Annotated in this window: 42 protein-coding genes (2 of these 42 cut by a window edge); 15 read left to right on the top strand and 27 right to left on the bottom strand. The window is 63.2% G+C overall.

Going from position 1 to position 57,671, the window contains the following annotated elements; genetic code table 11:
- On the top strand, positions 1 to 1,533 hold the 3' portion of the coding sequence (locus tag V3330_RS02230) for an alpha-keto acid decarboxylase family protein (protein WP_354693750.1). 144 nt of this gene lie to the left of the window's left edge; 1,533 of the gene's 1,677 nt are visible here — the last part of the coding sequence; the start codon falls outside the window, past its left edge; its stop codon occupies positions 1,531 to 1,533.
- A 17-nt stretch (positions 1,534 to 1,550) separates the two neighbouring features.
- Here the strand turns inward: V3330_RS02230 and V3330_RS02225 are convergent, their stop codons facing one another.
- The 5 genes from V3330_RS02225 to V3330_RS02205 form a co-directional block, all read right to left on the bottom strand.
- Positions 1,551 to 2,525: a 3-hydroxybutyryl-CoA dehydrogenase gene (locus V3330_RS02225; RefSeq protein ID WP_354693749.1), complete on the bottom strand. Its 975-nt coding sequence runs from the start codon at positions 2,523 to 2,525 to the stop codon at positions 1,551 to 1,553.
- Positions 2,526 to 2,570: 45 nt separating this feature from the next.
- A complete protein-coding gene (locus V3330_RS02220; RefSeq protein WP_354693748.1) occupies positions 2,571 to 4,079 on the bottom strand; it encodes an FAD-binding oxidoreductase in 1,509 nt (502 codons plus the stop codon).
- Positions 4,080 to 4,205: 126 nt separating this feature from the next.
- A complete protein-coding gene (locus tag V3330_RS02215; protein WP_354693747.1) occupies positions 4,206 to 5,540 on the bottom strand; it encodes a spinster family MFS transporter in 1,335 nt (444 codons plus the stop codon).
- 134 nt (positions 5,541 to 5,674) lie between these two features.
- On the bottom strand, positions 5,675 to 8,032 hold the full coding sequence (locus V3330_RS02210) for a TonB-dependent receptor (protein WP_354693746.1): 2,358 nt from the start codon (positions 8,030 to 8,032) through the stop codon (positions 5,675 to 5,677).
- A gap of 153 nt (positions 8,033 to 8,185) precedes the next feature.
- Complete coding sequence (locus V3330_RS02205; protein ID WP_354693745.1) at positions 8,186 to 11,368, bottom strand: WD40/YVTN/BNR-like repeat-containing protein; 3,183 nt, start codon at positions 11,366 to 11,368, stop codon at positions 8,186 to 8,188.
- A gap of 113 nt (positions 11,369 to 11,481) precedes the next feature.
- On the opposite strand from V3330_RS02205, the gene V3330_RS02200 reads away from it, so the two are divergent.
- Complete coding sequence (locus V3330_RS02200) at positions 11,482 to 12,276, top strand: alpha/beta hydrolase fold domain-containing protein (protein ID WP_354693744.1); 795 nt, start codon at positions 11,482 to 11,484, stop codon at positions 12,274 to 12,276.
- Positions 12,277 to 12,493: 217 nt separating this feature from the next.
- Here V3330_RS02200 and V3330_RS02195 read toward each other — a convergent pair whose 3' ends face one another.
- Positions 12,494 to 13,003 carry a YkgB family protein gene (locus tag V3330_RS02195; RefSeq protein WP_354693743.1) on the bottom strand — a complete coding sequence of 170 codons (510 nt, stop codon included), beginning with the start codon at positions 13,001 to 13,003 and terminating at the stop codon, positions 12,494 to 12,496.
- Positions 13,004 to 13,417: 414 nt separating this feature from the next.
- Between V3330_RS02195 and V3330_RS02190 the strand changes: the two genes are divergently transcribed.
- Positions 13,418 to 14,554: a lipid A deacylase LpxR family protein gene (locus V3330_RS02190; protein ID WP_354693742.1), complete on the top strand. Its 1,137-nt coding sequence runs from the start codon at positions 13,418 to 13,420 to the stop codon at positions 14,552 to 14,554.
- 30 nt (positions 14,555 to 14,584) lie between these two features.
- On the opposite strand, the gene V3330_RS02185 is transcribed toward V3330_RS02190, so the two are convergent.
- On the bottom strand, positions 14,585 to 16,828 hold the full coding sequence (locus tag V3330_RS02185; RefSeq protein WP_354693741.1) for a sigma 54-interacting transcriptional regulator: 2,244 nt from the start codon (positions 16,826 to 16,828) through the stop codon (positions 14,585 to 14,587).
- A gap of 189 nt (positions 16,829 to 17,017) precedes the next feature.
- Between V3330_RS02185 and V3330_RS02180 the strand changes: the two genes are divergently transcribed.
- Positions 17,018 to 17,206, top strand: a complete 189-nt coding sequence (locus V3330_RS02180; RefSeq protein WP_354693740.1) for a hypothetical protein — start codon at positions 17,018 to 17,020, stop codon at positions 17,204 to 17,206.
- 194 nt (positions 17,207 to 17,400) lie between these two features.
- Entirely contained in the window at positions 17,401 to 17,889 is a 489-nt protein-coding gene (locus V3330_RS02175; protein WP_354693739.1) for a YHS domain-containing (seleno)protein, read from the top strand.
- A gap of 129 nt (positions 17,890 to 18,018) precedes the next feature.
- On the opposite strand, the gene otsA is transcribed toward V3330_RS02175, so the two are convergent.
- From otsA to V3330_RS02140, 7 genes are all read right to left on the bottom strand, one after another.
- Positions 18,019 to 19,428, bottom strand: coding sequence for an alpha,alpha-trehalose-phosphate synthase (UDP-forming) (gene otsA / locus V3330_RS02170; protein WP_354693738.1), 1,410 nt, complete (start codon positions 19,426 to 19,428; stop codon positions 18,019 to 18,021).
- 69 nt (positions 19,429 to 19,497) lie between these two features.
- A complete protein-coding gene (locus V3330_RS02165; RefSeq protein ID WP_354693737.1) occupies positions 19,498 to 21,285 on the bottom strand; it encodes a glycoside hydrolase family 15 protein in 1,788 nt (595 codons plus the stop codon).
- 48 nt (positions 21,286 to 21,333) lie between these two features.
- Positions 21,334 to 22,095, bottom strand: a complete 762-nt coding sequence (gene otsB / locus V3330_RS02160) for a trehalose-phosphatase (RefSeq protein WP_354693882.1) — start codon at positions 22,093 to 22,095, stop codon at positions 21,334 to 21,336.
- Between the two features lie 39 nt (positions 22,096 to 22,134).
- Complete coding sequence (locus tag V3330_RS02155; protein ID WP_354693736.1) at positions 22,135 to 24,033, bottom strand: ATP-binding cassette domain-containing protein; 1,899 nt, start codon at positions 24,031 to 24,033, stop codon at positions 22,135 to 22,137.
- 67 nt (positions 24,034 to 24,100) lie between these two features.
- Positions 24,101 to 25,030 (bottom strand): M14 family metallopeptidase, encoded by a 930-nt coding sequence (locus tag V3330_RS02150; RefSeq protein WP_354693735.1) that lies wholly within the window; start codon positions 25,028 to 25,030, stop codon positions 24,101 to 24,103.
- Between the two features lie 2 nt (positions 25,031 to 25,032).
- Positions 25,033 to 26,496, bottom strand: coding sequence for a hypothetical protein (locus tag V3330_RS02145; protein ID WP_354693734.1), 1,464 nt, complete (start codon positions 26,494 to 26,496; stop codon positions 25,033 to 25,035).
- Positions 26,497 to 26,558: 62 nt separating this feature from the next.
- Entirely contained in the window at positions 26,559 to 27,926 is a 1,368-nt protein-coding gene (locus V3330_RS02140; protein ID WP_354693733.1) for a UbiD family decarboxylase, read from the bottom strand.
- A gap of 97 nt (positions 27,927 to 28,023) precedes the next feature.
- Here V3330_RS02140 and V3330_RS02135 point away from each other — a divergent pair, with 97 nt between their 5' ends.
- Together V3330_RS02135 and V3330_RS02130 are read left to right on the top strand one after the other, a co-directional pair.
- Positions 28,024 to 29,724 (top strand): L-lactate permease, encoded by a 1,701-nt coding sequence (locus V3330_RS02135; protein WP_354693732.1) that lies wholly within the window; start codon positions 28,024 to 28,026, stop codon positions 29,722 to 29,724.
- 267 nt (positions 29,725 to 29,991) lie between these two features.
- Positions 29,992 to 33,129 (top strand): CHASE domain-containing protein, encoded by a 3,138-nt coding sequence (locus V3330_RS02130; protein ID WP_354693731.1) that lies wholly within the window; start codon positions 29,992 to 29,994, stop codon positions 33,127 to 33,129.
- A gap of 7 nt (positions 33,130 to 33,136) precedes the next feature.
- Here the strand turns inward: V3330_RS02130 and V3330_RS02125 are convergent, their stop codons facing one another.
- From V3330_RS02125 to V3330_RS02105, 5 genes are all read right to left on the bottom strand, one after another.
- The gene (locus V3330_RS02125; protein WP_354693730.1) at positions 33,137 to 33,415 is read right to left on the bottom strand and encodes an RNA recognition motif domain-containing protein; all 279 of its coding nucleotides are present in this window, start codon (positions 33,413 to 33,415) and stop codon (positions 33,137 to 33,139) included.
- Between the two features lie 112 nt (positions 33,416 to 33,527).
- Entirely contained in the window at positions 33,528 to 33,731 is a 204-nt protein-coding gene (gene cspE, locus V3330_RS02120) for a transcription antiterminator/RNA stability regulator CspE (RefSeq protein WP_354693729.1), read from the bottom strand.
- A 297-nt stretch (positions 33,732 to 34,028) separates the two neighbouring features.
- Positions 34,029 to 34,895 carry a dienelactone hydrolase family protein gene (locus V3330_RS02115; protein ID WP_354693728.1) on the bottom strand — a complete coding sequence of 289 codons (867 nt, stop codon included), beginning with the start codon at positions 34,893 to 34,895 and terminating at the stop codon, positions 34,029 to 34,031.
- A gap of 133 nt (positions 34,896 to 35,028) precedes the next feature.
- Positions 35,029 to 36,864: a hypothetical protein gene (locus V3330_RS02110; RefSeq protein WP_354693727.1), complete on the bottom strand. Its 1,836-nt coding sequence runs from the start codon at positions 36,862 to 36,864 to the stop codon at positions 35,029 to 35,031.
- Positions 36,865 to 37,036: 172 nt separating this feature from the next.
- A complete protein-coding gene (locus V3330_RS02105) occupies positions 37,037 to 38,524 on the bottom strand; it encodes a serine hydrolase (RefSeq protein WP_354693726.1) in 1,488 nt (495 codons plus the stop codon).
- A 175-nt stretch (positions 38,525 to 38,699) separates the two neighbouring features.
- Here V3330_RS02105 and V3330_RS02100 point away from each other — a divergent pair, with 175 nt between their 5' ends.
- Complete coding sequence (locus V3330_RS02100; RefSeq protein WP_354693725.1) at positions 38,700 to 39,452, top strand: MBL fold metallo-hydrolase; 753 nt, start codon at positions 38,700 to 38,702, stop codon at positions 39,450 to 39,452.
- Between the two features lie 17 nt (positions 39,453 to 39,469).
- Positions 39,470 to 40,684 carry an aminopeptidase gene (locus V3330_RS02095; protein WP_354693724.1) on the top strand — a complete coding sequence of 405 codons (1,215 nt, stop codon included), beginning with the start codon at positions 39,470 to 39,472 and terminating at the stop codon, positions 40,682 to 40,684.
- Positions 40,685 to 40,711: 27 nt separating this feature from the next.
- Here the strand turns inward: V3330_RS02095 and V3330_RS02090 are convergent, their stop codons facing one another.
- A complete protein-coding gene (locus V3330_RS02090) occupies positions 40,712 to 41,821 on the bottom strand; it encodes an NAD(P)-dependent alcohol dehydrogenase (protein ID WP_354693723.1) in 1,110 nt (369 codons plus the stop codon).
- A 326-nt stretch (positions 41,822 to 42,147) separates the two neighbouring features.
- Between V3330_RS02090 and V3330_RS02085 the strand changes: the two genes are divergently transcribed.
- Together V3330_RS02085 and V3330_RS02080 are read left to right on the top strand one after the other, a co-directional pair.
- A complete protein-coding gene (locus V3330_RS02085) occupies positions 42,148 to 42,777 on the top strand; it encodes a hypothetical protein (RefSeq protein WP_354693722.1) in 630 nt (209 codons plus the stop codon).
- Between the two features lie 3 nt (positions 42,778 to 42,780).
- Positions 42,781 to 43,437, top strand: a complete 657-nt coding sequence (locus tag V3330_RS02080) for a hypothetical protein (protein WP_354693721.1) — start codon at positions 42,781 to 42,783, stop codon at positions 43,435 to 43,437.
- Here the strand turns inward: V3330_RS02080 and V3330_RS02075 are convergent.
- Genes V3330_RS02075 through V3330_RS02065 form a run of 3 tightly spaced genes read right to left on the bottom strand, consistent with a single transcriptional unit; the run spans position 43,410 to position 45,758 of the window.
- Positions 43,410 to 43,787, bottom strand: a complete 378-nt coding sequence (locus V3330_RS02075) for an Hpt domain-containing protein (protein ID WP_354693720.1) — start codon at positions 43,785 to 43,787, stop codon at positions 43,410 to 43,412. The genes V3330_RS02080 and V3330_RS02075 overlap by 28 nt on opposite strands.
- Complete coding sequence (locus tag V3330_RS02070) at positions 43,780 to 44,172, bottom strand: response regulator (RefSeq protein ID WP_354693719.1); 393 nt, start codon at positions 44,170 to 44,172, stop codon at positions 43,780 to 43,782. Before V3330_RS02070 ends, V3330_RS02075 begins: the two co-directional genes overlap by 8 nt.
- On the bottom strand, positions 44,169 to 45,758 hold the full coding sequence (locus V3330_RS02065; RefSeq protein ID WP_354693718.1) for a GAF domain-containing sensor histidine kinase: 1,590 nt from the start codon (positions 45,756 to 45,758) through the stop codon (positions 44,169 to 44,171). Before V3330_RS02065 ends, V3330_RS02070 begins: the two co-directional genes overlap by 4 nt.
- 221 nt (positions 45,759 to 45,979) lie before the next feature.
- On the opposite strand from V3330_RS02065, the gene V3330_RS02060 reads away from it, so the two are divergent.
- Positions 45,980 to 46,699 carry a response regulator transcription factor gene (locus tag V3330_RS02060; RefSeq protein ID WP_354693717.1) on the top strand — a complete coding sequence of 240 codons (720 nt, stop codon included), beginning with the start codon at positions 45,980 to 45,982 and terminating at the stop codon, positions 46,697 to 46,699.
- A 511-nt stretch (positions 46,700 to 47,210) separates the two neighbouring features.
- Positions 47,211 to 48,491: a sialidase family protein gene (locus V3330_RS02055; RefSeq protein ID WP_354693716.1), complete on the top strand. Its 1,281-nt coding sequence runs from the start codon at positions 47,211 to 47,213 to the stop codon at positions 48,489 to 48,491.
- Between the two features lie 15 nt (positions 48,492 to 48,506).
- Here the strand turns inward: V3330_RS02055 and V3330_RS02050 are convergent, their stop codons facing one another.
- Positions 48,507 to 49,787 (bottom strand): amidohydrolase family protein, encoded by a 1,281-nt coding sequence (locus V3330_RS02050; RefSeq protein WP_354693715.1) that lies wholly within the window; start codon positions 49,785 to 49,787, stop codon positions 48,507 to 48,509.
- Positions 49,788 to 50,028: 241 nt separating this feature from the next.
- Between V3330_RS02050 and V3330_RS02045 the strand changes: the two genes are divergently transcribed.
- The gene (locus V3330_RS02045) at positions 50,029 to 51,435 is read left to right on the top strand and encodes a phosphotransferase family protein (protein ID WP_354693714.1); all 1,407 of its coding nucleotides are present in this window, start codon (positions 50,029 to 50,031) and stop codon (positions 51,433 to 51,435) included.
- 93 nt (positions 51,436 to 51,528) lie between these two features.
- On the opposite strand, the gene V3330_RS02040 is transcribed toward V3330_RS02045, so the two are convergent.
- Positions 51,529 to 53,439 (bottom strand): vWA domain-containing protein, encoded by a 1,911-nt coding sequence (locus V3330_RS02040; protein WP_354693713.1) that lies wholly within the window; start codon positions 53,437 to 53,439, stop codon positions 51,529 to 51,531.
- A gap of 157 nt (positions 53,440 to 53,596) precedes the next feature.
- On the opposite strand from V3330_RS02040, the gene V3330_RS02035 reads away from it, so the two are divergent.
- On the top strand, positions 53,597 to 54,760 hold the full coding sequence (locus V3330_RS02035) for an MFS transporter (protein ID WP_354693712.1): 1,164 nt from the start codon (positions 53,597 to 53,599) through the stop codon (positions 54,758 to 54,760).
- 57 nt (positions 54,761 to 54,817) lie between these two features.
- On the opposite strand, the gene V3330_RS02030 is transcribed toward V3330_RS02035, so the two are convergent.
- Together V3330_RS02030 and V3330_RS02025 are read right to left on the bottom strand one after the other, a co-directional pair.
- Positions 54,818 to 56,755, bottom strand: a complete 1,938-nt coding sequence (locus V3330_RS02030) for an acyltransferase family protein (RefSeq protein WP_354693711.1) — start codon at positions 56,753 to 56,755, stop codon at positions 54,818 to 54,820.
- 198 nt (positions 56,756 to 56,953) lie between these two features.
- A protein-coding gene (locus V3330_RS02025) for an NAD-dependent epimerase/dehydratase family protein (protein WP_354693710.1) crosses the window boundary here: on the bottom strand, positions 56,954 to 57,671 show its 3' portion. It continues 380 nt past the right edge of the window; the window shows 718 of its 1,098 coding nt (coding positions 381-1,098); the start codon falls outside the window, past its right edge — the gene reads right to left on this strand; it ends in the stop codon at positions 56,954 to 56,956.

Below are 57,671 nucleotides of genomic sequence, written 5' to 3'. Positions count from 1 at the left end.
GGGGTCACCCACGTTGCGACTTGCAATGAACTCAATGCCGGCTATGCGGCCGATGGTTACGCCCGGCTGCGTGGCCTGGGGGCGGTGGCGGTTACCTACGGACCCGGGTCGCTGAGTGTGGTCAATGCGGCGGCGGGCGCTTTGGCGGAAGGCGTCCCGTTGCTGATCATCTCGGGCGGGCCCGCGCTCCACGCTTACGTCAGCCAGCCCGTCATGCACCATCTGCTGCCGGGCCGTTTCGATGCCTCGCTCAAGGTGTTCGAGCAGGTTACGGCCCACGCACGGATTCTGGATGACCCCGAGAGCGCGGCGGCGGACATCGATGCCGGTCTGAAGGTATGCCTGGAGCAACGCAAACCGGTTTATCTGGAAATACCACAGGACGTGCAAGCCCATCCCTGCGGAACCTTGCCGGATCGGCCATTTCCGCGAGGCATGCAAAGCGATCCCGAAGCGCTGGAGTTGGCGGTGTCCCGGGTCGCCGACCGCCTCGCGCACGGCGGCCGTGCGGTGATTCTTCCCGGTCATGAAGTCCAGCATGCGCAAATCGAGCCTGCGGTAACGCGACTGCTCTCCCGGACGGGCTTGCGCGCTGCTTCGGTGTTCAGTGGCAAAGCGGATTTTCTGGAGCAGCACCGCTGTTGCATCGGAGCCTACCAGGGCGCGGGCAGTCTGCCCGAGGTGCGGAAATTCGTCGAGAGTGCCGAAACCGTCGTGTTCCTGGGTTGCGTGCCGTCGGATTTCAATCTCGGCGGCTTTACGGCCGAACTCCCTCGTGACGGGCTCGTCCACGTTCTGGACAACGCCGTGGTCGCAGGGAATGAGCGTTTCGTGCCGGTGGCGATCAAGGACTTCGTCGAGGCCTTGACCTCGGCTCTGACTGACAAGGTAGCGGACCCCGAATCCGCGCCAACACAGGCGTTTTCACATCGCGCGACCGATGCCTATGAGCCTGTGCATGGCGCCGCGATGACGAACAAGCGCTTGTATGACCGGATGGCGCATTTTCTGCGTTACGGTGACGTGGTGCTGGCCGATGCCGGGTGTGCCATCAACGCGACCCAGGTTCAGTTGCCCGAAGGCGTGCGCTATATCGCCAGCGGTTACTGGGCTTCCATCGGGATGGGTTTTGGTGCGGCGCTTGGCGCCGGTTTTGCGGCCGGCCGCGGCCAGCGGGTCATTGCACTGGAGGGCGACGGCTCTTTCCAGATGACCGCGCAGGAGCTTTCCAGCATGGTTCGGTACGGCCACCCGACCATCGTCTTTGTCGTCAATAACAAGGGCTATACGGCGGAGCGTCTCATTCACGACGGTCCGTTCAATGACATCGCGGACTGGCGCTATCACCTGCTACCGGTCGCGTTTGGCGGGGTGCAGGGCGAGGACGTGCACACGGAGGGGGACCTGGAGCGAGCACTCTCGCGGGCCGCGGTGCATGCCGGACCGGGTCCGCTGGTGGTCGAGGTGCACATCGATCCCTGGGATGCCTCGGAAGCGTTTCGCTTGATGAGTGTCGCGCTGCGCAGCCGTTGAGACTGCCGACGCACCATTCAGTCCGACGGTGGCGGCATCAGATTCTGAAACTGAAGCAGACGCACGAAGTCCGTCAGTTTTTCGCGCCGGTATTCTTCCACCTCGCGCGTGCGCCAGTCATAGAATCCCTCCCCGTCCCGAAGTCCGTTGCGTTCGTTCGCCATGTTGTCCTGGACGATATCGGGCACGTTGAAGCGGTTGGGGTCGACGTTGTCGCCCAGGTATCGGGTCGCGTGGTAAAGAATGTCGCCGCCACCCCAGTCGATGAATTCAAGCAGTCCCAGCGTTGCAAAGCGAATGCCAAACCCGACGCGGACGGCGCGGTCGATGTCCTCGGCGCTGGCGATTCCTTCCTCGACGAGGCGGGCCGCCTCATTCATTGCCAGGGCCTGTATGCGTGGCACGATAAAGCCTGGCGAGGCTTTGCACACCACGGGTTGTTTGCCGACGCGTTCCAGCAAGCTCACCAATTTGTCCACGTTTTCTTTTGATGTGCGGTCAGCCGGACTCACCTCCACCAGGGGCATCAGGTGGGCCGGGTTGAGCCAGTGCGCGTTGACGAACCGTTCCGGGTGGGTGACCAACCCGGCCAGGTCATTGGCGGACAGTGTCGAGGTCGTTGAGGATATGATGGCCGTTGTTGAGGCGTAATCGACAATCCAGTCATACACCCGGCGCTTGATGTCACGAACTTCGACGACGGCTTCGAAAATGCCGTCCGCGGCCGCGAGATCGGCGTTCGCGCCCTGCCAGTCGAGGATTCGGATGCGGTCGAGGATCGCGCCGGACTGGCGTGCATTGAGCACTTCGGCCGTCTGCAGAAACCGGAGTTCGGAATCGAGTTCGTCTCGCGTAGCCCGTTCAAGGGATTCGAAAGCCTTGCGGTCGCGAACCTCGCTGTCGATCAGCGCCACGGGCAGTCCCGCGTAAGCGAAAGCCAGGGCCAGCCCTTTGCCCATTCGACCCGTGCCGACGACGCAGATTCGGTTCAATGCACGGTGCTCCGCTCGATCGTGGTCACGACATCAGCCGCGGGTTCATTCAAACGCATATGCGTCCGGGCCAATGTAGTCATGGAAAACACGATCCGGGTCATACTGCACCCTGAGCGCCCGCAGGCGTTCCCAGTCGTCCGGTGCGAAGCATTCGGCAACGTGTTTCGGGTAGCGAACCGGATCGATTTCATTGATGTAGTGGCCTTTGGAGTACGGGCGCATCAGTGCGACGGCTTCGTCCATCCAGATGTAATTGGGCTCGATATCCGCCTCTTGCTCCGCGATCATGTACCACGACATGTAATGCCTGCCGCCCGTGCGTACGCAGGATGTGGAGTCTTCGAAGGTCGAATTGAATGACCAGCCGCAAAGCAGGAAAGAGCGAGGTGAACGTGGTGGTTGCTCCACCAGCTTCTTCGCAAGCTTGCGTAACGCTTCGCCGGGCTCCTCTGTCCACATGTTCTCGACGGTGGTGCGCGCCGGGCTGGTCTGGTCGGTTTCCGGCGGTATGTAGAGTTCCCGATAGGTGACGGGCACGCGTTCGCGGCGGTGAATGCTGAGTTCACCGACCCGGCTGGCGGCTACCGGCGTCAGCAGACGAGTGGCCTCTTCGGGGCTGTTGGCAAAAGCGAAAAACTGAACCACACAGACGATATCGCGTTCCGGGTAGGGATTTTCGGTGGGGTGGAAGCGTCCGATCTTGATCAGGATTTCCAGCCGGGGATCTGCGGCTTCACCAATCCGGTCAAATTCCTCCAGCGCTTCGTCCAGCCGGTCGATCGGGATCACATAGGTGCTGGCTTCTACGGCCGTATGGGCCTCCTGCAATTGAATTTTGTAGCGTACGACGGCGCCGAAGAAGCCGGGTCCGGCGCCCCGGATTGCCCACAGCAGCTCGGGATGGTTCTGCTCCGAAACGGTTGTCAAGTTGCCATCTGCCAAAATGACTTCGGCACCCAGCACCGATCGACAGGCAATTCCGTACTCGGGCATGTTCCAGCCAATACCGCCACCCAGCAAATAACCGCCGAGCCCCACCATGCCGGTATGCGCGGCAGGAAATACCAGGCCGTGCTCCGCGGTGCGTTGGTAGAGTTCATTGGCCCGAATGCCGGGCTGGATCCAGGCAGTGCGATTCTCGGCGTCGATCTCGACGTCCCGAAGCTGGCTGAGATCCAGCAGAATCCCACCATCGCGCAGCACGGCCCTCGCGGGGTTGTGGCCGGTCGAACGTACGGCAACCCGATCCTCGTTCTGGTGAGCGTAACGGATTGTTTCGGCGGCATCCTCGCTGGATTTGGCGCGGACTATGACGTCGGGGTAGCGTTTGGGCTTGAAAATGTACCAGGTCATGCCCGCCCACCACGATGGATAGGAGTCGTCGCCCCGCCGGATGATGTTTCCGGTAATTCTGCTCAGGCCATTCGCCAGGCTGGTGCTCAGGGTCTGGGCCAGGGCGCTTGATGCCTGCAACAGACCTGCGGCTCCGGCGGCAGCCGCCCCGGTGAGTTGTGACAAAAATGTTCGACGTGACTTGCGCAGGGCGTGCATGGCAACCACCTCCGGCATGACTGCAGGAAAGATGCATGAGCGAGACACCATTGGATCAGTTTTGACCCTGACTGAAAATGATGCGCGTCAACCGTCGGCGGGTCGTGACCGCTTGCGTTCGGCAGGTCAGTCCTGCGTGGTGGCCTGGGTTGCGACCGTCTGTCTGAAGTGTTTCAGACCCCAGATCAGGACAGCCGCGCCGCACAGCCCGGCGGAGGCGGCGATGATCGACATGGAGTAACCGACAGCCGCGTCGGCACGGAACAGATAGTCGGTGCACAGGGCGACCAGCGTTGCGCCCCCCGTGATGCCCATCAGGTTCATGAACAGGAAAAACAGGGCGGTAACCTGCGCCCGCATCTGATTCGGGGCCATCCATTGCAGCGCGGCCGCGGATGTCGCGATGGGAAAGCTGGCAAAGAACATGGCCAGGCCGAACACCCCCAGCGCGGCCTGCAGTCCGTCGATGGAAGAGAACAGCGCGGCGGGAAGTACCAGACCGAGGGCCCCAAGAATGCCGGAGCGCAGGGCGGCGTCGGTATGTCCCCGTCGCGTAAACCAGTCGGTCAGCCAGCCGCTGCTGAGTGCTCCGGCCGTATTACTGATCAGGACAAGAAAACCGAGATAAAGGCCAACTTCACGGGCCGTCAGCCCGAAGTTCCGGATCAGAAAAGCCGGCGCCCACGAGAGCAGAGCGAACAGCGACAGCGACATGAAACCAAAGCCGATGTAGTGCGCCAGGAAAGTCCTGCGGTGCAAGCCGATATAGCGAAAGACGTCCCGCACGGGATATCCGGAAGCCTGCGCCGGGTTTACGCCTTTCCGTTCAGGGTCGCGAATGGTCACAAAGAAGAGGGCGGCGATGATGACGCCCGGAATGCCAACGATGAAAAACGTCATTTGCCAGGGTTGGGTCAGGCCGATCAGCGGCAGGTCCTGCGCACCGAACTGGCTAACCCATTCGATGGCCGCTCCTCCAATCAGGTAGGCCAGGCCGGAACCGATAAAAGAGCCGAGCGAATAGATGCCGAGGGCGAAGCCCAGTTTTGAGCGGGGGAAGGAGTCGGTAATCATCGAGTAGGCAGCGGGCGAAAGCGCCGCCTCACCGGCGCCGACGGCCATCCGCGCCGTGAACAGCTGCCAGAAATTCTTGGTCGCGCCGCAGGCGGCTGTCGCGATACTCCAGACGAAAATGCCGGCCGCGATGATCAATGGGCGCGAGCGCGTATCCGCCAGGCGCGCGATCGGGAGCCCCATCAATGCATAGAAGATCGCGAATGCCAGGCCATGGAGCAGGCTGAACTGGGTGTCGCTGATCTGCAGATCGGCCCGGATGGGCTCCACCAGCAACGAGATAACCTGCCGGTCGATGAACGAAAAGATGTACGCGACCATGCACAGGACAACCATGTACCAGGCCGAAAAGGCCGACGGGGCGGGGGTGGCGCGGGCTTCATTCATCGGCGGGTCCTCCGTTGCCGGCGTTCGGGCGGGTCGGTCGGGTCATCGAGGCAGGCGCGGCGGATTGCCTTGCCCGTGACCTGGGTCGGGCAAGGCATCACAGGTCGATTTATCCGCCCGTGTTGTGAATCCGCTCAGAAGTTGTACTGCACCGACAAACGCCACTCGGACGGACGCCCATACACCTGCGACACGTAGGAGGCCGCTGTCGCGAAGGCGGAGTTTCCGGTAATCACATAGTCCTCGTCGGTGATGTTGCGGAACGCCAGCGTGCTTTCCCAGCGGCCGTCGTTGGTTCGCAGCGTCATCGCGGCGTTCAGGAGCGTGTAGTCGTCCTGGAACAGTTGGGGAGTATTGATGGCGTTGTTGTACTGTTCATCGTGAAACGACCAGTCCAGGCGCGGGGTGAGCGTTCCCCAGTTGCCCAGGTCGAAGGTATAGGCCGCGCCCAGGGACGTGCTCCATTCCGGTGTGTTGACCAGGCTGTTGGTGATGGCCACCGGGGTGGCATTGCCCTCGGCGGTCACGCTGGGGTCGAGTTCGTCGTAGCCCGCATCGAGATAGCCAACGGCGGCCGTGATGTACCAGCGGTCGGTCGGCACCAGGGTCAGTTCGAGTTCGCCGCCCTTGATTGTGGCCTTGCCGCCGTTGAAGGTAATCGGATTGAAGGATTCCCGGATGATGATCTGCAAATCGTCGTAAGACGTGTGGAACAAAGCCAGGTTGAGACGAATCCGGTTGTCCAGCAGGTCTGTTTTCAGGCCGACCTCCCAGGTATCCGCGTATTCCGGCTGGTAACTGCTGGGCTCCGGTGTGAACGCGGTGAAACGCTGGTCGAAGCCGCCGCTCTTGAAGCCCTCGGAGTACGACACGTAGGTCATCAATTCGTCGGCCCACTGGTAGGCCAGGTTGAGCATGATGTTGGTGTCGTCGAAAGTCTCCTTGAACTCGTCGAACGTGGCCAATCGGCCACCGGCCGGAATGGGTGCGCCGGCAGAGGGCAGGTAGAATCCCGCGAAATTGGGCCAGGTGGGTTCGAATATGCCGCTGGCCGACGAGTCACCCAGCGAAATCTGGTCCGGTGTGAAGCGTTTGGTGTCCTCGGTGTAGCGGATTCCGAAAGTCAGCGCCAACTGTTCGGTAATGTCGTAGGTCGACTGGAAGAAAAAGGCCTGCGAGTCATTGTCGTACAGGCCGCCGCTGAGTATGGAGCCGACTGGCAGGTAGACCGGGTTATGGTTGAAGCCGTCTTCCTGGAAGTAATACAGACCCAGCAGCCATTGCATGCGGTCATCGAGCAGCGTTCCGGAAAACTGCAACTCCTGGCTGATCTGCTGATGGTCGTAGAAATCTTCGGTGGCGAAGATGTTCGCCGGCGTGTTGTCACCGTCACGGGAAGACTCCATCTCCATTTCCCGGTACCCGGTAATGGACTTGATGGTCAGCCAGTCGTTCAAATCCCAGACGAGTTCCGCGCTCACACCCCAGATGTCGAGGTCGGACTTGACTGGAAACGTGCCCTGAGTCGTATACGGGCCGGCGAAGGAACCGGGGTGGAAGCACCCGGGGGCGCCGTTGACGCCAACACCGGGCGGTGGAAATGAAGGTGGGCCGGCTACGCCGAAGTCGGGATTGATGCTGACTGCCTGGCAGCTCTCCAGGAGGCCGTTTCCGAAGGTCGCGAAGGCACCCACATCATTGACTCCGGCACCCACGGACGGTGCACCGTTCTCGCGAATCCGTGTTGCATCCAGCGCTACGAACAACTGGACATCGTCACTGGGGGTCCACAACAGGGACGCGCGGCCCGCCAGGCTGTCCTCGTCGCCGGTGTCCACGCCATCGAATTCCCGCGTTACATAGCCGTCTCGGTCATGGGAAGAGACGGCGACATTGGTGAATACGTTTTCGGACAGCGGCATGTTGGCCTTGCCGGTGAGATACAACATGCTGTCATCGCCCACCTGAACCTGGATGCTGGCCGTGGGGTCCGCGTCGGGCCGCCGTGAGTGAACCACGACCGCGCCACCGATGGTATTGCGCCCGAACAACGTTCCCTGGGGGCCGCGCAGGATTTCGACCCGTTCGATATCCAGAAAATCGAGAACATTGCCGACCGACCGCGCCATGTAGATGCCATCGATGTACAGACCCACACCGGGATCGGTGACCGGGGTGAAGTCGGTCTGGCCAATGCCGCGTATGAATATCTGTGCCGCTGAACTGGACCCCGAGGACGGTGAAACGGAGTCGAACACCAGGTTCGGGGTGATGTCGCCGAGGCGGTCGGTGGAATCGATCTGACGATATTCCAGCTCTTTTTCGGTGAAGGCGGATACGGCGACCGGGGTGGTTTGCAGATTTTCCTCACGCTTGCGCGCGGTGACGATGACCTCTTCGAGTTCAAAGCCGGAATCCTGAGCATTGGCAATCAGAGGGACTGATAACGTTCCAAACAGGATCGGCAGTAACGCTCGCTGCAGGGTGTTCATGGTCCACTCCTCGGTCAGGATCTGAGAATATTGATTTGGGTCGGAATTAAATCAAAGTATCACGCCTTTCGGCCTCGCGCCGGGTTGTCATTGCCTGATTGAAATCTTTTGGGAAAAAAATTTCAAGCCAATTGGAACATTCTGTGAGCCAGATCAGTTGGTGAGTGGGTGCAGCGGTGGAACGAGCAGGGTCGATCCGCCGCCCGCATTGAAGTCGGCGACTTCGGTGTCGAGCAGGCCGTCGCGCGCGGCCATGGCGGATCGCCAGTCACGCTCCAGGTCGTCGAAGCGGTCGCGCTGACCCATGGTGACACCCTGCATGGCGTCGTCCAGACTGCTGATCAGCGTGAAGAGCTTGAAATTCAAACCGGGCTCATAGGCCAACACGTTCTGTCCGTTCGAGCGCTTGCGATTGATGACAGTGCTTTCCCACGCCTCAATGGCGTCGATCAGTGACTGCGCCCTGTCGATAGCCTCATCCTGTTCCTCCATGGTCTCCAGAATGCCGATGCGCGCCTCGACCTGTTGCTTGACGGTCTGCAGGCTCAAAACGCTGCGGTACAACTCGTCCAGCATGTCGAAAGCACGGCGCAGGTATTCCTGTTGCGTATCGACGGTCGATTGGGTGTATTCGAAGACCGGGTCCCAACGCAGGGTGAGCGGCTGCTCGTGGACGGTGTCGCCCAGGCTGAGCCGGACCGTGTAGTCGCCCGGCGGCAGGGTATAGCCCGGTATCGCGCCGCCGGCCGGTGCGCCGAACTGATACAAACCGGGTACTCGGGTCACCGGATCGACTTTCAGGTCCCAGGCCACACGATTGATGCCGCGTCGGGCGGGCAGCGCGTATCCGTTTCCGCCTTTGCCGCCCGCCGGGCCGGCTTTCGCATCGGAGGTCAGCGTGCGCAGCACGGCGCCGTCCGCACCGAGGATTTCCAGTTTCAGGGTTTCCGCTTCGAGGTCCGGCTCCGTCGCCAGCGCAAAATAGAGCAGGGCGCCGTCAGGCACGTTGGGGCTGGTGTATTCGGGTTTGCCGAAACTGTTGCCGTTGGCCCAGCGGTAGGCGACGGCCGGCGTATACAGGAACACATCCGCCTCCTCGTCGGAGGCGCTCCACTGCCGCAGTGGCGTGATGTCGTCGACGATCCAGAAGCCACGGCCCTGGGTGGACAGGACCAGGTCGTTGTCCTGTACCTTGAGGTCGGTCACGGGTACCGCCGGCAGGTTGAGTTGCAGGGACTGCCAGGATTCGCCGCGATCGAAGGAAACGTGCAGACCGCGTTCGGTACCGGCGTACAACAGGCCGGGGCGTTGCGGGTCTTCGCGAACCACGCGCACGTACTCGTTTTCGGGAATACCGCCGGTGATCCGGCTCCACCGTTTGCCGTTGTCATCCGTGCGGTAGATGTAGGGTGTGTCGTCTCCGGACTTGAACTTGTGCACGGCGACATACACGGTTTCCGGGTCGTGCGGGGAAATTTCGATGGCGTTGATCATGGCGCGGCCGATTCCCCTGGGAGTCACGTTCCGCCAGTTGGTCCCGGCATCGGTGGTCACATGTACCAGGCCATCGTCACTGCCGGCCCACAGGGTCGAGGCGTCGTGCGGGCTCTCGGCCAGAGCGAAAATGGTGTTGTAAACCTCGATGTTCTCATTGCTGTACGGCCGGCCCATTTTTCCCTGCTTGTCGGCCTCGTTCCGGGTGAGGTCGGGGCTGACTTCGGTCCAGTTGAAACCGCGGTCCGTGGACTTCAGCAGCACGTGCGTGGCGTGATAGATCACCTCCGGGTCGTGCTGTGAGACCAGGATCGGGGCGTTCCAGTTGGCGCGGTACCTCGCGTCTTTCGGCTGCACGCCGATACCGAATTCCTCGTAGGCCTGGATCGAGCGCGCGGTCTTCGTCTCGCGGTCGTATTCCTCGATCAGGCCTAGGTAGCAGCCGCTGTAGATGTAACGCGGGTTGTCGGGGTTCAACGCCATGTAGCCGTTTTCACACCCGCCCAGCACTTCGTAGTCCTCGCGCCCGATGCTGCCGTCGTATCCCCGGCTGGAGACGGCCAGGGTGGAGTTGTCCTGTTGTGCTCCGTAAACCCGGTAAGGGCGCTGGTTGTCGGTGTTGACCCGGTAGAACTGTCCCGTGGGCTGGTTGTGCTGGGTCGACCAGGTGGTGCCGCCATCGAACGACACGTTGGCGCCGCCGTCGTTGCCGTTGATCATCCATTTCGGATGGTCGGGGTTGATCCACAGCGCATGGACATCGCCGTGCGGCACCCCGACCCGTTCGAAAGTCTTGCCCCCGTCGACTGATTTCATGAACGGGGCGTTGAGCACGTACACCGTTTCTTCATCCCGGGGGTCGGCGTGGATGTGCATGTAGTACCAGGCGCGTGAGCGGATCAGGGGATCGCTGTTCACGCGGGTCCAGGATTCGCCGAAATCCTCGGAGCGGTACAGGCCGGCATCCTCCTCTTCGGCTTCGATCAGGGCCCAGACCCGTCCGGGTTTGGCCGGTGAAGGTGCGACCCCGGCCTTGCCGAAGGCTTCGGGCAGGCCGTTACCGGCGATTCGCTTCCAGGTCTCGCCACCGTCGGCGGACTTGTACAGGCTGCTGCCCGGGCCGCCGGAACGGATTTCCCAGGCCTGGCGCTGCATGTCCCACAGGGTGACATACAGGATGCGGGGGTTGGACGGGTCGTACTTCAGGTCGACCGCGCCGGTGGTGTCGTTGTCGGTGGTCAGCACCTGCCGCCAGTTCGACCCGCCGTCAGTGGTCTTCCACACGCCCCGGCCCTCATGCGGTGCCCAGGCTCCCCCCTGAACCGCCACCCAGATCGTGTCGGGATCGGTGGGATGAATCTTCACCGAGCCGATCTGGCGTGAGTTTTCCAGGCCGATGTGCTTCCAGGTTCGACCGGCATCGGTGGACTTGTAGACCCCGTCGCCCTGCGCCGACATCACGCCCCGGAACGGGGATTCGCCGGTTCCAGCCACCACCACGTTGGGATCGGAAATCGACACGTCGATCGCACCGGCCGGAGCGGTTCGGAAAAATCCGTCGGATACGTTGACCCAGTCGGAGCCCGCATTGGTCGTTTTCCACACTCCGGCGGTTGCGCCCATGTAGTACACATAGGGATTGCCGGGAACGCCGGCCACCGTGGTCACGCGGCCACCGCGCCAGGGGCCGATGTTGCGGGCCTGCAGTCCGTCGAAGTAGTCCCTTGCCCCGTCAGTTCCGGTGTCCTGTGCCGCGGTCGACATGGGTGACAGCAAAATGGCCAGAAGTAACGAGCCGATCAGAAGCGGTGAACGGGTGGCGCGAAAGGCTTTGGGTCTCATGGGATCCTCGGAGGGCAGTGCGGCAGTTCGGCCTAGAATGTCGGATCGGCGCGGGGCTTTCAATGCCATAATTAGGGTCCGCGCATCGGGCTGGGGCAGAACAGGACGAATTCATGACAAACACGCCTCGCGTGGAAATCCGGACGGCGCTGACCCTCGACGCCGATCCGTCGAAAGAACTGAAGGCCGATCTGTACCTGCCTCCGGAATGCGGAGCAGAGCGGCGGCCGGCGGTGGTGCTGATTTTCGGCGGTGGCTGGCGCGAAGGTGACCGCTCCCAGCAGAAGTTCTACGGACTGGCCCTGGCCCAGGCGGGCTTCGTCTGCCTGGCGACTGACTATCGGCCGTCCACCCGCGCGCATTGGCCGGCTCAACTCGATGATGTCCGCACGGCCGTCACCTGGCTGCGCGGCCAGGCCGACGAGTTTCAAATCGATATGGGACGCATAGCGGTCTCCGGGAACTCATCCGGCGGACACCTCGCGCTGATGGTCGCGGCGGCCCAATCCGAGGGCCCGGAGGACGGCGAAACGGAGGCGAACGCATCGTCGGTCGGCGCCGTCTGCGCGTTTTACCCGCCCACCCGCCTGCAGGGGCTGGATGCGGAAAGCGAAGACGACACGGTGCGCAGTCTGCTCGGATCCGGGGCCTCCAGGGAAGCGTACCGTCGCGCCAGTCCACTGGCCTACGCGGCCAACCGCTGGCCGCCCGTTCTGCTGCTGGCCGGAGCCGAGGATGCCCGCGTGCCGGTGCGGCACACCCTTGATCTCCATCAGGCGCTGGTCGAGGCCGGCAATACCGTGGAACTGCACGTTTTCGCCGGGCTGGGACACGCCTTCGACCTGCAGCGCGACCGCGCTGAACTCGCTGCCGGCATCGTCATCCGCTTTCTGCGGGAATACTTGTGAGGCAATCTCTTTTCGGCCTGGGTGCGAGCGTTCCGACGTCCGCCATCCGGTGTCGGTTCGCAGAGGCCGGTTAATCGTCCCGTATCCCGTTCATCCGGTGCGCCGCGGTGGTTCCGGCTCAAGAGTTTTCCGTAAAAACGGCCGGACCAGCCAACGATAACCTGGCCGGTCCGGCCCGTGATCGGGTTTCAGGACCCGGTTGCGGAGTCCGGAAGGTTTATCTCCGCCCGTTGATTGCGCGGACCAGCAGGGAAATCGACACCGTCCAGAGGACGAGGTCCTTGAGCAGGAACTGACCCGGGACGACGGACAGCGCCGGAAAACCGCCCAGGCTGGCCTCCCAACCCGGTGCGGTGAACAGGAAGCTCAGCGTGACGCTGAAAATCGCAACCGCCAACGCGGCACCGAAGATCGCAATCGCGCGGTTGAACGGGCCGACGGCCAGCGCGGCCGCGGTGACGAGTTCGATCACCCCGATGCCGTTAGACACGGTTTGCTGGCAACCGATGCCGTACAGCCAGGACATCAATGGGCTCGACGCGACCAGCCCCTGGATGGCTTCTGCCTCGTAGCCGGTGAACTTCATCGCGCCCATCCACCCGAGGATGAGGATGAGGGCATATCGAACCGCGTGGTCGGACAGGGTGAGGTTCCTGGCGGCGGTCAGGGCTGCGGATTGTTCGGATGGAGACAGTGGCCGGCTTACGAGGGCGAATGATGCGGACATGAAGAGTTCCTCCTGTGTTTTCGGTTCAATGCGCCGGAATCGGCTGCAGGCAGTTAAAGCAAGATTCCGGCCAAAACGGATTCGTTGTGGAGGTAATCGAAAAAAGTCAAGCAAGTCAGTGAGTTGAAATTTTCAGGTCGTTCGGGAACCTGCCGCCCGAGTGGCGCGGTCCGGGTGCGGGCACCGAAATTCGCGATGCGTTTCGAAAATTCGTGCCGGCGGCGCGGAATTTCGCAAGCGCTGCGGGAATGGACCGTCCGCCGAATGCGGTCACGTTTTCCAGCGTGCTGAAATTAAACGATAAATCGGTTTGAATCTGCAGGCCGGATCCATTGGCACGCTCATTGCTTCTGTTTCGATCCACTTTTTTGGAATGGAACAGCAGCCATGACTCGACCGTCAGATATTAGCCGGATGAACGCAGGTCCCATCAGCCCGCGTAGAGCGATTCAGACCTTGCTATTTACCGTGCTGCTGGGATTCGCTCCTGTCAGCGTCGGCTGGGAGTATCCGGATCAGCCGGGCCGTTCCGGATGGCCGCAGCACGACGAGGTCGCGAATCTCGATGCCGAGCCCTGGAACAGCGGGTGGTCGATCGCCGTCGATAACGACCTTCTGGCCGGTCACGACAAGGACCGGGACTATACGGGCGGGTTGGCCGTGACCCTGGGCGGCAAGCGGGCGAGCGAAAGCGCGTTGTCACTCGATCCCGCCCTGAGTTGGCTGAACCGTAAGCTGCCGACCGGCGCCTTTCATGCGGTGGAAGGCGAACGCCCGCCCGATCACTCGCTGCAGTTCGGCCTGGCGGTGTTTACCCCCGATATCCGGCAGGCCGGCCCGGTCCACGATGACCGTCCCTACGCGAGCCTCGCCTGGCTGAGCAATTCGCAATACCTGCTGCATCCCCTGGGAAGCGAGGCCTTTCAGAGCACGCTGACGGTTGGCCTGCTGGGCACCTCGATCGGCGAGTGGACTCACAAAGCCGTCCACCGGCTGGTCGGCAGCGATCGCCCCGAAGGTTACGCTCACCAGATTTCGGACGACGGGGAACTGACGGCGCGCTACGCGCTGGCGTATCACCGGCTGTTGGCCTCCGGCCGGGGGGAACGCTCCGGTTACGACGTCAAGCTGATGGCGGGAGGCAGCATCGGCTATCTCACCGAGGCCGATGTATCACTGGGCATTCGGTGGGGCCGTATCGCGACACCGTGGTGGCGGTTCTACCCCGATGTCGCCGACTACGGCGCCCAGCCACCCGCCGCTCCTTCCGCGGGGTATGGACGCGGCCGGGACCGGTACCTGTGGGCGAACTTCAAGCTGCGCGCGCGCGCGTACAACGCGCTGCTGCAGGGCCAGTTCAGAGACAGTCCGGTCACGTGGTCGTCTTCGGATCTGCACCATTTGCAGGCTGAAGTCGCGGTTGGCCTGGTGATTCCGCTGCCCGGTTTCGATCTGAACTACGCATTTCGCGTGCAGACCCGGGAGATTCGTCACGGGCAGCAGCCGCGATTCGTGACCTGGGGCGGCGTAACGCTTAGCAGGTCGTTCTAGCCAGCCGAACGACCTGTCGGTACGTGTGCCTCAGGGATCCGCGTGCTCTTCGGGAGTGATCCCGAACGCTTTCATCCGGTAGGTCAGGGTCGAGGGCTTGACGTGCAGCAATTCAGCCGCGCCGCCCGAGCCGGACACTTGCCAATTGGCCCGTTTGAGCGCTGCGATCAGGTTTTTCTTTTCGAGTTCGCGGAACTCGGTTTCGGTGACGAATCCGTCGTCTGCTTCGCGGACTGCCGCAGGGCGCGACGCCGTGGGCGAGGCGGCCGGAGCCAGGTCCAGCGCCAGCCGGGACCCCGAACTCAGGATAATGGCGCGCTCGATGACGTTCTTGAGCTCACGGATGTTGCCGTGCCAACGATGGCCGCGCAATTCCTCCGCCTGTTGCTGGGTAATGGACAGCCGTTCCCGGCCGAGGTCGTCGCAGAAGCGGTTGATGAAATGGATCGCCAGCGGAACGATGTCGTCTCTCCGTTCCCGGAGCGGCGGAACCGTGATGGGAAACACGCTCAGGCGATAGTACAGGTCCTCGCGGAATCGCCCGGCTTCGACTTCCGCGCGCAGATTCTTGTTGGTCGCCGCGACGATGCGGACATCGACCGAAACCGTGCGGTCGTCACCCACGCGTTCGAATTCGCTTTCCTGAAGCGCGCGCAGCAGCTTGCTTTGCAGGGACATGGGGATTTCCCCGACCTCGTCGAGGAACAGGGTGCCGCCGTCCGCCAGTTGCATGCGGCCCACCCGGTCGCGGTGTGCTCCGGTGAACGCGCCCTTCACGTGGCCGAAGAATTCGCTTTCGAACAATTCCTTGGGGATGGACGCGCAATTGACCTTGATGAGGGGGCCGCAATCGCGGTCGCTGGCCGCGTGGATGGCCCGGGCGATCATTTCCTTGCCGACGCCGGATTCTCCGAGAATGAGTACGTTCACCGGGGTGGCGGCCACCGCGCGGACCTGGCTCAGCGTCTGTTTCAGAGCCGCGCTCTCGCCGATGATCTCGCCGAAATTGACGGTCAGGTCCATCTCTTCGCGCAGGTAATCGCGCTCCTGTTCAAGCTGCTTGTTGAGTTCACGGATCCGAACGAAAGCTTCGTCACGTTCCGCTTCGATGCGTCGTCTCTCCGTGATGTCGCGGAAAACGACCACCGCGCCGTCCGGCTCGCCCTCATCGGTCAGGATCGGTGTGCTTGTGTATTCGACCTGGACGGCAGAGCCGTCGTTGGTCCAGAACACCTCGTCGTCGACGCGATGGACCTCACCATCGCGCAGGGCGGCGTACACCGGGCATTCCGAGCGCGGGTAGGGTGAGCCGTCGGCGTGGGAGTGGTGGTGCATTTCATGCACGCCGCCTCCGACCACCTGTTGCAACTGCCAGCCGAGCAGTTCGATGGCGGCCTTGTTGGCGAAGGTTCCGTTGCCGTCGCGGTCGAGGCCGTAGACGCCCTCGCCGGCGGATTCGAAGATTACCTCGAGATGTCGCTTGTGAGCCTCGAGTTCGGCATAGCTTTTCTCCAGCTGTTGCTCGGCCTCCAGGCGCGCCCGTATGCCGCGAAAAACGACCACGGCGCCGGTGATTTCGCCGTTCCGGATGATGGGTGTGCTGGTGTATTCAACGGGTACGGCATCACCGTCCGCGGTCCAGAACACCTCGTTGTCCACGCGTTGAACCTCGCCGTTCTGGATTGCCGCGTTGATCGGGCATGCCTCCAGCGCATAGGGCCTGCCGTCCGCGTGCGAGTGATGGTGAAGTTCGTGCAACAGCTTGCCGAGGATGTCTTCCGGCTTCCAGCCGAGCAGTTCCGTCGCCGCTCGATTGACGAAAGTCGTGCGGCCGTCGGCATCGATGCCGTAAATGGCATCGCCGGCGGCCTCGAGAATCATGTCGCTGAGTTCGGTCAGCTCCTGGTAACGCTGCTGCAGGCCGTCGGACGGAGAGGCTGGCCTGATCTGGACCGCGATCAACGAATCCGCTCCGGCGGAAGCGATCGGCCACGCATCCAGTCGGCCGGACTGGCGCCGCGCTGGATCGCCGTACTCCACAGGCACCTCGTCAGGGCATGTTCCGCCTGCGAGCACGGCGTCAATCGCCGCCTGAGCCCGATCCGCTGATTGTGGTGTCAGGCAAGCGAACAGGGATGGCTGATCACCATCCTGCCAGTCCTTCCCCAGATACGCCCGGAGCGCCGGACTCGCGGTCCGGCACTTCAGGGATGAATCCACCACGGCAAAAAGCCCTGGCGCAGTGTCGATGAAATCCGACATGGACAGTTGCACGGTCCAGCCTCCGATACGGATTTTTGAAAATGCTCTCGAAATATTGGGAATCCCGGTATCCCCTCACGAGTCACCAGACTTTAACACATTGTTTTATGCGAAAAATTGCTTTTGGCATGACATTTGCGTTTTACCGGGTGAACTGACGACAACCACAACCCGGAGAGTGAGATGGAAAGGGTAACTGACTTGAATCCTTCGGCACTGGTCGCCCTGGCGGTGACCGAAGCCTTCCCTGAACAATCCTATGGCGCCGTCCCCATGGTCGAGCAGTCCGATGCGGTTGAAGCGTATCTGGCCTTCGATGAGGGGGTGCTGGCCGAAGCGCCGCTTGCGTTCGAAGCGTACATCGGGCGACTTCGATCCGAGCGGTACTGATGCAGGTCCGCTCGCGAGACGTTCGTCGCAACCGCCGGTTCCGAAGAAGACGGTCAGGAACGGAACGAACACAGGATGCCTCATCGAAGCAAGCGCGCTCACCGGCGCGGGCCGTAAAACCCGAGGTCAGGGTTTCGGCCACATCCGGTGGAATGACTGAAAGTTTCATCAATCCTCAATCCAAGGAGATCATCATGTCTTACCCATTGAAATCGATTGTGCTGGCGTCCGCCGCCGCGCTGCTGATCCACAACCCGGCTTTCGCTGTGGACGAATACAACGTGTCGAAGGGCGTCACGCTCGACGGCGTGCCCCTGGGGCTTCGCGGTGTGGATACCGTCGCTCTGTCCCGTGTCGGCGCGGTGGCGCGGGGCACCGCCACCCATACCGTCCTGCACGACGGCAACGCCTACTACTTCGCCTCGAAGCAGTCGGCGGAAACGTTTACGAAAAACCCGGAAAAGTACCTGCCCCAGTATGGTGGCTACTGTGCGTTCGCCGTGGCGCTGGGCAAGAAACTGGACGGCGATCCGCGTTACGCGGACATCGTGGATGGAAAGCTCTACCTGTTCGTCAACGATGCGATCTTCCAGAAGTACCTGGAGGATCCGCAGAAAACACTGAAGACGGCTGAGAAGCGTTGGCCGGAAATCCAGCACAAGGCGGTCGGCGACCTGCTCTGATCACCTCCCTTCGGCGCGGCCGGCAAACGTTGCTGCCGGCCGCGTCGTTTCTTGTTGTCTCCTCCATGAAACCCTGCGAGGCGGGTGGAAGGGACTCAAGGGACCGGCCCGACAACGGGCGCTGTGGCATCAGGCCGGTTTGGAAAACTCGCGTTTTCGAAGCAGCGCTTCGACGAAGCGTGTCCGCCACCGGGTAATGTCGTTCCTGCGCAGCACGTCGATCATGTCGGCATGGCGCTGCTTGCGCTCCTCGAGCGGCATGGCCAGCGCGGTCGCGATTCCGTCCGCGACGTCGTCCCGGTCGTACGGGTTGACGATCACGGCGCTTTTCAGTTCGCGCGCGGCGCCGGCCAGGCTCGACAGCACCAGCATGCCCGGGTCGGCGGGGTCCTGCGCGGCCACGTATTCCTTTGCGACCAGGTTCATGCCGTCACGCACGGGCGTGACCAGCCCGACTTTCGCGTGCCTGAAAAAGCCCATCAACTGGTCGCGGGAAATGCCCTTGTTCAGATAGCGGATGGGCACCCAGTCCGATTCGGCGAAGCGGCCGTTGATGCGTCCCGAGGTGCGCTCGAGCTGTGAACGGATCTCGTCGTAGGTACGTACGCCGGTCCGGGTGGGCGGCGCAATCTGCATCATCGTGACGTGGCTGCGGGTGTCGGGGTAGCGTTCGAGCAGACGCTCGTAAGAGAGCAGACGCTGTTTCAGCGCCTTGCTGTAGTCCAGCCGGTCGACGCCGATGATCAGGTCCCGCCCTTCCAGGCTGCGGAACATCTTCTTCACTTCTTCCGTGCCTGTCGCGGCTGCCGCCAGATCCGTGATCTGAGCGACATCGATCCCGATGGGGAAAACGTCTGCGATCAACTGCCCGCCGGGTACCCGGATGACGTGGTCGTCGAGGAAATCCGCGCCGATGATGGGTTCCCGCACGCAGGTTTCGAATGCGGCCAGGTCTCCGGCCGTGTGAAAGCCGAGTACGTCGTAGGCGCACATGGCGCGGAGCAGATACTCGTGACCGGGTACGGCGCGAAATGCTTCGTAGCTGGGAAAGGGAACGTGCAGAAAGAACCCGATCGGATTGGTCACTCCGGCGGCACGCAGTTCCGAGGCGAGCGGGATCAGATGGTAGTCGTGAACCCAGATGATGTCGTCGGGTCGGAGGATGGACATCAGCTTGCGCGCGAACACCGCGTTGACCCGGCGGTAGCCCTCGAAATCAGCCGCGTCGTACTGAATGAAGTCGAGCATGTAGTGGCATACCGGCCACAAGACCCGGTTGCTGTAGCCATTGTAGTACTGCTCGTAATCGACCTCGTTCAGCGCGATCGTCGCGTAGTCGATGTTTTCCTCGGTGATGACTTCCGGGTCGGTCGCTTCGCCGTCGGTCAGTTTGCCGTTCCAACCGAACCAGACTCCGCCGTGTTCCTGCAGGGCGGCCAGAACGCCCACGGCCAGCCCACCGGCGGCGGCCCCTTTCTTCTTCGGGCGGGCAACCCGGTTCGATACGATGACCAGTCGCTGGTCGCTTGCATCCGTCATGGTCCTTCCGGGTGCTGGTGGCAGACTCCTAAAATACCATGCGGCCGGAACGCGGTTTCGGGTTGTGGCTCAGAGCGCCTCTTCCCATGAGCGGCTGAGCCGGACGGATGCATTGATAATGCCCGCCATGCTGTAGGTTTGCGGAAAATTTCCCCACAGGCCGTTGGTACGCGGGTCGATGTCCTCGGAAAGCAGACCGAGGGGGTTGCGCAGCGAGAGCATGTTCTCGAACAGGTCGCGCGCCTCCTCCTCGCGGCCGATCGAAGCCAGCGCGACGATGTACCAGAATGTGCAGATGTTGAATGCATTTTCGGGTTCGCCAAAATCATCGGCGGCCACGTAGCGAAACATGTGTTTGCCGCGGCGCAGGTTTTTGCCGATGCATTCGACGGTGGATATGAAGCGGGGATCGGTCGGCGCCAGGAAACCGAAGTCGATCATGGTGAGCAGGCTGGCGTCCATCTCGGGGCGGCCGAAGCTTTCAGTGAAAGACTGCTGCTTCGGATCCCAGGCGCGTTCCAGGATCACCGCCCGAATGGTGTCGGCGTGTCCGCGCCAGTAGTCCGCGCGCTCGCGCAAACCCAGCACCGCGGCGATTTTGGCCAGCCGTGCACAGGCCGTCCAGCACATCATGGCCGAGAAGGTATGCACGCGTTGGCGCCCGCGATACTCCCACAGGCCGGCGTCGGGCTGGTCGAATTTGCGCCGTGCGACTTCACCCATGACCTCCAGGCGGCGGAATTCGGCTTCGCTCGCGGCTCGGGGCATTCGCTTGTCGAAGTACAGCTGGGTCGACGCCATGACCACCGCGCCATACACATCGTGCTGGATCTGCTCGAACGCCTGGTTGCCCCTGCGCACCGGCCCCATCCCCTGGTAGCCCGACAGCGAGTCGATGATGACTTCTTCCATCCGCGAACTTCCGCTGATGCCGTAAAGCGGTTTGAGGTCGTCACCGCCGGCGTCACCGACGATGTTCATGATGTAGCCGAGGAACTGTTGCATCGTTTTGGTAGCGCCGAGGCGGTTCAGTGCCTGGACCACGAAGTAACTGTCCCGCAGCCAGCAGAATCGGTAGTCCCAGTTACGTCCGCTGCCTGCAGATTCGGGTATCGACGTGGTGAGGGCGGCGACGATGGCGCCGGTGTCCTCGAAGGTGCAGAGCTTGAGGGTGATGGCCGCGCGGATGACCGCTCCCTGCCATTCGAAAGGAATCGACAGACCGCGGGTCCACTCGTGCCAGTAGTCCAGGGTGGCCCGGTAGTGCGTGTGGAAGGCGGTTTCGCACGATTCGCGAATCGTTTCGTCCGGTCCCAGGATCAGGTAGATTGGCCGGTCGAGGATGAAGCCGTTTTCCTCCAGCACATGGGTCAGTGATGCGCTCGTGGTCAGTCGCATCACGGTATCCGAGCACACGTAGCGAATGTGGTTGCTGCCGTGGGTCGTCCGGACCGGGGCCGCGCCGTAATCGCTCGCCGGTTTCAGGCGTATTCGGATTCGCGGGCTGCCGGAGACGGGCTCGACGCGGCGCACCAGCATCATCGGTGTGAACATGCGGCCGACATAGCGATAGCGCGGCGCAAAATCGGTGATTCTGATGGCGGCGTCACGGGTGTCGCGCAGCGTCGTGCTCAATATCGCGGTATTGGTCAGGTATTCCTGCTCGCTGGCGGCGAAATTCTGCAATTCGATGCTGAAAAACCCCGGCATCCCGGACTCTTCGTCCTTGCGCAGCAGGCTGCAGAATACGGGGTCCGAATCGAACTGCGGCAGGCAGGTCCAGACCATTTTGGCCTTTTCGTCGATCAATGATGCGATCTGGCAATTGCCGATCACGCCGAGGTTAAGCGTGCTCATATCCGTCCTTTTCAGCGGTTCGAGTCAACGGTCAGGTCAACGGTCAGGTCAACGGTCCGTGTCGGCGCAGATGCCGGCTGCGAACGCGCCGCTCATCCAGCGGCGAACCGCCGCGACATTGTCCAGAGTGTATCGTGCCAGACTGCCGGCGTTGCCGCCGACTCGAATCGAGTAACCGCCGAGTGTGTTGACGTATCGGAATCCGTCTTCATCGGTGACGTCGTCTCCGACGAAAACGGGCCGCCGGTCGGTGAATGGTGGCGAGGACAGAAACCACCGGATCGCTTCACCCTTGGTGTGGGCGCGCGGGGCGATTTCGAGCACCATTTTGCCATCGATCAGGCGGAAGTCTTCACCCAGTTCGGCCAGAATTTCCTTCACCAGGGATCGAGCCTGTGGTTCGTAATCGGGGGCTTTGCGGTAATGCAGGGAGAATCCGGCGGCCTTGCGTTCGCAGAGCAGTCCGTCGGCGCGAGCGACAAAACGGTCAAGCCTCGCAAGCATCCCGGCGGGTAGCGATGGCGCGGGCCGTTTTTTTGTCGCACCGTCGGCGCCGCGCAGTTCGGTTCCGTGGGCCGCGCCGGCCGCGAATCGTTCGGGGCTGAAAATGCGGTCCAGATCCTCCAGGCTGCGGCCGCTGATCAACGCCAGTGCGTGGTCAACGGCGTGCGATGCCGCCCCGAGGGCCTGGATCAGATCCGGATCGGCGGCAACGGCATCGGGATGTTGCTCGATCTCGAGCAGGGTTCCGTCCACATCCAGAAACAGCGCGGTACGCGTGGGATCGAAGGTTTGGGGCGGCTGGTTCACCGAACTCAATTTACAGGCTTTGGTTCAGCTGAAAAAACCTCACGGCTGCGTTTCCAACTCGTTCCATCGGGCGAACGCGGATTCCAGTTCCGCTTCCACTTCGGCCAGATCCCGGGTGACGCGCTCGATGTCTTCGGGGTTGCCGTCGTAAAAGGCCGGGTCGGACAGGGTCTCGGCCAGATTTGACTGCTGCTGTTCGAGAATCTCGATGCGGGCGGGCAGGGCGTCGAGCTCGCGCTGGTCCTTGTACGACAGCTTGCGCCTGCGGGTGGGAGTGGGTGTGGATTCGCGGTCCCTCGGTGCCGCCCTGGCGGGGCTGGATTTCGCGGCGGGTTTGTCTCCCGGCGCGTGCAGGGTGCCGCCACGGGCCTCCCAGTCGCCGTAGCCACCCACGTGTTCGCTCACGCCGCCGTCGCCGTCCAGCACGATCAGGCCGGTCACCACGTTGTCCATGAATTCGCGGTCGTGGCTGACGAGCAGCACGGTACCGTCGAATTCGAGCAGGATTTCCTCCAGCAGTTCCAGGGTTTCGATATCGAGGTCATTGGTGGGCTCGTCCAGCACCAGCAGGTTGGCCGGCTTGCTGAACAGGCGGGCGAGCACGGCACGATTCTGCTCGCCCCCGGACAGTGCCTTGACCGGCATCCGGACCCGGTCGGGACTGAACAGAAAGTCGCCCAGGTAGGAGATGGCATGGCGGCGCCGGCCGTTCAGATCGATGAAGTCCTGACCTTCGCAGACGTTGTCGATCAGGTTTTTTTCGGGATCGAGTTGGCCGCGCAGCTGGTCCGAGTAGGCGATGTCCAGGCGGGTGCCCAGGGTGACCTCGCCCCCGGTGGGCGTCAGTTCGCCCAGCAGGATTTTCACCAGGGTGGATTTGCCGGCGCCGTTGGCGCCCACGATACCGATGCGATCGCCGCGGCGAATCACGGTGGAGAAATCCCGAATCACGACCTGGTCTTCGAATCGGTGACTGACCTGGTCCAGGCGGGCCACGATCCGGCCCGAGCGGCCTGCGTTCTCGACTGCGAAGCTGGCCGTTCCTGTGCGCTCGCGGCGCGCACTTCGTTCTTCGCGCATCGCCTTCAGCGCACGAACCCGGCCTTCGTTGCGGGTGCGCCGTGCCTTGATGCCCTGGCGAATCCAGGCTTCTTCCTGGGCGAGACGCTTGTCGAACAGCTCATTGGCCCGCTCCTCGGCGGCCAGTTCCTGCTCGCGGTGACGCAGAAAGCCCTGGTAGTCGCCCGCCCATTGCGTGAGATGTCCGCGGTCCAGTTCGGCAATGCTGGTGGCGACGTTTTGCAGAAAGCGTCGGTCGTGCGTGATCAGTACGAGACTGCCCGTAAACGCCCGGAGTTGTTCTTCCAGCCAGCGGATGGCGGGTATGTCCAGGTGGTTGGTGGGTTCATCCAGGAGCAGTATGTCCGGACTGCCGACCAGGGCCTGGGCCAGCGCGACCCGGCGCCGCCATCCGCCGGAAAGCGTGGTCATCGGCGCATCGATCGGCAGGCGGAGCTGGCTGATGGTGGATTCGACCCGTTGCTGCAGGCTCCAGCCGTCGCGCGCTTCCAGATCGTGCTGCACCCGGGCCAGGGCGTCCATGTCGGTTTCGCCTTCTTCGAGCAGCAAATGGTGGTACTGGGCCAGCAGCCGCCCGGTTTCGGCCAGCCCTTCCGCGACGACGTCGTAAACGGTTTGAGCGTCCGCGGCCGGCAGCGTCTGCTTCAGCCAGGCGATGCGGGTTTCGGGCCGCACCCAGCGTTCGCCGCCATCCAGGGCCGCGTCGCCGGAGAGCACCTTGAGCAGGGTGGTCTTGCCTGCGCCGTTACGCCCCAACAGGCCGATTTTTTCGCCGGTGCCGACCTTGAGGTCAATGCCATCGAGCAGGGCGTGCGTGCCGTAGTGAAGGCTGGCGTTGTCGAGTCGTAAAAGGGGCATGGGGGTCGCAATGGCCGGAGCGTCGAGGCGCATTCTACGCCACCCGTGACCCCTCCGGATACGGGATTTACCGTGAATACGCTTCCATTGACTGTACCAGGTACCGCAGGCCGCCTCGAACCGCGGCGACCTGGGCCTGAATGCAGTTCTCATCGTCGACGCGGGGACTGTCCGGATACATTTCCGTGGTGGTGACGAAACGTGCGGCCGTCACACCCATGCACAGCCCGAGAGCTCTCGCAGGGTAGGTGATCACGCCCTTCTGCTGGATGGGTTCACCGATGAGCCGGCCGGCGTCATCGGGTGGGGCGATCGCGGTAACCGGTTCCACGGACTCGATGATCGCCCGCTGAAACCCGGGTTCCGGGCGTTCGCTGTCGGCCACGGTGTAAAAGCCGTCCGGAATCTGCCAGACATCCTGCGGTTTGGCGTCGCGCGCCGCCAGCGCCGGCCGAAATTCGGTATTGTCGGTGTCCGTGGTTTCGTGCAGGTCGAAGTGGACGGTGAACGCAATGTCCTGCGTATCGAGCAGGCGTATCACCGCCGCGGCTTCCTCCGAGCCGCCGCTGCCGCTGAAAGAGCGGTTGGGGTCGATGGCGGCCGGGTTCCAGCGATTGATGGTTTCGTAGCCCCAGGGGCTCACACACGGGAAGGCCAGGATATTGACAGCCTCCAGGTAAACCGGAGCCTGCGTGGTCAGAAAGCGGATCGCCCCCTGAACGCCGCTGGTTTCGTAACCGTGGACACCACCGGTTATCAGTATCGAGGGCCGGTCCGGCTCCCAGCGCGTGGACTTGACCGCGATCAGCGGATAGCGGTCCGGCGCCACGGAGAGTGCCCCGTACTCGATGAACTCGAAGTGCGCGTGCAGAGGTTCCAGGCGTTTGAGCACTTCCTGCGCGTACGACCGCCTGGCCTGCTGTGCCTGCCGCCACTCCTTCTTTTCGGCATCGCCCCAGGGTGTACCGGGTGTGCCGATGGGGTAGGTGTCGGTCATTCTCAGAGACCCAGGCGTTCGACAATCAGGGAGACGCTGTCGCCGGAGGTCATCGCGTCGCAATGCTCACTGTTCGGGTATAGATGCCACTGGCGGTTTTCCGCCGGCTGGATGCGGTTGAACACGAATGGGAAATCGCCCAGGGCCCAGTAGAAATCTCCGCCAAACACCGTGTCGGATTGCTCAATGCCCACATTGACCAGGAAGTCGACCCGGTGGTCGATTTGCCAGTCGCCGTCATCGGCGAACCGCATGCTGCTGGCGTTGAACGCCGGCCAGGGTTCGCTGTTTTCATCCGCTCCGCGGATGTCGCAGGCCGTGGTTTTGTGCACGTGGTTGGCGAACGTGTCGTACAGCGCGTTGATCTCCCGGTAAGGACGGGGCGATACGCAGCGGGCCGCTGCACCCAGAGTTTTGCAGTCGGCATCCGTGTGGCACTCCGTGACGCCATCCAGATCGCAATAGCCCCGGTCGTACTGCCGGCGCCCGCAGTGCGCGTTCAAATCCCACATATTGGGTCCGCCGACGAACAGCTGGTAGTCGATGATCGGATCGAGGCCGTGCCAGAGCACCGGCATGAAGGTGGCGTTCGTGCCCATGCTGCAGCCCATGGTGGCGAACACGTGCTCTTCCGACAGTTCGCGGTGGCTCCATGCAATGATGGAGGCGACACGGCGATTGAGGGCCGGGATGGTCGTGCCTTCCGGCGTGCTGCGCGAGTACCAGCCCCAGTGAACCGGGGCGGGGAAGGGCGCCACCACCGCTTCGCCAACGAAGCCGGATTCCCAGCGCACCATGGCGGTCCGGGCCGAGGAACGCCGTTCCAGGTCTGCGGCGACCTCCGCGTAATACCGTGTGCCGCCGGCGCCCGTGTGGATGAACACGGTGGTGTCACCGTCGGCGCTCAGGGTGAGGTGGCCGCCCATGTCGCCGGTCACGTAAGCCAGCGCCGATTTCTGTCGGCCCGGATCGCGGCCGTCCATGATGGCCGGACCCCCGTCCTCCATGACCGCGGGTACCCGGCAGGCGCGCCAGTCGTCACAGCTTTCCCGGCACGAGTACCGCACCCAGTAATCCCCGGTGTCGTCGGGTTCGGAACGGAAGACTTCAAATGCGGATGACGGATTGGCCGGATCGGGCACCCGGCAAATGGTAACGAGGTCGGCAAGTTCTGCGGCAGCCGCCTCGCCCGTGCTGGCTGGCGCGGGGGCTGACGCTGCAGTTTCCGGCTCAGCCGCGGTCTGTGTGTCCGGAGCGGTCCGGTTCTCCGTCGACTCCGGTCCGGCGGATTCGGCTGGAGGCGCTGATTCGGAGCAACCCGTGGCGCCAAGCAGGATGAGCAAGATCGCGGCCGCAGCCCCGACTCCAGTCCTGACCAGGCGGAAGCTCGGCCCGCATGGGGCGGGATGAGTCGGCGCGGACTCGATGCCATTCGGCGGAACGCCGGGTTTCGCATTGCGGTTCATTACCTTGTCTCCTCGGGTTGTCGCCGATTCGTTCGGGTCGGAGTGAAAATCGGTCGTACCGGTCAATGTCCGCTGATGTCGTAGTCGCTGAGGTCGACGTCCTGCATTTTCGCACGCTCGTATTTCGCCTCGCGCGGCAAGGGCACCGTCGCGTCGATACCCATCCGGGTCCAGCGGTCGTTTTCCACCATCGGGTTGAGCCGGTGGCCGATGGCGTCCGGGATGGTGATGACGTCGTGTTCATAACGGCAACGGGTTGCCACGGCCCATTCCACGTCGGCGATACTGAAGATGTCCACATCGGAGTCCACCACCGTCACGGTCTTGAGAAAGGCCAGGGATTCGAACGCGGCGTCGATAGCACGGCGTGGCGTGTCTTCGTCGGTCTTGTCGACCTCTACGACCAGGTTGTAGGGCACGCTGCCGTCCGAGAAATGTACCGCTTTCACCTCGGGTACCTGGCTGCGGATGCGGCCGAATACGCCGGCTTCCGCCACCGAAGAATAAGCCTGACGAACTTCCAGTCCGGACAGGATGGAATGGAAAATCGGCGCTTTGCGACGGGTGATGGCCGTGACCTCCATGACCCAGCGGTCTTCACGCGAGGCGTAATAGCCGGTCACTTCCGCGTACGGGCCTTCCGGTTCGCGTACGCCGGGGAGGATGCGGCCTTCAATGACGAATTGTGCGTTGGCCAGGCCTTCGACTCCCACGGTCTGCGAACGCAGCAAACGGGCCGGTTCGCCGAGGACCTGGCTGGCTATGCCGAGCTCGTCGGTGTCGATCGGTGCCGCGGAAGCCGGTGAGGCGGCCGCAAGGTGGGCGCCAACGTCGACGCCGTTGCTGACGGTGATCTCCAGCGGTTCTCCACGGGCCTCCGCGCGTTTGTAGTAATCCATTACGTGCCCCAGTTCTTCGAGAAGCAGGGTGAAGCGCCGTTTGCCGGTGACCATCATGCGGTGAATCGACAGGTTGCGCACCCCGGTATCGGGATCCCTGGTGATGACTACACTGGAGGTCAGGTAACGGCCTCCGTCACCCAGGGCGTGGTGCGGTATCGGCAGCCGGTAGAGGTCGGGATCGGTTTCGATGACTTCGTTCGCCGGGCCGCTGTCACAAATCACCGGGTCGACGGGCGCTTCCCGCCATGCGGCAATCTCGTCACTGAGTACGAACGGCAGGCGCTCACTGGTGGTGCCAAAAATTTTTGCGACCATGGGCCGATTCCAGTACAGGCCGATCAGAACCGGGTAGTCCTGCCCCTTGATATTCTCGAACAGAACGGCTTTTTCGCCTTCGAAGCGGCGCGCGATGCCGGCGAGCTCGAAATCCTGGTCGATTTCGCTGCGTACCCGTACCAGGTGATTGCCTGCTTCGAGAAACTCGATGTAACGCTGCATGTCTGTCAGGCCGCGTGCTGCTAGGTCCATGGGTGATCTCTCCGAATGGTTGTGATCGTTCGTGGGGCTGGCGATAGGATAAAGTATGCGGCTGTTGGTTTCAGTAGCCGGGCGGGGGGACAAACCTGTGGTTGAACCAATCAGTACGGGAATTGGACTATCGGTGGGCGCCCTGGCGCTGTTGGCGTTGGTGCCAATCGTGGTGGTCGGCATCCTTCTCGTTGGCCTGCGTTGGCCGGCCAGCCGCGCGATGCCCGTCGCCTACCTGAGCTGCGTGTCGCTGGCGCTGCTGGTGTGGGGTGTGCCGGCCGCGACTGTCGCCGCCGCTACCGTCAACGGGCTGATTGTGGCCGCCACCCTGGTATTCATCATCTTTGGCGCCATCGCCTTGCTCAATACCCTGCACGAGAGCGGGGGGCTGCACGCCATCCGTGCCGCCTTCAGCAATGTCTCGCCCGATCGGCGCGTGCAGGTGATCATCATTGCCTGGTTGTTCGGTTCCTTCATCGAAGGCGCTTCCGGCTTCGGTACGCCGGCCGCGGTGGCCGTTCCCCTGCTCGTGGGTCTCGGTTTTCCGGCTCTGGCCGCCGTCATCGCCGGCATGCTGATTCAGAGCACCCCGGTCTCGTTCGGCGCCGCGGGTACGCCGATCCTGGTCGGCGTGGCGACCGGTCTCGGCAACGACCCGGCCGTGAGTGCCTGGGTGCAGCAGTCTGCGTTGCCGGACTTCGGCGCCTTGCTCAGGCTGATCGCCATCAAGGTCGCATTGCTGCACGCCCTTGCCGGTACCCTGATACCGCTGATCGTCATCGCGGTGATGACCCGTCTGTTTGGCGAGAATCGTTCCTGGCGGGACGGGCTTCGGGCGTGGAAGTTCGCGTTGTTCGCGGCGGTCGCGATGACCGTTCCCTACCTCATCGCCGCCGTGGTACTGGGGCCGGAATTTCCCTCGTTGCTGGGGGGGCTGTGCGGCCTGATGATCGTGATCTGGGCTGCCAGGCGCCGTTTCCTGACTCCGGTCGATGAATGGCAGTTCGCGGACCGGTCGAGCTGGCCTGAGGACTGGTCCGGCCTCATCGATGTCCGCGCCGAAACCGTACCGGATCGCCAGATTGGTCCGGTCGCGGCGTGGGTGCCCTACGTCGTGGTCGCCGGTCTGCTGGTTATCACCCGCGTGGAGGCTCTGCCGTTCAAGGCGTTCATGCAGGGCCTTTCACTGAAGATTCCGGAGCTGTTCGGCACGCACATCTCGGTCAGTGTCGCGCCGTTGTATCTGCCCGGTACGGTCTTTCTGGTGGCGGTCTTGTTCACCGCCTTTTTTCACCGCATGAGCGCGGCATCCCTGGGGCGGGCGATGCGGCGGTCCGGTTCGGCCGCGCTGCGCGCCTCTTTCGCATTGCTGTTCACGGTGCCGATGGTGCAGGTGTTCATCAATTCGGCAGGCAGTGGCGGGATCCAGAGCATGCCAATCGTGTTGGCGGATGGCGTGGCGGCGCTTGCGGGCGGGGCCTGGCCCGTGTTCGCGACATTCATCGGCGGCCTGGGCGCGTTTGTCGCTGGCAGCAACACGGTCAGTAACATGATGTTTTCGTCGTTTCAGTTCGGGGTGGGCCAGCGCATCGGTTACGATCCGTCCTGGATCGTTGCGCTGCAGGCCGTGGGTGGGGCCGCCGGCAACATGATCTGTGTGCACAACGTGGTGGCGGCCTGCGCGGTCGTCGGGATGTTGGGCCGCGAAGGACTGGTCATTCGCAGAACCTTTCTGCCATTTGTTTACTATGCGCTGCTGACCGGCCTGGCCGGATTCGTCATCGTTCTGCTGGACTAGGCCCGTTCGGAACCTTTCGCCGGGCGACAGGCCGGGGGTCGGCCGGCACGACTGCTGCCGTGAATGATCTGATGGCCCCGCTGGCGCGGTCGAGGCTGCGCATGTTGGGTGGTTTGAGGCTACAATACCCGGGTCCAAACCCCGGGTTCGAAGAGGGTTTGCAGTCTACGGGGGCGACGGGGCCTGGTGGCCGGCCAGGTCTGCAAACTTCATTCGGTTGGTGAATGGAGTCCCTGTGTGCATTCGTTCCGACAGGAAGTCCAAGACATGGTGCTGAAGCTACCGTTGCTTGCCCTCGTGTACGTGGTTGTCGGGCTGGCTGCGATGCAGATATCCATTCCTCCCTCATCTGCATCGCCTCTGTATCCATCCGCGGGAATTGCGGTGGCGGCCGCACTGGTCTGGGGCATGCGTGTTTTGCCGGTCATTTTTTTGAGTTCGGTGGTGCACGCTTTGCTCGTCTACGGACCCATCCACGGGCTGCAGAGCTTTGTTATTGTGCTGGCTGTGACCACAGGTGCCGGTGCGGCGCTGCAGGCGGGTGTCGCTGCCTGGCTGGTTCGACGATTCGTCTCGACGGAACCCAGACTCGACAATTTCCGGGAATTCTTCATGTTCGGTCTGCTGGCCGGGCCCATCGCGTGTATTTTGAATGCGACCGTCAGCCTGGCCGGAATGCAAATCCTGGGCATCCTGCCGGCCAGTCAGTTTCCGGTCAGTTGGATTGGCTGGTGGTTGGGTGATTCTGTGGGGGTGTTGATTGCCGCTCCGGTGACCCTGGCGTTCATTGGCCGGCCGCGCAAGGTGTGGGCGCCGAGAGTCGCCAGCGTCGCCATGCCCATGATCCTCGTCACTGCGCTCGTGGCCTGGGGCATTGTCGAGGTTCTGCACTGGGAAGAAGAGAGGCGAAATGGCAATTTCAGGCGGGAGGCCGACCTGTTCGCCCAGGGTCTGAAGGCGCATTTCAGCAGCCATATCGATGCGCTGCGCGCTACCCACGGTTTATTGGAACACGACCCGGATGTCAGCCGGGACGAATTTCGGACGTTTACCGCGCCCTGGCTCGACGAGCAACCCAGTTTGCAGGCGCTGGGGTGGTCCGCGCGTGTCGCTCCCCGCGGGCTCGATGCGTTCGAGCGGCGCGTTCGTGAATCCGGCCGGTCCGGGTTCACGGTATTCAATCGCGATCCGGAGCGGACGCGGCCGGGCCCGGATGAGGAACTGCTGGTTATCACCTACGCGGAACCCGAGCCGGCCAATACGCAGGCCCTTGGCGCCAACACCCTGTCCATCGAAGAGCCAAGCAGAGCCGTTGCCCTCGCCGCGGATTCTTTCGAGCCCGTTGCCACCAGCGGATTTCGCCTGACCCAGGAAACGGACGACCAGATTGGTGTCGTGATTTACATGGCCGTGCGCGGCGCGGCCACCGATACACCGGCCGGGTCGACCCGCGAGTATCTTGGTGTCGTATTCGCCACGTTACGCATGCAGGATGTGATCGATGATGCGATGCGCACGGTCGCAGATCAGTTGCGCATCTGCCTGATGGATGTAAGACCCGATGGAACGGTAATGCGGTTGGCCGGTATGCCGGGTTGCGAGGCGGCCGACGAATTGTCCGGTTTGTCCTACGACCATGCGTTCGCCTTCGCGGGCCGCACCTGGCACACGCGGATTACGGCATCCGCGGGGTTTGGCCGGGCGCAGACCCCGTGGGGTTCGCGATTGTTTGGCGGGGTCTCCCTGCTGACCATCGTGATGCTGGGTGTGCTCCTGTTGTCAATCAGCGGGCGCACCCGGCGTATCGAAGCGGTGGTGGAACAGCGTACGCGCCAACTCAGCGCCGAAGTTACTGAGCGGCGAGCCAAGGAACAGGCGCTGCAGGAGTCGGAGAAACGCTTTCGCAATGTATTCGATCATGCCTCGGTGGGGCTGGCTTATTGTGATTTGAGTGGCCGGGTCCTGCGGGCCAACCCCAGGTTTTGCGAGATCGCGGGACACGATGAGGCCAGCCTGCGGGAGCTTGGCGCGCTCGACATGGTGCACCCCGAGGATCGCAGGTCCGCCGCCGAGGATTTCGCCCGCCTGATCTCCGGCGAGGTCACGCAGATGGAGAGTAAAAGGCGGTACATCCGCTCCGATGGTTCGAGTGCCCAGGTGCGGGTACGGCTCGCCCTTGAGCGTGATGCCGAAGGCGAGCCCCTGCGCGTCGTAGCTGTGGTCGAGGACGTTCGCGAAGAGCTCCTGTTGCAGGAGGCCGAGCGTGCCCGCGAGGTGGCGGAAGCGGCCAATCTGGCAAAAGACGATTTCGTATCGCAGATGAGCCATGAGTTGAGAACGCCGCTGAACGCCATTCTCGGGCACGCTCAATTGCTGGCTCTCGATCGTCGCAAGAGCCTGACCCCCGATCAGTCGGAGCGGGTGAACCAGATTCAGACGGCCGGCTGGTTCCTGTTGGAAATGATCAACGACATTCTGGATCTTTCCCGAATCGAGGCAGGCACCATGCAGGTGGTGCGTGAAACCGTTGACGTCAATGCTCAGGTGCGCGAGTGCCTGTCCATGCTGCAGGAGCAGCTTGCCGACTTCGACATCCGGGCCGACCTGGCCCTCGCTGACGATGCGGCGGCGGTTGAAGCCGACCCCACGCGCCTGAAGCAGGTGCTCACCAATTTGCTGAGCAACGCGATCAAGTACAACGTCAGGGGCGGGTCGATCTCCGTGAGGACACGCCGCCGGGGCGACCGTGTCTATGTTCAGGTCTCAGACACCGGGATGGGCATGACCCGGGCGCAACTCGCCCGGCTGTACGAACCGTTCAACCGGCTCGGCCGTGAAACCAGTGGCAAGGAAGGCGCGGGAATCGGACTCGTGGTCGCGCGCAGCCTGATCCAGTTGATGGACGGCCGAATCGAAGTGCAGAGTACGCCGAACGTGGGATCCAGTTTCACCGTCGAATTGCCCGCGGCGACGCAGCCTTTCGGCCCGGTGCAAGACCAGGAACCGAAACAGGAAGCGGCCGGCAGCGGTGTGCGAGGGCGGGTTTACTCGATCGAAGACAACCTGACCAATGCGGCGGTCCTTCGCGGATTTCTCGCGCAGCGGCCAGGCATTCAGCTGAAAAACTTCATTCGCGGGCGGGAGGGACTCGAGGCGACGATGGCCGAACCGCCGGACCTGCTGTTGTTGGACATTGCCCTGCCCGACTTGGGCGGAATCGAAATTCTTCGGCTCCTGCGTGCCCATCCGGGCCTGGAAGATCTGCCGGTCATCGTGCTTTCGGCCGGGGCCATGGAGCAGGAAATCGAGGAAGCCCGCGCTGCGGGCGCGACAGATTATCTCACCAAGCCGCTCGACGTGGGCCGCCTGCTTTCACGGGTCGACTCGATTCTGGGATCGGATTGACGGCAAGCTAGCGCCGGCCTCGGCCGCGACCGCGTTTGGCGCCTCCCGAGCGTTCAAAACGGACCCTGAGACCGGTTTCACCGCCGGACATGTGGCCGTCGAGCGCGGCTTGAGCGGCGCGGGCTTCGTGGCCTTCCATTTCGATCGTGGCAAAGCCTTTGCAGTGTCCGGTGAAAATATCCGCGGCGACGTTGATCGAGCGCACCGTTCCGTACGTTGAAAACAGCTTGCGAACCGACGATTCGCTGGCGTCTCCGGGTAAATTACCGATAAACAGTTTGAGCATTGGAGTGACTCCGGGGGGCGTACGACGGCGTGGCCGTGCACGAGGGGGAAGGGACCAGAAAAAACAAACCCCGCTGGCGCGGGGTCTGTTCAGTACTTGTTGCGGTGTGAATTCAGGCCGCGACCACGTTGGTGGCCTGGGGGCCTTTGGGGCCATCCTCAACGTTGAATTCAACCTGCTGGCCTTCGGCAAGCGACTTGAAGCCGCCGCCCTGGATAGCGGAGAAATGTACGAATACATCCGAGCCACCATCGGCAGGAGAAATAAAGCCGAAGCCCTTGGAATCATTGAACCACTTGACGGTACCTGTAGCCATTGTTTGTTACCTTCTAATCAAAAAGTGTCCATATTGGACATGGAAAACATTAATTGCATGACTCAATTTGAAGGCTTAGCGCAGGAGATACCGATTCGGAACTTCTGTGTGACCTGGAAAGAGGTGCAACCAATTTGTTACGACGAGGGTGTTAGTCCAACGTCGGGGCGAAGGGTACAGGTAAACCCGGGGCGCGGCAAGTGGAATGTGCGATGACGCCCTTTGATCCGGAAACGCCGGGCGGGCGGTGCCCGGCGATTTTCAAGTCGCGCGGCCTGCCGGAGCGGCAGGGGTCAGCTAGCCGGCCAGGCCCGAATCGAACAGGGCGAGCAGGCGCGTCCAGGCGCGTTCCGCCTGCGGCTGGTTGTGGACCGACGAATCCGGCGGGCACCAGCCGTGGGCGGTACCGTCGTAGACCTCGATTTCCGCGGCGAGACCGGATGCATCGAAACTCCGGGTCAAAATGCCTTTGGCTTCCGGGTCGCGTTCGTCGTCGCTTTCTGCGATGGCAATCAGGAAGGCGGCCTTCATTTGCGGTATCAGCAGATGCGGGCTGGCGGGATCATCCATCACCAGGCGGCTGCCGTGGAAAGTGGCGGCCGCGGCGATGCGATCCGGGCGGGTTGCGGCCGTGCGCATCACCATGGGCCCGCCCATGCAATAGCCGGTGGTGCCCATGCCGCGCCCGCTGTCGACCGCGGACTGGCCGTCCAGCCATTCAGTGAATGCGCTGGCGTCGGTCACATGGGTTTCGGGGGTCAGTGCCCGGGCCATGGGCAGCACGATGCCGCGGGTCGCCTCGTCGGCGAAACTCGCGCCTTCGGACACCACCGGCGCCCGCTGTACGCGGTAGAACGGGTTGACGGTGAGCACGGCGTAGCCGGATTCGGCGAGACGCCGGCCCATCTGCCGGAAAGCCGGACGCAGACCCAGGATATCCGGCCAGACCAGAACGGCGGCGTGTGCGCCGCTGGCCGGATGCGCGAAGTGGGCGTCGGCGATACCGTCCGGCGTTTCGATGTCCACATCCGCCTCGACGATGTCCAGCGCATCAGCGGCGCGTGGCAGCATCAGTGACAACCCGGCGCCGGCAGCCAGGGCACCGAATTCACGGCGCGTCATGTACTTTCTGAGATCAGTTTCGAACTGCTTCGGGTCGCACATCTGCGAATCCTCCCTTTCGGTTGAGTTCTGTGAACCGGTTCTGACTCAACATACTGCATTCATGCGGGCGGCCGTAAAATCCCCAGAGCGCACGAACGGCGAACGTATAACGGAAGTGGCTGGAATTGCGGTATCAGGTGTCCGGGGTGGAGCCGAAGGCCGCCGTGGGCACGAAGTCGAGGTCGTCGGCTTCCATGATGTCATCGATGTGCCCGGTGATCGTGGCGGACCCGGTATCGAGGACCAGAATGCGGTTGAGCCGGGGCAGGGTGACGAACAGCCGGCCGCCGGTGGCATCCAGGGCCATGCCCAGGGGGTTGGACGGCAGCGGAATTTCCCGGACTACTTTCCGCTCGCCGATCGAAAATACGGCGAGGTCGGCGGATGCCGAGCGTGCGATCCAGATCACATCGAGCCGCTCGTCCACGGCCAGGGCGATGGGAAAGGCGCCACCGGTGGGCCAACATCCGTCCACCTCGGCGGATTCCACATCAATACGGCACAGCGTCCTGGCGAACCCGTTCGCCACCCAACCGGTGTTTTCATCGGCAGAGGCTGCCAGGGCTTCAGCGCCCGCGCCGGTGTTCAGAGGGGTGATCGACGCGTCGTCAAGATGGACCAGGTAGGCCTCGCCCGTCTCGGGGTTGCTGGCCAGCAAGCGGTTCTTGCGAGCCAGATACAGGACCTTGTGGACACCCGGCCCGGTATGCAGGCGGCGAAGCACTTCGCCGGTATCCGGTGCCAGTTCGACGATGTCTCCGCTGTCTTCGCAGGTCAGCCAGGCCCGGTCGCCCTGGGCGGTCATCGTAATGCCATGAGGTCTTTCGCACGGCGCCCGGTATTCACGGGTGGCTGCCTGCGACATCAGGTCGCCAACGATGTAACCGGTGCTTTCCGATTCGGACCAGCGCATCTGGTCCGGGCGAATGGGTTCGGAATGAGGCACCGGGAATACTCCGTGCGAGGGTATCAGGTACCTGCGGCCATCCTCGGTGATGGCCACTTCATGCGGTCCCGAGCCGGCGGGTCGGCGCTCGAGCACGTTCAGGGTGCGTGGGTCGATGACGACGAGTTCATGGGCCGAGCGCGATACCGCCAGCAGTCGCGGGCCAACGGGAAGAAAATCCCCGGCTGCCACCAATCTGATCTGCGCATCCCCGTCCCGGGAAGCCGAGTAAACGAGTTGCCCGGAAGCGTGAAATCGGGGCATGAGTTCGCTGCCGGTGGCGTTCAGCCGGGACAGGGGCACGGGAGTCGACCAGCCGTCCGGCAAGCGGCGGCTCAGGTACAGGTCGCCCGATACGCTGCGGTTCGTGAACCGGTGGGACGCTTCGAACAGCAGGCTGTCTCCGGTGGGAGAAATATCCAGATTCCACTCGCCGCCGGGGCTGTTGACCGGCGGGCCCAGGTTCGTGACATCCCACGTTCCCCGGCCAGAATCGACGGCACGATACAGGTCACCCAGGCCCTGCCCGCCGGGGCGGTCCGATGCGAAATACAACTCAGCTGAAAGTGTGATCACGGGACTGAACTCGCGGGCTGGCGAGTTGACCGGCTCCGGAACGCGTGAGGGTGGACTCCAGGAATCGGCCGATCGGTGGGCGCACCAGATATCGGCATCGCCCGGGTGCGGATCCGCCGGGTCGGGCCGGTCGGACACGAAGCACACGCGAGTGAAGTCGGAACGAAAGTACGGATCGCTTTCGTTGTGTTCGGGACTGGCCCACGGGGGTGGCTCGATGCGTCCGTCCGGACGCAAAACGAGAATGGACTCCGCTCCGTTTTCCCCGAATGCCGCTGAGCTCCGCGCGAAGTAGTATCCGTCCGGCCCGCGGACCACCCCGTACTCCGGCAGGGGAGAGTTGAGGGCGTCGAGGGGAATCGACTCGGCTTGCAGCAGCGATGCCTGAACGAGAAGCGCCAGTGCGATGCCCGGACGCATCGGATTTCGCTGAGTGGGTGCGTGCATCACGAGCCTCCTGCGGGTGTGCCGATACTGATTCGATCGCGCATCGCTCCGGGAGTTTGAACGCTCTGGCGCGCCCGGTGCACGTTCCATCGCAGGGAGCGGAGTTCGAGTCGTGTGCGAGCGAACTCCCCGCAGCTTCGCCCGAAAGGCGTACTGGCCGCCCGGCCGGGTTTCAGGGGATACGGCTCCAGTAAATGCTGTGCACCCGGATGCGCGCGGCCGGGCCTTTGTCGTCGAACTCGAACTCCCAGGGCTCGCGTTCCTCGTCATCATCCGTCAGCCGGACGAAGCGATTGTCTGCCACGTGCTTCAACCGGGTGAGAGCTCCGTTCAGGTCGTCGGTGGGCAGGTTGACGAGCACCAGATGACCGCCGCGTTGGCGTACCGCGATTTCTCCACCCCAAGGATAGACTTCGTAATTGCCCTCGAACGCGGAAAAGTCGGGCGGCGTTTCCTCAGTCGGACTCCGTGCCTTGCCGAGGGCAATACGGTAGGTCTTGAGCAGGTTGTGCGCGACGTTCTTCGCCGGCCCGTCGCCGGCATTGGTCAGGGCGATGGCCGCGATCCGATCCTTTGGCACCATCGCGAAATGCGTGATGTAACCCGGGCAAGCTCCACCGTGTTCCACCACGGTCATGTCGTCCACCCGTTCGACCCGAAAGCCCAGCCCCCAGGTGGTTTTCCAGTCCGGATTCACCCAGTGCACCCGGTGCATTTCGCGCAGCGTATTCGGATCGAGCACCGAGGCGGCCGGTTCCGCGGCCGCGCGGTCGAGCAGAGCGAATTGCCAACTGGCGAATTTTGCGAGGTCCGAGACCGATGACGTGAATCCCGCCGCCGGCGTGATGCCACGGGTGAAGAATGGCGGAACCTCGCTGCGTTCACCGCTGCGGTCCATGCCGGAATACCCGATGGCGAGCGCTTCGCCGCGCAGCTCTTCGGGGTAGTAGGGCCGCGTGTCATCCAGTCCGAGCGGTTCGAGGATTCGCGCCTGAACGTAGTCCGCGAACGGTTCGCCCGTGAGGGTCGCGACCACTTCCCCCGCCAGCGTGAGCGCCAGGTTGGAATACTGGAAAACCGTATCGGCCGGGTAGAGCGTGTGCTGGTCGCGCAGGCGATCCATCACGGCGTCCCGGGTTGGAAACGGAAACTCCGGTCCGACCCAGTAGGGAAAGTCGGACTCGCGCGGCAGGCCGGAAGAATGGGTCAGCAGGCTTCGGACGGTAATGGGTCCGCCTTCCGAATGTGACTGTTCGATATCGAACCAGTCGAGGTGCTCGCTGACAGGGTCGCGCAATGTCAGGCGCTCGGCATCACGCAATTGCATCACTGCGATGGAAGTGAACAGTTTGCTGATGCTGCAGATGCTGTACAGGGTGCTGGCATCCGCCGGGCGTCCCGATTCCCGGTTGGAGACTCCATAGCCCCGGTTCCAGACCAGGTCGTCGCCTCGTACCAGGCCGACCGACATGCCTGGTACCTGCTCGTACCGCTGCACGCCCTCGAGCCAGGCGTCCATGACTTCGAGGGTTCCGGCCATTGTTGGGTGGGCATGGAGGGCCGTGTTGCCGATGGGTTCGTCGTCTGCGTGGACGGCGGCGCACCCGGTGATGGCGGCCGTCAGCAGGATCAGGTTCGAACGCTTGCTCATTGCGTGCATGACGCACTCCTGGCAAGGATGTGAGAGTACAGATTACCCATTTGAAAGAATTGCCGCACCATTGGGCAGGCTGAAGTGCGCTTTTCGTTGCGTGAACTTCAGTTATGGTAGGTTGTTCTGCGGCCATCAATCGGGTCAACCGGACCGATTCCAGATCCACCCCAAAGGAGGTGTCATGACGTTCTTCAACTCTGTCCGTACCGTGTGCGCGTTGCTGGCCCTGGGTCTTGCCCAGGTGGCGAACGTCTCCCTCGCCGACGAGATGAGCGGCGACCGGGTTCCGACCGAACGCGGTGATCTCATCATCCATCCGGTCAATCACGGTACCCTGGCCATGGCCTGGAACGGCCATACGATCTACGTGGATCCGGTGGGCGGAGGTGAGCGGTTCACGGACCTGCCGGCACCGGACCTCATCCTGGTGACGGACATCCATGGTGATCATCTCGATGCCGACACCTTGCAGGCGGTCGCCACCGCTGAGACCCGCCTCGTGGCGCCGGCCGCGGTGATCGAAAAGCTGCCCGCGGACCTTCAGGAGGCCGCCACGGTACTGGCGAACGGTGAAACGACGATGCTGCTGGACCTGACCGTCGAGGCCGTGCCGATGTACAACCTGACCGAAGAACGGCTGAAGTATCACGCCAGGGGCCGGGGCAATGGCTACATCGTCACGCTGGGTGGCGTGCGGGTCTACCTGAGCGGTGATACGGAAGATATCCCTGAAATGCGCGCCCTGAGCGACATCGACGTGGCATTCGTGTGTTTCAACCTGCCGTATACGATGACCGAAGCGCAGGCGGCCAGCGCGGTACGCGCTTTCCGGCCGGAAGTGGTGTACCCGTACCATTTCCGCGGCAGCGACGTCGAGGCCTTCGCCGAACAGGTCGGTGACGCCAGCGAAGTGCGGATCAGGGACTGGTACTGACCGTGGCGGAGATTTCCATGATGCTTTGCCTGCCGTATTCCGGTTCGTGTATCGCCTGGGTCCGGGCCGTGTTGGCGCCTGCCGTCCTGTTGGCTGGCCTTGCGGCCGCGACCGATGTCAGCGCTGACTCGGCTGCGGAAGCGGGAGGCCGGAACCTGGCTCCCCGGGAAGTCGGTGCCCAGTTGATGGCGCGGATGGCGCTGCAGCCGGGCGAGCAGGTACTCATCATTGCGCAGCCCGGGCGGTGGAATGCGCTGGTGGAGCGGCTGGGCGTGGAAATCGCGGCCGCGGACGCCGATGCTCTCGGCGTGATTCAGGTGGGTGAAGCTCCGGCTCCGGCGGGCTGGTCGACCGCGTTTACGAACGCCCTGGCGGGTCTTTCGGACCAGGAACGGGTTGCCGCTCTGTCGGGAGTGGACATCGCGGTGATGTTGCCCGGCGCCCGGGCTCACCCCGCATACGCCGCCCTGCAGGAGGTGTTGCGGAGCGGGCAGGGACGCACGGTGCATTTTCACTGGGAAGGTGCCTATGAGCTGAATGGCTCGATCAAGCCCGTGGATGCCGGGGTGGATCGGCTGTACCTGGATGCGCTGCTGGAAACGGACTACCCGGAACTGGCCAGCCGGCAGCGCGAGTTCGAGGCCGCCATGCGCGGCGGCGAAACCCGCGTGACCACGCCCTCCGGCACCGACCTGCGCTTTCGCATCGGCGATCGGCCGGTGACCCGGCAGGACGGCAATGCGAGCGCGGCTCGCGCCCAGGCCGCCCGCAATCTGATCGACCGTGAAGTGGAATTGCCGGCCGGTGTGGTCCGCGTTGCACCGCTCGAGACCACGGTCAATGGCACAATCGCGTTTCCTCCCACGGTGTGGGGCGGTGTGGAAGTGCGGGGTCTCGTTCTGACGATTCAATCCGGACGGGTCATCGACGTGCAGGCCGACAGCGGCCGGGAAGCCGTGCTGGAGGAACTGGATGCCGCCGGTCCTGCCGGCCGCGCCTTTCGGGAATTCGCGCTGGGCCTGAACCCGAAGTTGGCGATTCCCGCCCAGGGCGAACCGTGGATTCCGTATTACGGTTACGGGGCCGGTGTCGTGCGGCTATCGCTGGGCGACAACACCGAGTTGGGTGGAGCAGTGGGGGGCGGCTACGTCCGCTGGAATTTTTTCACCCATGCCACCGTACGAACCGAAGGCGATGTCTGGGTTCGGGATGGCGTGCTGGTGCGACCGTAAAACGGCGGCCTCCGGGCGGTATTCGCGTTAATCGATATCGATGATGATCTTGCCCTGGGCCCGGCCGGTTTCCGAATAGGCGATGGCCTCGGCCACCCGATCCAGCGGGTAGTGACGGTCGATCGACGGCCGCACTGCCCCCGACCGCATCAGGTCCGCCAGTGTTTCGAGATCTGCCGCGTTGAGGCTGGCGAGCATGCTGCGGACTTCCTGCGGAACAAACGGCTGCTGGATCAGGGCGGCGACAGGCTGTGTCAGCGGTCCGATCCAGTCTCCGTCGCCTGCGCTGCCGACCAGTATCAGTCGGCCGTCGTCTTCGAGGACGCCGCGGTTGGCGGAGATCGAGTGGTTGCCGACCATGTCGATAATGACGTCGTAAGGTTCGTCGCCCCGCGTGTAGTCCGCATGGCGGTAGTCGATCACGTGGTTCGCCCCCAGTCCCAGGACCCGCTCCACATTGCGCGTACTGCACACGCCGGTCACTTCCGCACCGAATGCGCGGGCAATCTGGACCGCGAAGGAGCCCACGCCCCCGGAGGCGCCGTTGATCAGTACACGGTCGCCGGGAACCACTTCGCCGTGATCGCGCACCGCCTGCAGTGCGGTCACCGCGGCGATGGGTGCGGCGGCCGCCTCGGCGAATGAAACGTTGGTCGGCATTTTGGCGATGGCCCGGTCTTCGGGGATGACGAGGTATTCGCCGAAGGCGCCCGAACGCCCGCCGAATACGGAATCGCCGGGTTTGAACCGGGTGACCCCGGCCCCCACGGCTTCGACAACGCCGGCGAAATCCACGCCCAGCTTCGGGTCCGCAGGTGCTCCGATGCCGGCGCCCAGGGGCCGCATGATGTAGGGCTTGCCGCGCAGGTAGTGCCAGTCCAGCGGATTCACCGCCGCGGCGCGGACCCGGACCAGCACTTCCCCGTCCGCGGGTTCCGGTTTGGCGATCACCGCGTGCTGCAGAACTTCCGGCCCCCCGTAGCAGGTATACCGAACGGCGCGCATGGTGCGACTGTCGTTTTGCGCCATCGCCACGTTCGTGCAGTCCGCGTCGTGGCTGATGTAGGCCGCGAGAATTACGATCCCGATCACGATGGCGCCCAGAAAGCCCAGGCTCAGTTTGTAGCGCAGTTTCATCTTCAGGCCCCTGGCGAGGGCGGCAGACGCATCTTGCGTGCCGCTGTCGGAGTGCATTATGACGACTGCCTCTACTGTGCAAATGACCCGAAAGTCACGGACCTTTCTTTCAGATTCAAGGATTTGTCGACGGTGGCCAGCCGCCCATTCGGACTTCGCGCCATCGAAACGCCTGAGCGGTGTTCCTCCACGCCGACTTGACACCGGGTTCGATTCAAGGCAAATAGAAGGACAAGGCGGGTCCGTACGGCGCCGACAATCGTTACCGAGTACGGTGTCCGGGCGTGCCGCAAGGAATCATCGATGTAAGTTGGGGGTAGATGCTTATGATCGATCGCGGGATGCGTGACCGGGTTGTCAGGGTTCGAAACCTGCAGGAGTATTTTCACACGTCGATCACTGATGTTGCCGCACGGCAACACGTTGAAATCGATCCTCATGCCGCACACTATGTCGTCAATCTGCTGACGATATTCTCGCGTTCCAACGAGCTTTACGAAGAGCATGCCGAACAGTACGGCCTGCGTCCATTGGCCCTGATGCTGGCCGAGGCAGCCAATACCGACCGCATCGATCACCGCAATCACCTGTTGCAGCGCATCGGCGACGTGGCCCTGTTCATCTCGGGATTCTTCGCCGACGGACTGGCTGGCAAGGCGGTGGATGTCGATTACTACATCTACATGGGTGGTAACGCATACGATTCACTGTCCGAGGAGATTCGTGGCACGTTTCGGGGCAAGGCGTTCGCGCCGGTTTACCGGGAGCTTGCCGCCAAGTTCCAGGTTCTGGTCGATGTGTTGAACGAAATCTCGGACGAGGCGAGGCGCAGTTCCGACGTTGATTTGCTGCGCACTTACGAGATCTGGCTGAAGACCGGTAGCCGCAGGGCCGAGGCGCTGCTGCGCCAGTGCGGTGTCGAACCCGTCAACGGGCCGGCAGACCAGCGGCACTGAGCGATGATCGAGCGTCTGCAACAACAACTCCACGACATTTACCAGACCGGCCCCGGTTACGACATTCGCGAATTTCTGGTCACCGATGCCCGCGTCGCACAGGCGCTCAGTGGCGGCAATACACTGACCCGGAGCGGTGAAACCCTGCTGTTGCAGGAGGACGAGGAGGGGGTCGCGGTCTCGCTTTATCTCGATGACCGCATACTCGACCGGCTCGACGGTGATGATCCCGCGGCCGCGCTGCGATCCGGGCTGCTCGACGATCTGTGCAAGGTCATCGAGGGGCTGAGTCATTTCAACTACGTGGCCTGGCGTGCCAGCCACGACCAGACTCTGTCACTGCTGGAACTCGAGTTGCAGGCGGAGATCGACAAATACGTCAGTACCATGTACTTCGCTCTCGACGAGCAGGACACGGACATGCTGCATGGACTGCACGGCCAGCTATTCGAAAACGTGCAGTTCCACGCCCACCTTTCAGGCGAGCAGCGCGAGCGTTACCGCGCGGCGAGTGAGTACGCGGCCCGGTTCTGCCAGGGTTTGAAACCGCGCCTGGTGCGGGCCGGCCGGAAAACCCGGTCCGAGCTGCGGCGCTTTTTCCGCATGCCACTGACGGACAAGATCAGCCACATTCATTCGAGCGCCTGGGCGGAGTCCTGATCAGGCACGGCCCGGCGCAAGGCATCCAGTAGTGCCGGGAGCAACTGATCGCATTGACGTGCGAGGAAGGCCGCATCGGGTGTGGGCCTCGCCAGTTCGCCGCGCAACGGGGTGTCCACGGCGCGGGCCAGGTCGCCGAGATCCGGAAATCCATAGCTGCCGGCCGTGCCGGCCAGCCGGTGCGCTTCGTCTTGAATGCCGTGGACTGCGTCCAGGTCTTCCGAATTACGTTTGAACCGGGTCCAAAGCCGGTTCAGTGTCCCATGCCGGTCAGCCAGACTGGCCAAATACCGATCATGGAGTTCCTCCATCGTGGACTTCAAACTGCCTGGCGGTGGGCGGTTAGCCACGGACGTTTTCGTCCCAGATCGCCCGTACCTGATCCGCCAGGGTCATCGGGTCGAAGGGTTTGCGCACGACGCCGATGGCGCCGAGACTCCGGAGGTGCTCGATTTCGGAAGTTTGTCCCTTGGCCGTAATGAAAATCACCGGAATGCCCGCCGTACGCGAATCACTCTGGAGCGTGGCCAGTGTTTGCGGTCCGTCGACACCCGGCATCATTACGTCGAGCAGAATCAGATCGGGTGTGATGTGTTCGACGGCGGCGAGCAGGGCAGTGCCTGAATCGCAGATCTCCACGGTCAGTCCCCCGACTCGTTCCAGGGCGATGCGGGCAATGTTCTGGATGTCCGGATCATCCTCGGCATACAGGACGGTTTGCAGGGATTTGCTCATTTCGTGTCGCCTGTATCCTGCAGGGCGGGCAGGTCGATGTAGAAGGACGTGCCCCGGCCCTCTTCGCTTTCAAAGCTGATGCTTCCGCCGTGAAGATCAATGATGGCTTTGGCGATGCTCAAACCCAGGCCGGTTCCCTGGGTGGCGCGTGAGTCGGTGGTGTCCGCCTGGGAGAAGCGCTTGAATACGTCGGGTTGGAACGAGAGCGGAATACCACGGCCCTTGTCGCGCACGGTAATGCGCCAATGTCCGTGGCGGTCGGCAACGGTGACGCTGACGGTTTCACCGGCCGGCGAGTGCTTGATCGCATTGGATACGATATTGGTGATCGATTGTGCGAGTTTGTCAGTGTCGCCCAGCGTTCGGACCGGTTCATCCGGGACGGAAAGTTCGGCGGTGACATCGTGGCGGCGCAGGAAACCGGACAATTCCTGAAGCGAAGTCTGCGCGATTTCACCGAGGTCGACGGGGGAGAATTCAAGGTTCGCCACCCCCGACTGGATTCGCTCGAGGTCGAGCATTTCGTTGATCAAGCGAACCAGTCGTTCACTGCTGGAGTAGGCGATTTCAAGCATGTTCTGGATTTCGTCCCCGGGCGGTCCGAATGTGCCGCCTTTGATCAATCCTATGGAACCCATGATGGAGGTCAGCGGGGTTCTGAGTTCGTGGCTCACCGTGGCGATGAACTCGTCTTTCATGCGATCGATCTCCTTGCGGGTGGTGATGTCGCGCACGACGCCGTTGAACATCCGTTCACCTTTGAATTCCGTGGTGCCGATGGCCAGTCCAACCGAAAAGGTCGTGCCATCGCTGCGCTGACCCTCTACTTCCTGGCGTATGTCGGTTTCCCCCGGATCGCCTTCCGTCAGAAATTGCCGCAACTGCTCCGACAGGCGGGTGGCGTCGTTCGGGGTCAACAGGCAGGTGAATTTACCGCCGATGATTTCCGCGGCGTCGAATCCGAACATGCGTTCGGCGGCGGGGTTGAAAGAGCGCACGGTACCCGTCTCATCAATCACGATGATGCCTTCGGAGACCGATTCCAGTATCTGGCTGGTGTAGCGCCTTTGATCCTCGAGTTCGGCCAGGGTCTCGGTCAATTTGACCTGGTTCAGTTCATCGGCGACGCAGTTGGCGAGATCCCTGAGCCGTTCCTGCTGTACTTGCGACATGATCCGGGGCTCGGTGTCCAGCACGCACAGGGTGCCGATGCGCGAACCGTTCTTCGCCGACAACGGCGCGCCGGCGTAAAAACGAATGCCCAGGGGGCCGGTCACCAGGGGGTTGTCGGCGAAGCGATCGTCATTCAACGCGTCCGGAATATGAAAAACGGTGCCTTCCAGGATCGCATGGCCGCAGAACGAAATATCGCGAGGCGTTTCCGTGGCATCCAGCCCCTGTCGGGATTTGAACCACTGCCGCTCGGCATCGACCAGGCTGATGATGGCGATGGGTACGTCGAACAAGGCCCGCGCAACGCGGGTAAGTCGGTCGAATCGTTCCTCGGGTGCCGTATCCAGGATGTCAAGGTCGCACAGAGCCTGCAGGCGTTCGGACTCGTTGGCCGGCATGGGTGGAGCTTTCATGAACGTTCCTCGATGTCGTGTCGTCGGGGTCAGGGCACTGAACGAAATCAATCTACCACAGGCCGCAGACGCTGGATCACGAAGTCCGGAGTTGACTTGCAGCAGGTCAGGATTGCCATTCATCCGGAATGATAAGATGACATTGACCTTCAACCGTCCGCGCCGGGCTGCGGACGAATGGATTCTCACGCAGGAACCGACCAGGAGATGGCAGATCGCGTATGTCTGAAAGGGCCAACCTCGTAATTGCCGAAGACGATGAGTTTGTCCGGGATTTGCTTGCGGCCACGCTCGAGGATGCGGGTTTCCACGTCACCCACGCTGGCACCGGCCGTGAACTGCTGACGATACTCGACAATGGATCCTGTGACCTCGTGCTGCTCGATCTCGGGCTTCCGGATGAAGACGGCCTGGTGCTGATGCGTCAGATTCGTGCCCGATCTTCGATTCCCATCGTCGTTCTGACCGCGCGTCGTGAACGAGACGCTCGCCTGAGCGCCCTGGAATTGGGGGCGGATGATTATCTGACCAAACCCTGCGATCCGCGGGAGCTCTCGCTGCGGGTGAAAAATCTCCTGCGGCGCAGTAGTTCTGCGTCTGGTCGGGTGCAACGGCCCAGCGCAGCCCGTAATCTGGAGTTCGAAGGTTGGAGGCTGGATCTGGATGCTCGCGCGCTGTACGATCAGACCGGGTGCGAGGTGCACCTGCCACGGTCGGAATTCAACCTGCTCGCCGCCATGGTGATCGCACCCAACCGGGTCTTGAGCCGGGCACAACTGCTGGATGCGATCGCGCAGCACGATTCATCACCATCCGAGCGCATGGTCGATGTGTTGGTCGCGCGCTTGCGCCGGAAGATCGAAGCGGATCCGAAACAGCCCCGCTTGATTCAAACGGTGGTCGGTGTCGGCTATAAATTCAGCGCGAAGCAGGCCGTGTGAACGTGCCAAAAAGCCGGGCCCCCAAAGCGCAAATAGTGAAGGAGCAGGGGACCCGGTTTTAATGCAGGTGACGGTCAGGAGTTAATTACCATCCCCAGGGTTTTCTCACTTCGCCCAGGTCGATCGGATCTCCCGCCCAGTTGACGAGGCCATCGCGGCCCCGTACCTGGTTGTCGGGCCATGGGACACTTGAAATGCAGGTTTGCAGGCCCTTCATGCGAGAACGGCTTGCCCGGGTGTTTTTCAGCTTCCTTTCTTTTCGAAACATTTTCCTTCCCCTTATTGGTGTGGTTATCGTGTGACGGTATCGTCTGGCCACACGATGGAACAGAGCTTAGGGCAGCGGGATTGCGTCCGAATCAACGGCGTATTAACAGGATATGAATGAATGCTTCGGCCTGGCCGGGGCGGGTGACCGGGGCGATGGCTGGCTCGTTGCGGCCCCGCGCCCGCGTGGCGATCGGTGGAACTTGTTATGCTCCGGTTTTCGACCCTATACCAGGAGTATCTCTTGCACATCGAACACTCCCGATTGGGCGGCATGTTCTGTTTTGCCGCCCTGACGCTGCTCCCGGCTTGCATGGCTTCGGCAGTCCCGGCGCCGGAAGAGCCGGCGGCATGGACCCTGGACGCCGCACCCGGCAGTTCCGCGCCCAACCTGGCACGGGGGCCCGACGGGACGCTGGTCTTGAGCTGGCTGGAAACCGAAGGCCGCTCGGCCGAACTTCGTTTCTCAACCCTGGAGCCGGAAGGGTGGGGGCCGCCACGCACGGTCGCCGGCGGGGACGACTGGTTCGTCAACTGGGCGGATTTTCCGTCGGTGGTGCCCATATCGGAAAATCTGTGGGCGGCGCACTGGCTGCAACTCAGTGCCGGTGGTATGTATACCTACGACGTCGCCATCGCCTTGTCCCGGGACGGCGGTGAGACCTGGGACGCGCCCGTTACCCCGCATCGTGATGGCACGGCCAGCGAGCATGGCTTCGTCAGCCTGTTTCCGTGGCACGGCGGAGTCGGCGCCGTATGGCTGGACGGACGCCGGACGGTGAGCGAAGAGGAACGAGGCGAGGACGGCAAGCTCAATGGCATGACGCTGCGCTCCGCGGTGCTATCACCGGCGGGCGATCTCGGTCATCAGGCGGAAATCGACGGCCTGGTCTGCGACTGCTGCCAGACGGATGTCGCCATCCCCCGGTCGGGACCGGTTGTGGTTTACCGGGATCGCACCGAGGCCGAGATTCGTGACATCCAGGTCGCCCTCACGGACGGTGGCCGCTGGCTGGACGGTCACCCGGTGGCGGAAGACGGTTGGGAAATCGCCGGTTGCCCGGTGAACGGACCGGCGCTCGCCGCACGGGAGGATACCGTTGCGGTCGCCTGGTTCACGATGGCCGCGAATGTGCCACGGGTGCGTTATGCCCGCTCGATGGACGGGGGGCGGAGTTTCGAACCGCCGGTCGATCTGGCAACGGACTCACCCGAAGGCCGGGTCGGCGTGGTATTGCTGGACGACGGCGGTGCGGTGGTGAGCTGGCTGGACAATCCGGACGGGAAGGGCGGTGAACTGGTTCTCCGCCACATCTCGGCCGACGGAACGCCGGGCCGCCGCCGGGTCATCGCCCGTACCGAGGTGACCCGTCCGGCCGGCTTTCCGCAGTTGGCCGTGAGTGGGGAGCAGCTGATCGCGGCATGGACGGACAGCTCGGGCGACAAGCCGCGGGTTCGAACCGCGCGCGTATCGCTGACGGCCCTTCGATCCGGGGAGGTGGCCGGCACCGGCGCCGGACACTGATTCGCCGGAGCGGGATCAGGGTTTGCGGTGATCCGCGACGATGGCTCCCTGTTTGAGCACCAGGTCGACGTTCAGCAGTGCCGAGCTGTCGGTCAGCGGGTTGCCGTCGAGCAGAACGAGGTCGGCCAGTTTGCCGGCTTCGACGGTGCCGATTTCATCCTGCCGGCCCAGGGCCGCGGCGGCATTCCCGGTCATGATGGTGACGATGTCGGTGGGTGAGAAGACCATTTCCAGAGAGCGGATTTCGTGCGCCAGCAAGTGCCGGTGATCGCGTTCCGGAGTCACGCCGTAGCGGGTGTCGGTGCCGAACGCGAGATCCGTGCCGGCATTCCACAACAGGCGGGCGTTAACGGCGCCTTCGCCGGCGTGGTAAAGCCGCTCCCAGGGAAACGGCGTGCCGTCGCGAAACAGGGGTTGGTTGTCGGGCGCGAAGAACGGGACGAATACGCCCAGGGTGGTCATCATCGGGATGCCGGATTCGGCGATCAGGTGCAGGTCCGCCTCGTTGAGTTCGCCGTCCACCGGCGTGTGGACCAGGCTTGCCACGCCGGCTTCGACCGCGGCCACGGTATCCATCACGGTCACCGCGTGGGTTACCACCGGCAGTCCAAGGCGCTTGCCTTCACGAACGATGAGTTTCAGGGTTTCCTTCTCCGGGCCGCCGGGGGATACCATGAGAACGGTTTTGATCGCATCGACACCGGCATCGCTGTATTTCTTCAGCGTGGCGAGAGTTGCCGCATCCGGGATGGGTTCGGCCTGGGTGCGCGGGGCCCAGGATGATTCGGCACGAGCGGGGTCGACCGTCGGGCGTGGACCCGTGGGCTGGGCCAGTGGCATGAACCCGGTGGTGAGCAGGCGCGGGCCGTTGACGCTGCCGTCCGCCAGTTGTTGGCGTAACTGCAGGATGCGTTCCAGCGGGTCGCCGCAGGACAGTACGGTGGTGAATCCGGCATCCAGCAGACTCTGCATCTGGACGGCGGCGGCTTCGTCACTCCACTGTGACGGATCACCGGGAACGATATGACGATGGCCATCGATGAAGCCCGGCATCAGCGTGCGGCCGCCGGCGTCGATGCGCTGGTCACCCGTCGCGTCTCCATCGTTGACGGATTGAATTCTGCCGTCGGCGACCAGCACCGAGCCGTTTTCGATCACCCGGCCGGTGCCGGTAACGATACGGGCGTTATGAATGACCAGGGTGCCGGGCGTTCCGGTTTCGGCGATGGCGGGCTGGCCCCAGGCCGACGCCACGAGGAATCCGATCAGTCCGAACAGGTACGAAAGGTCTCGCATGACGTGTCACCTCGATTCGTTGTCTACAGTCTGCGTCCAAGGTCTCAGTCCGGGTGCCCGGGTGCAATCCCGTCACCGCACACAAGCGCTCCGAAGCGCGCCGGACCCGGGCTTGGCACCTGGGTCGGAGTCGACGCAGACAGTTTCTGGGTTGGCCGCTGACATGGCCCCTGAAGGCAGAGCATTGAAGCGGTTTGCCCGCTAGAATAGCGCACTCTTCGCCGGATCCAGCTGAGGGACCATGCCATCCGACATCACGGCTGACTGCCACTGCATCATCGGCCATCCGCAACAGGCTCGCCTGCTCACGGTTCGGCAAACGCAGACCTGGTCTCTGCCCACGGTCCGGGTACCCGCGATGCAGTATGACTACCACGCGGCGGCGATCGCCCGTGAACTGTATGACCGTTTTCGTCTGAACACGCGGGTGTTGCGCCTGGTGTATCGTCAGGGCCGCCGCATCTGGCTGGAAATGGAGCACTTGCCCACCCGGGCCACGCCGACGGCGTCCACGGCCTGGATGGACCGGGCGGAGCTCGAACACGCCTTCTCGGGCCGGCCCGAGCTTGCCGGGCCGTGTCTGGACTGGCTGGATTCCCGTGCGAACCCTGCCACACCAGGCGAGCTGCGGCCCTGGCAGCAGCCGGGCTGGTTCGAACACGCGGAGCGCTGGATCGAACGCCAATTGCATCGTCACAAGCTGGTCAGGCGCGCGCCGGTGGTTCAATACCGGGCGGGCTGGGATCGCTCGTGCCTGCTCGCGGTGTTGACCGATGCGGGCTGGTGTTACTTCAAGGCGGCCTCGCCACGCGCCCCGCGCGAGGCGGAGTTGGTTCCGGCGCTGTCGGCGCTCTGCCCGGGGGTTGTGGATGCCCCGCTCGCCGTGGAACCGGATCGGAACTGGATGCTGAGCCGCGATTTTCTGCAGGACGGCGAACTGCTCCGGGAACCGGACCGGCTGCCCGAGTGTGCCGCGGCGCTGGCGCGTCTGCAGGCAGCGGCGATGGACGATGAGGATCGCTGGCGGGCGCTGGGGTGCCCGCGACTCGGGGCGGCGGAATTGGTCGATTACTTCGCGGCGCCGGAACGTCTGACCGGCGTTCTGGAGCAGGCCGGGCTGGCGTTGAGCGGGCCGGAGCGGGATGCGCTGCCACTCCGGTGCGCTCACATCGTCCGCGAGGCGGAGCGACTGGCGGAGCAGCGCCTGACCCACAGCCTGGTGCATACCGATTTCCGCAACGACAATCTGGTTCTGAAACCCTCGGGTCCGCGCATCATCGATTGGTCCGAAGCGGTCGTGGCCGAGCCGCATTTCGCGCTGGCGCGGATACTGATCGATCACGAAAATTCGTGCCGGCAGGCCCGGCCCCAGGCGGGTGTGATGCGAATTCCGGCGTCGCTGATGGAGCGCATCAGGTCGGCGTTTGACAGCGCACTTCCATCCGCGGTCCGCCCGTCCGATCCGCAGCCGGTGTGGGAAGCAGTGAACGCCCTGGCTCAGCCCTGGTCCATTGTGCTGGCAGCCCGGCGCCTCGAAGCCGCGGCAGAGCAGCCGTCGTTCGAGTCGAGCCAGATTCCGGCCCAGATACTTGCCCGGCTGCGCTGGATGCTGGCACGCGGAGCGCCGGATTCGGCGGGAGCACGATGACAGTGATCGAGGGCCCTCGCGGGGACTTCCGATAAGCTGTCTCCGGCGGAACCAGCCGCCCGCGGTCCGGCGCGGGCAACTATCGCGCGCTGATCACAGTTCCAGTGTGGTAAGTCGATCGCTTTGGATTTCGATGGCTTCGGTGCGCTCGGCCAGGCGTACCGTGTACTGTCCGGGCATCAGCGAAACCGGGTCGGCGCCGGCGACGCCGCGGCCGATGACCTCGCCGTCGGCATTGACGATATCAAACGAGGGATTGACCGCCCGGGTCAGGCCCGCGGCCAGGCCCACTTCGTCATCGGCGTTGAAGTAAGCGCCACCACCCAGCGCCGCCCAGCGCTCGAACGTTTCGCGCAGGCCGGGATCATCGATGGCGTAACCCACGATGTTGAAGCGAATGTCGATGCCCCTGGACCGCATCGCCGCGATCACGTCCGCCGGATTGCCATCACAGGTTTCCTCGCCGTCGGTCACCAGCACGATGATGCGCTCACCGCTCACGCCGGCCAGGTCGGGCTCCGTGTGCGCCAGTGAGTCGGCGATCGGTGTCTTCGCCAGGTTCATCGCAGTGATCCCGGCCAGGACGGCCGCGGCGCCAGCGCGGTCGAGAGGCTTCAGCGGAATTTCCAGGTCGGTTCGGCAACTGTCGGCCTCACGATGACCGAATACCCGCAGTGCCAGGGGTGTGCCTGCCGGCAGGGTCTCACTGATCAGGCCGTCCAGCGTGCGCTTGGCGATGGTGATCCTGCGTTCACCGTTCTGCCGCTGCAGCATGCTGCCGGAAGCATCGAGTATGATCTCGACGGCATCACCCGGTCCCAGGGCCGGTCGATTCCCGGGCAGTACCTGCAGGCTGCCCGGCAGGATCGTGGGTGGCGTGATGTCGATGCGTCGACTGGCCAGGGTCGTGCCCCCGTGGCTGACGTAGCGCAATTCGTGAACACCGGGCGTTGCGGGTGCGTGGATGAAAACGGTTTGGTCAATGCCGGGGGCGACGCCGGTGTCATCGCCGGGTTCGATGTATGTGTAGGCGACATCGTCATCGGCCCCGTCGGGAAAAAGCCTGATCACATCCCCGTAATTGCCGGGACCGGTCCAGTGCACTTCGAAGCGTTCATTGCCCGGTGCCTCATCCGGCGCGTCCAGTTCGGCGGACACCCCGGTGACGTCGAACGCGGCGGTGCCAATGACCTGGTCGCCTGTCAGGTAGACGACTTCGTAGGTGCCCGGCTCTTCCGGCGCGCGCAGGGTCACGCCTTTCGGATTGATGCCCACGTAGCCATAGCTGCCGGTGTTCCGCCCGCCCGAATCGCGCACGCGCAGGCGGTCTCCATGGTTGGCGGGGCCGTTCCAGTTCGCCTGGAACACCGCGCCGGCCGGTACGGTCGCCGGTATCGTTACATCGGCCTGTACGCCGAAAACCCGAAGGGCCGCGCTGCCGATGACTTTGCGTCCGGTGACGTATTCGACCCGATAGTCACCTGCTTGCGCCGGGGCCCGCAGGGATATCTTGTTGTTTTTGGCCAGGCCGACATAAGCATACGCGCGGCCCACCGCCTTGCCCGTCGAATCCGCGATCCTCAGGGTGTCTCCCTTGTTCGCCGGTCCACTGAATTGCACGTCGAAGGCATCGTTCATGCCGACCTGCTGCGGTACCTCGACCATGGCTTCCACGGCCTGTACCGTCAGAGGGCTGTGCGCGATGATTTCTCCGCCGGACACATAAACCACCTGGTACTCGCCCGGGTCGACCGGGGCGGACAGGGTCAGAAGCCCGTTTTTCGCCAACCCGACATAGGCATAGCTGCCACCGAGGAGATTGCCGTCGGTATCGGCGAAGCGCACGGTGTCACCCCGGGCGGGCGTCCCTCCTGTCTGGACTTCGATGGCCTCGTTGATGCCGGCGCTCGCGGGTGCGTCCAGGGTGATGTTGTCCTGGCCAATCACGGCCGGCGGCAGCAGTATGGCGCACACCCACACGGCAATGAATCGAATACGTATCATCCTGGAACCCCTTTTGGTTTCAGATAGGAGACTCAGAGATCATCGGTGTGGATGGAATTCAAGTCAAATTGCCGGCCAGGGCGTGCGCGGCATTGCGGCGAACGGTCTGCTCTGGCACTTTGGCCTGCCAGATCGCGGGTGTTGACGGGATGGCGTGGTGTTGATCGACAGACTGCCCTTGCAGGCCGTGGTGTTCTTCCTGGTCGCTGCCGCTTTCAGCACCGTGTACATCACCCAGCCGGTGCTGCCGGTGCTGGCGGAGGAGTTCGGAGCGGATCCTGCCCGGGTCTCGCTGACGGTTTCCGCCGTGGTACTGGGCATCGCGCTGTCCATCCTGCCCATCGGGATTTTGACCGACCGTTCGTCAGTGCAGCGGATTCTGCTGGCCGGGGGCAGCGTGGTTGTGGTTTGCAGCCTGCTGGCGGCACTGACCGAACACCTCTGGACCTTGATCACGGTTCGCTTCGTGCAGGGACTGTTCGTGCCGATGCTGACCACCAGCCTGGTGGCCTACCTTGCGCGCACTCTACCCCCCGAGCGGCTGAATGTCGTGATGGGCAGTTACGTATCCGCGACGGTAACCGGCGGCCTGGGTGGCCGGCTGCTGGGCGGCTGGCTGCATCCTCCGGCCCACTGGCGTTATGCCTTCGTTACTGCGGCTGTCCTGGTCGGTGTCGCCACCGTGCTGGCGGTCTGGCGTCTGCGCGGTGATCGCCCGATCAGCCATCCCGCCGCCAGTGGAGCCGGCCTGTGGTCGCTGGTGGTTCGGATCGACCTGTTGCGGCTGTTCGGTGTGGCGTTCGCCTCGTTCTTCGCCTTCTCGTCGGTCTTCAATTTCCTGCCGTTTCACCTTTCGGAACCGCCTCTGGCCGTACCCGTTCAGTGGGTGACGGCTCTCTACCTGACCTATGTGCTGGGCATCCTTGTCGGTCCCCTGGCCGGCGGTATCAGCAACCGCCACGGCAACGGAGCCGCGATGAGCGGAGGTGCGGCGGTATTCGCGCTGGGATTGATGCTCTCCCTGCTTCCATCGGTGCCGGCTGTCGCCGTTGCGTTGGCGGCGGTGTGCACCGGCTACTTCGCGGTGCACGCATCGGCGGTGGGTGCGCTCAACCAGCGCCTGGAGACCGGCCGCGGGCGGGCCAACGCCCTGTACGTGTTGTTCTACTACGTGGGTGGCTGGAGCGGTATAACCGCTTCGGGCTACGCCTATGAACACCAGGGCTGGCGCGGCGTGGTCGTCCTGTGCCTGGTGATGATGCTGGTGCCGCTGACCCTCGGATTGTACGAACTGCGCCGCGTTCCCCGAACACGTCCTTGACGTGTCCGAACGGTCGAACGTCAGCGCCAGGTTTCCCCCGGAACGCCATTCAGCCAATTACTGTCCCGGCCGGATGAGGGCGGACGACCGGAGCAGGTCGACGAAGGGCTCCGCCAGCAATCGCGAACCCAGCGAATTGAAATGGTCGCGATCGCGGTACAGAAAGCTGCTGCCGTTGTCGGGGTAGCAATACCCGTCCGACCGGGGGCAAACCGTGTCGAACAGCTTGAACACGACAACGTTGGCATGCTCTTTTTCGAGTTGGGTCAATCGGTCCGTTACTGACTCGACCAGTGGCTCGAACGCGTCTCTCTGCAGTCGGCAGATCTCGCGTTCATCGAGACTGCACTCACGGATGTCCTTGAACGGAAAAATCGGGCTCGGGCCGGTAATGACGAGGCTGACGCCCCGGGCCGCGAGGTCGTCGGCCAGGCGGCCCACATCATGGAGCCAGGGGCGAATCTCCTTGACCGTATGCGGCGTCGAGCGGGAAATGTAGATCCGTGCGATGAGCACGATGTCGCCCGCTTCGAACAGCGGCCGGATGCGTGAGTACAGTTCTTTGCGGGGCACGAACTGTGTGCCGGGTTCGAATGGATATGGCCAACCCGGGGTTTCGACCAGGTGTACGCCAACACCGAGGCGGTCGTGGAGTTCGTAGAGCATTCCCTGCAGGTGTCCGGAATGGCTGTCGCCCATGGTCCAGATGGTCGGCATGGAGGATCCGGGTCGGGGCGGCAGGGTGCAGTCCGTCACCGTATCCGGTGTCAGTTTGCGGCTGCCGCCGTCCAGGGCGCAGGTTCTCTTGTGTGATTTGCCGCTCGGCCTGACGGGCAGATAGGGTGGCGGATGCAGCGAGGCCGTGGCCGTCGCTGATTGTGCGCCCGTGCCAGCCATGGCGAACATCAGCATCCCGGCAATCAGCGCGTTGCCGGTGGCGCCCAGGGCGATGTCACCCACCCGGCGTCCCGACCAGGTTGCATAACGCAGCGGCTTTTCGATGGCATGGTAGGAAAGCACCGCCGCAATCGCGGCAATGAGCACGTAAACGGCCGAGTGCCGCCAGCCCGCGGCCAGCACGATGGGTCCCAGGGCTATGGCAGGCCAGTGCCACAGGTAGAGCGAATAGGAAATCTTGCCGACATAGACGGTCGGTGAAAAGGAAAGAATCCGGGCAGCCGGTGAATTCCGTTCGGATGCGAGCAGAGTGGCCGCCAGAAAAACGGCCACGATGGTCGCCGGCATGTGGTGGTGTTCGGGAACGAGAAAGCAGGCGATCAATGCCAGCAGAACCAGCGGAGAAAGCGGACGCAGCGCAGCCTGTATGCGTGGCGCCTGCAGGTGACGCCGGCCGAGAAAAACCAGGGAACCGACACCCAGCTCCCAGATGCGCGCGGGCATCAGAAAAAAAGCCGCCGCCTGATGCTCGCCGTAGAGCCCGGCAAACAGCGTGATGGAAATCAGACCGCCGACGATCATCGCGAGACCGAGCAGTCTGAAGGACCGGGCGCCGGGGCGAAAATAGAACAACCAGACAAAAGCGGGAAATACGACATAGAACTGTTCTTCGACACCCAGGGACCAGGTGTGCGTGAAGGCATTGAACAGCGAGGAAGGTGAAAAATAGTCGAGTTCGAAGAAGAACAGGACGATGTTGCCGAATCCGAACAAGGCAGCCAGTCCGGTTTCAACGGATGCGGCGGGAAACGGGTCGGTCGCCAGCACCACCGAACCGGTCACCGCCACGCAAACGGCCAGCGCCGGCAGAAGCCGCCGCACCCGCCGGGACAGAAAGCCCGCGTACAGTTGTGCCAGTTGCGTGCGCCGCTGGCTCATCAGGGACGCCGTGACCACGTAACCGGAAATCGCGAAAAACACATCGACGCCGAGAAAACCGCTGGGCAGGAACTTTTCCGGGAGATGACTGGCGATGACCGCCACCACGGCGACGGCTCTCAGTCCATCGACATCTGCCCGATAAGCGAGCTTGCGCATGTTACCTCTGCCGGTTTTTCCTGAGCAGTGCCCGTGTCAGCCCGACCACCCGGTGATCATACGCAGTGCCGTGCGTGTATTCGACGGTCCGGGCTGACCGAAGTCATGCAAAGAACACTTTCGCCCCGTGGCCACGGGTTCAGCTTGAGGCTGGTACTCAACCGGGAAATCGTACGGCCGCGCCGGGATGGGGGGCCGTCAGGTGGTGGCATCCAGCGCCGCCAGCCAGGACTGTTCCACGTCCCGGGGAAGCACGTCACGCCGGTTCTTTCGCCGCTCTTCGGGTTGGTTCATCCACCAATCGAAGGTGGCCCGGACCGTCTCCGTGAACGGGCGGTTGGAAAATCCCCGTTCGCGGGCCGCGGCCTGGCTGAAATGGCCAACGGCCGGATTTTCCAGCGGATCGGGGCACATGGGAAAGCGCCATTCCAGTTCGTGGTCGCGCAGGAACCCGGACGTCATCCAGACCAGGTCCGGATCGGCGCCGCTGGCGGTCAGTGATTCACGCATCAGGTCGCCCGTGGTGGTCGCCCCCGGCGGGTTGACCATGTTGTAGGCGCCCTCGATGCGTTCTTCCAGGGCGCGCACGGTAAATTCAGCGAGGTCACGGACGTCGACATAGCTGATCGCCAGTGATTGCGGGCCGGGGACCGCCATGCGACCGCCAGCCAGCGGCCGGTCGATGTACCAGATGAAACGGTCGGTGTGGTCGCCCGGGCCACAGATGAAGGTCGGCCGCAAAATGGTGTGCGCGGCCGGATAGTGGGCTTTGACCGCGGCTTCGCACAAGACTTTGAGCGGTCCGTACGTGGTGCCTGTGACCTCCTCCACACCCGGGTCTTCGAGTGTGGCCAGCGGTGCGGATTCGTCCATCTCCGGGCTATCGAACCGCTCGTAGACCGCGACCGTCGAAATG

The sequence above is a fragment of the Elongatibacter sediminis genome (assembly GCF_037892215.1).
Taxonomy (GTDB): Bacteria; Pseudomonadota; Gammaproteobacteria; order Xanthomonadales; family SZUA-36; genus Elongatibacter; species Elongatibacter sediminis.
The sequence above is the reverse complement of the archived record's forward strand: the minus strand, read 5'-3'. Positions and strand labels throughout refer to the sequence as shown.

Coding starts and splice junctions, on each gene's coding strand:
- V3330_RS02110 (WP_354693727.1), bottom strand. CDS start 36,864: ATGCACGCACCCACTCAGCGAAATCCGATGCGTCCGGGCATCGCACTG.
- V3330_RS02105 (WP_354693726.1), bottom strand. CDS start 38,524: ATGCACGCAATGAGCAAGCGTTCGAACCTGATCCTGCTGACGGCCGCC.
- V3330_RS02030 (WP_354693711.1), bottom strand. CDS start 56,755: ATGCGCAAGCTCGCTTATCGGGCAGATGTCGATGGACTGAGAGCCGTC.
- V3330_RS02145 (WP_354693734.1), bottom strand. CDS start 26,496: ATGAACCGCAATGCGAAACCCGGCGTTCCGCCGAATGGCATCGAGTCC.
- V3330_RS02080 (WP_354693721.1), top strand. CDS start 42,781: ATGATCGAGCGTCTGCAACAACAACTCCACGACATTTACCAGACCGGC.
- V3330_RS02095 (WP_354693724.1), top strand. CDS start 39,470: ATGATGCTTTGCCTGCCGTATTCCGGTTCGTGTATCGCCTGGGTCCGG.
- V3330_RS02140 (WP_354693733.1), bottom strand. CDS start 27,926: ATGGACCTAGCAGCACGCGGCCTGACAGACATGCAGCGTTACATCGAG.
- V3330_RS02215 (WP_354693747.1), bottom strand. CDS start 5,540: ATGAATGAAGCCCGCGCCACCCCCGCCCCGTCGGCCTTTTCGGCCTGG.
- V3330_RS02150 (WP_354693735.1), bottom strand. CDS start 25,030: ATGACCGACACCTACCCCATCGGCACACCCGGTACACCCTGGGGCGAT.
- V3330_RS02220 (WP_354693748.1), bottom strand. CDS start 4,079: ATGCACGCCCTGCGCAAGTCACGTCGAACATTTTTGTCACAACTCACC.
- V3330_RS02040 (WP_354693713.1), bottom strand. CDS start 53,439: ATGATACGTATTCGATTCATTGCCGTGTGGGTGTGCGCCATACTGCTG.
- otsA (WP_354693738.1), bottom strand. CDS start 19,428: ATGACGGATGCAAGCGACCAGCGACTGGTCATCGTATCGAACCGGGTT.
- V3330_RS02085 (WP_354693722.1), top strand. CDS start 42,148: ATGATCGATCGCGGGATGCGTGACCGGGTTGTCAGGGTTCGAAACCTG.
- cspE (WP_354693729.1), bottom strand. CDS start 33,731: ATGGCTACAGGTACCGTCAAGTGGTTCAATGATTCCAAGGGCTTCGGC.
- V3330_RS02100 (WP_354693725.1), top strand. CDS start 38,700: ATGACGTTCTTCAACTCTGTCCGTACCGTGTGCGCGTTGCTGGCCCTG.
- V3330_RS02115 (WP_354693728.1), bottom strand. CDS start 34,895: ATGTGCGACCCGAAGCAGTTCGAAACTGATCTCAGAAAGTACATGACG.
- V3330_RS02130 (WP_354693731.1), top strand. CDS start 29,992: ATGGTGCTGAAGCTACCGTTGCTTGCCCTCGTGTACGTGGTTGTCGGG.
- V3330_RS02065 (WP_354693718.1), bottom strand. CDS start 45,758: ATGAAAGCTCCACCCATGCCGGCCAACGAGTCCGAACGCCTGCAGGCT.
- V3330_RS02045 (WP_354693714.1), top strand. CDS start 50,029: ATGCCATCCGACATCACGGCTGACTGCCACTGCATCATCGGCCATCCG.
- V3330_RS02070 (WP_354693719.1), bottom strand. CDS start 44,172: ATGAGCAAATCCCTGCAAACCGTCCTGTATGCCGAGGATGATCCGGAC.
- V3330_RS02205 (WP_354693745.1), bottom strand. CDS start 11,368: ATGAGACCCAAAGCCTTTCGCGCCACCCGTTCACCGCTTCTGATCGGC.
- V3330_RS02210 (WP_354693746.1), bottom strand. CDS start 8,032: ATGAACACCCTGCAGCGAGCGTTACTGCCGATCCTGTTTGGAACGTTA.
- V3330_RS02050 (WP_354693715.1), bottom strand. CDS start 49,787: ATGCGAGACCTTTCGTACCTGTTCGGACTGATCGGATTCCTCGTGGCG.
- V3330_RS02125 (WP_354693730.1), bottom strand. CDS start 33,415: ATGCTCAAACTGTTTATCGGTAATTTACCCGGAGACGCCAGCGAATCG.
- V3330_RS02165 (WP_354693737.1), bottom strand. CDS start 21,285: ATGAGCACGCTTAACCTCGGCGTGATCGGCAATTGCCAGATCGCATCA.
- V3330_RS02175 (WP_354693739.1), top strand. CDS start 17,401: ATGTCTTACCCATTGAAATCGATTGTGCTGGCGTCCGCCGCCGCGCTG.
- V3330_RS02200 (WP_354693744.1), top strand. CDS start 11,482: ATGACAAACACGCCTCGCGTGGAAATCCGGACGGCGCTGACCCTCGAC.
- V3330_RS02060 (WP_354693717.1), top strand. CDS start 45,980: ATGTCTGAAAGGGCCAACCTCGTAATTGCCGAAGACGATGAGTTTGTC.
- V3330_RS02190 (WP_354693742.1), top strand. CDS start 13,418: ATGAACGCAGGTCCCATCAGCCCGCGTAGAGCGATTCAGACCTTGCTA.
- V3330_RS02195 (WP_354693743.1), bottom strand. CDS start 13,003: ATGTCCGCATCATTCGCCCTCGTAAGCCGGCCACTGTCTCCATCCGAA.
- V3330_RS02090 (WP_354693723.1), bottom strand. CDS start 41,821: ATGAAACTGCGCTACAAACTGAGCCTGGGCTTTCTGGGCGCCATCGTG.
- V3330_RS02155 (WP_354693736.1), bottom strand. CDS start 24,033: ATGCCCCTTTTACGACTCGACAACGCCAGCCTTCACTACGGCACGCAC.